Here is a 57,671-nt window from a genome sequence, read left to right as displayed (position 1 = left end):
ATCCTTTCCGGAAAAAAGTCTACCAGACTGAGCACCAACGTTTTGTTCTGATAAGACAAACTCACTATAGCAAAAGAGGTCGCCATTCAGGCGACCTCTTTTCATTTTACAGGAAATGCCGTTTTGAAACGGCTGCTTTTCTGAACCGATTTTTCTGCCTTTGCAGGCTTCTTCTTATATTTTCTCTGGTACCATATCAGGAACCCGGTGATAGGTAAGGATGCAGCGATCAGACTCACAAAGAAAGCCAGAATCTTACCCGGAAGTCCGATAATAGCCCCAGTGTGAATATCGTAGTTCATCCGTGACAACTTATCCGCTGCATTCGCATCCTTTATTCTTCCGAAAATGTGGTCCACAGACAACTCCTTTAAAGTATACTGATCAAAATACCGGTAGTCAATCTTCCAGTAAGTACCCGGCAGGGTGTTGACATTGGCCGCAATAGCCGAAGAGTCGGTTTCCGGAGCATGCACTTCTATGGCTTTGGCATCCGGATGTTCTTTCTTCATTTTCTCCCAGATTTTATCAACGGCCGGCGAATCATCTGTCACCAGGCTTTTGCCTGATTTATCTGAAACCGGTTCGGAATAGACAAGTGATTTCTCTCCCCCGGTAAGGGTATAAACCGAGCTGGCAAACCACTGAAAACCCCAGACCAGGCCTGTCAGAGCCAGGATAATCAGCACCCATGTCGCATAAAAGCCAAGTACATTATGAAGGTCGTAATTTTTACGCTGCCATCGGGCACTCCATTTAATAGAGAACCTTTGCTTACTTGCTGACTTATTTTTAGGCCACCACAGCACCAGCCCTGAAATAAGCATGACCAGGAAGATCAGCGTAAAACTCGCCACCACAGGCTGTCCGATCTCCGGAGGAAGCCAGAGATAGAAGTGCCCGTCAAGTACAAATCGGAAAAAGTCAGCATCCATGTCTTTCACCTTAAGTACAGCCCCGGTGTAAGGATCCAGATAAACGATGTAGTAGTAAGACGGTTCAAAATTAAAAAAGATCACCTGGGCCGCTTTGTCTTTCCCTTCATACATCACGGCATGCAGGTGCTTGTCAGGCAGGGCTTTCTTCCCGATCTCTTCCAGTTTTGACGGCGGCATAAAAGGCAGGTCTCTCGGCTTTGTAAACCTGTAATCCTGCGTCATGTTCTGTATTTCTTCCTGGAACGCATACAAACATCCAGTGATACTGATGATAAACACAATCAGCCCGGACGAGAGTCCGAGCCAAAGGTGTATCTTACCAAAGATTTTTTTTATGGTCATATTTTATCCTTTTTGATCAAAGGCCACATGATCAGATCCAATTTTCTTAATTAAAATTTATAACCAATCGTTAATCTTGAATTTCTCAGAGCTTCTGTCTGGTAGTAGTAGTATCCACCCCAGCTGTAGAATGCACCTGAATAAAGGTATTTGTTCAACAGGTTATTTACGTTGAGGGCAATAGAGAAATTATCTTTCTGGTACGAGATCGCTCCGTCCATTCTGAAATAATCTTCAAGCGGCTGGTTGGTACCGTCAAACACATACCATGACGAACGGCCTTCCTGGTACTGATAACCCAGGGCCAGACCCAATCCTTTTACTTTTCCGTGTGTTGATTTGTATGACAACCAACCGTTGGTGATGTTCCTGGTGGTACCTGCTACAGCTACTCCCACTTTAGCTGGATCGGTATCTTTGGTTACTCTTGAATCGGTATAGGCGTAGTTAAAAGTAAGGTCAAGTCCGTTAACAATCTGACCTCTCAGGTCAAACTCGATTCCTTTCGTCTGTGTCTGGCCTAACTGGATAGAGAAATTGATATTGTTAGGATCAGAGGTCAGCACGTTGTTTTTCGTGATCTGGTAAGCAGAAAGTGAAGAAGTCCACAGACCACCCAGCCAGTCTCTCTTTAACCCGATCTCCTGATTGTTTCCTGTAATCGGATCAAATTTCTTACCTTTTGCGTCAGCTCCCGGTTGTGGTACAAACGCCTGGTCGAACAAAGCGTAAGCCGACGTATTTTTATCGATAGAATAACTCAAACCGAATCTCGGTGTAAATTTATCTGCTTTCACATTACCTGAATAAGGGTTAACATCCGTAGCAGAAGTATAACGTCCTGCAACCGTCAGTCTCAGTTTGTTGTTAAAGAACCCAAGTTCGTCCTGGGCATAAATTCCGGTATAAGACTGATTGTAGTTAACACCCCTCTCTCTCAGGCTCAAAGACCTGTCAAAATGAGGAAAAGCTGAAGCAGGAACCGTTCCGTATACCGGGTTATAAATCGCAAAAGGTGTTGACCCTACAAAATCACCTGACTGAGACCAGTCATGAAGATACTCCTTGTGGCCCATATCAAGACCCGTAAGGATGCGGTGTGTAACGGCTCCTGTTTTTACATCTCCGTTTACAAAAAACTGTCCGAGTTTGTTCACTCCCAGGATATCCCAGATGGCCGTGTTTCTGTTCAGTGTGTCGCCATTCGCAGAGAATGAAGTCGGCCATAAACTTTGTCCGATCTGCTTGTAGTTCATATAAGACAGCTGACCTGTGAATTTCCAGTCAGCGTTGATAGCGTGAGACAAAGTCACAAACAAGGTATTGTCATTGATATTGGTCGGTTTCATGTTGGGTTCTGCCGTTGTAAAATTAACCGGCAGATCACCATATCCTTTTTTAGAGAAAGAGTAGTTCGAACCAATGATCGACATCTGCATAAACTGGTAAGTGTATTCGGCCGTTAAAGACGTCTTTTCATTGATCTTATATTTAATGACCGGGGCTACCGAAACCCTGTTGTTAAATTCGTAGTCTCTGTGCGAGTTTCTCATCTGACCCATTACGTTCAGACGGTACAACAGCTTGCCGTCTTCGCTCAATTTGCCGTCCAGATCCAGGGTGGTTCTGTAATTATTGAAACTTCCCAAAGTAAAGGTCGCTTCACCTTTGGTCATGCCCGTAGGTTTTTTAGTTACCACGTTATAAAAGCCACTCGGTTCGCCGTTAGCCAGCATAAAACCCGCAGGTCCTTTTACAAACTCTACACGCTCTACCATACTCATGTCTTCAGCCAGAGGGCCCCAGAACATCTGTACGTTCATACCGTTTCTGAAAGCTCCGATCTGTGAACCACGCATGTTAAGCAAAGCGTAATTGTCCCAGTGTTCAAGACGGGTCACCCCGCTGACATTCCTGGTTACACCTTCCAGCATATCAAATATCTGCTGATCGTTCAGCAACTGCTTGGTAACCACCTGTATGTTCTGCGGCACTTCAAGCAAAGGCGTTTTCAAACGAAGAGAAATAGAAGGATAATCCGTTACATATTTGCTCGGATTGGCTACTACCACTACTTCCTGCAGTTTCTGGCTGTCCTGAATCAAAACAAAGTCCACCTCCAGTGTTTCTCCTTCTTTCAGGGTTATTTTTTTGTTTTGAGGTTCAAGACCGATAAAACTTGCCTGAACCGTGTATGATCCGGCTTTAACGTTACCGATCTGATAGTTTCCTTTTTCATCGGCTGTCGTTCCCCTGGTTGTTCCTTTCAAAACCACATTGATAAACTCAGCGTCTTTACCGTCTGAAGTGGTAATGTGTCCTTTTATCGTGGCCGTCTGAGCCTGAAGGGCGAAAATCCCCACGGACATCAGCAAGGTCAATAGTAGTTTTGAATAATTTTGTATAATTCTTATATTCATGATTTATCTGATAATTTTAAATTTCAGACAAATGTATATTCAGAGAATCATGAATGGAATTTTTATTTAGACTATTTATAAACAATGAATGAAAATATTAATTTGTTTCTATAATTTCTACATTAAATCAAATTAAAAGAACCCAATTAGCCTAAAAAAAATAATGTAGACTAAATAAAAATAGAGAAATTATAAGGAAATTTACGCTGGAGAATATGAAATTATTGCATTATTCAAATATAATACCCTTAAAAATCAGAAAACCAGCTGCACAACCCGAAAAAAACGGCCATTATCTTCCCGATCCGGAAAAATCTAAAAATATACACCAAATAATATTCTGAAAATGTGTTCGGAATCGTAACACCGGTGTTCGTTAATGAACAATTTATATAAAAGTAAATATTTTTTCCAATTAGCTATACCAACATAACTACCTAAAAATAAGACGATTAACAAATTTTAAGAAATCGTCCGTTACTTTTGGCACGGATTTGTCATCTATAGTAAGTGTTGTGACCCGGGAATACACCCGGAACAAACAAATTATGAAAAATTAAAATAAAATGAAAAAGCAAATCAAAAATTTCGCATTGGCTCTTGTAGCCGGATTGTTCACCCTGACAGCTACAGCTGCAGAAAAACCTACAGAATCAAAACCATTCTACGTAGGGTTGATCAAAGTAACGAACAGCAACAAAGTAAACCTGGTGGTTTCAAAACCGGGGGAAAAATGGGTAAGTATTTATCTGAAAAATGACAGAAACGAAACTTTGTATTCTGATATTATGATCAAAAGAACCAAGCAATTTGCCAAAACTTTCAACCTTAACGAGATTGAAGACGGCAATTACACTTTCATAGTAACTGATGGTAAAAATACGGTGGAGAAAGAATTAAATATTGCGACCAACAGACCTGAGAGGGTGATCACAAAATCTATCCAGGTTAAATGATTTTCAGATTATAGTTTAGGGTAATTCGAACAGCATGGAGATCATTATTTCCATGCTGTTTTTTTATGTTCCTGATCATAGAATCCATGAAATGATCAAGGCCGCCAATATCCAGTATATCCAGGTAACCCCGACCAGCAGGCCGCAGGTAACAGAATCAAAAAATACAGTTCCCTTTGTTTTGCTTCTGACAAATGAAACCACCGGGGCGATAACCGGAAAATGCAGGATATAGCCCAGATAATAGAGAACCGAACCCGGACCAGCCGGCTTAAAACTTCTGGTCAGCAGGGGTGACAGCCTTGAAACCAGCTTTTCATTAAAAACTTTCAGGAAAAAGCCGTCTTCAGAAATATTCTCAAAGTCATTTTTACCGAAGGTCTCACCGAAATTAAGCTGAATGGTTTTTCCATATTTATTGTAGGTGTCGTACGACAAGCCTACAGGTAAGATCGTAACATCCAGTCCGCTTTCCCACGACTGCCTGGCGAGCCTGGCTGTTCCTTTTTTCAATGGAAGCAGATCAAGCTGGTTGGTACAAATGCCTTCACTGAATATCAGTACCTGCTGGTCTTTTTTAAATAAGGCCGAACATTTTTCAAAAGTCTCATCATTTTTTCCGAGGTATTCCTTCCCCTCAGACAACCTGTAAATGGGCATCATGTAAAATTTGGAGAGGATTCTCCTGGCCCATTCCTTCTTAAAAGCATCGCCTCTGGCCAGTGACCAGACAGGCCTGTCTAAAACACAGGCAAGTAAAATAGCATCGAAAAATGAATTGGGGTGATTGGAGGCCAGCAGAACCGGACCTGTTGCAGGTATATTTTCGGCCCCTTGAATATCAATACGCTTGATGAAAATTTTCAGAATGATTCTGACATAGAATCTGATACTATAATAAATCAATGTTAGTTTGGTTATTTTTCGTAATTATGATTCAAATATGTTGAAAATCATTTATAATCTGAATCTTTTTGCTTAATTTAATTCCAAAATAACAAGGAAATGATTGAAATAGCGAGACATCTTCGAGAAACCGTAGACAGGGCTTTGCCCCTACTCAATCAGGTCAGTGAAAAGGAAGCAAGCCTCAAACCTTCCTTCAATAAATGGTCTCAGAAAGAGATTCTGGGACATTTGATTGATTCAGCAGGCAATAACCAGCAAAAATTTATCCGCCTGATGGAAACCGACAATTTGCGGTTTACTTCTTACAGCCAGGACTTTTGGGTATCGGCACAAAGATATAATTATGCCAAATGGAAAGACCTCATCAAACTCTGGGAATATTTCAATGATCACCTCGCCCACATCATTGAATTTGTGATGCCTGATAAGCTGGCCAACCAGATCTATATAGACAATCTGGGGCCTTATACCCTCGAATTCATCATGAAGGATTATGTTGAACACATGAAACATCATCTGAAGCAATTGTTACCCGGATCAGGTATTGAAAGTAAATTTGAGAATATTTACAACTCCTGACCCCTCGTTTCCTTGACCGCCATTGTACCCCCACCGAACAGGAAAATTATCCATATTGACATGGATGCTTTTTTTGCGTCTGTTGAGCAGCGTGATAATCCGGCACTGAGAAATCAACCCGTAGCGGTAGGCGGAAGTGCCGACCGCGGTGTGGTGGCTGCTGCCAGTTATGAGGCCCGCAGGTTTGGCGTTCGCTCAGCCATGCCTTCCAAAACCGCAAAGCGGCTTTGCCCCAACCTTATTTTTGTAAAACCTCGGTTTGAAATCTACAAACAGGTTTCTAACCAGATCAGGGAGATTTTCCTGGAATACACCCCGCTGGTAGAGCCCCTTTCACTGGACGAGGCCTACCTGGATGTTACTGAAAACCTCCTCGGAATTTCGACGGCCACCCAGATTGCACAGGAAATCAAAGATAAAATAACAGCCAGAACCATGCTGACGGCTTCGGCGGGTGTTTCATTCAATAAATTCCTCGCCAAAACCGCCTCTGATGTCAATAAACCCAACGGCATTTTTGTCATCAAACCCTCACAGGCTGAAGCTTTCGTTGAAAAACTGGAGATCCTTAAGTTCCACGGCATCGGCCGGGTTACCGCTGAAAAAATGCAGAAAATGGGCATTTTCAATGGAAAAGACCTGAAAGAAAAGAGTGTTGAATTCCTGGTGTCACGATTCGGCAAGGTGGGCAGGTATTACTTCGATATCGCCAGAGGACAGGATCACAGGGCTGTAATCCAGGAAAGGATCCAGAAATCAGTAGGGGTAGAAAATACCTTCTCGACTGACCTGACAGACCTTGACATGATTTATCGTGAACTGGACGTCATTCTTGATCAGCTGCAAAAACGCATGGAACGGTCGAAAGCTTTCGGCAAGACCGTTACGCTGAAAATTAAATTTGAAGATTTTGAGGTGATCAACCGCAGCAGGACTTCCCGGCTGCTGATCATGGAAGAGACACTGACCGCCAAAATAGCTTATGAACTGATGAACGCCGTCATCCCCGCTGAAAAAGGAATCAGGCTCATCGGAGTGAGTATTTCAAACCTTGAGTTTCTCGACGAGATTGAAGGCAGGCAGCTCACCCTTAATTTCTGAGCATAAAAAAAAGGCTGGCGTTGGCCAACCTTCTTTCTGTTTATTTTACTGTCTTCTGCTGTTTGATCGTCCCCGGTTATCATCTCCTCCACCCCTTCTCTCAGCCGGAGCTGATGATCTTTGCTGCGGAGCCTCTCTTCCGGACTCTACCGAACCTCTGCTTCTTCCCTCATTTGACGGGGCAGACATTCTTCCTGATTCTGATCTTGCATTACCTTCATTTCTGGGCATACTTCTCGGTGTTTCCATTCTTTGCGGAGCGTTGTCCCTGCTGCCATATGAACCTCCTGAATTTCCGTTTCCTTCACTTCTCGGGGTTTCAATTCTCTCTGGAGCACTGTTTCTGCTTCCATAAGACCCTCCGTCAGTACGGTTGGAATTGATTCTCGGGCTATCGCTTCTGTCCGGGGCACTGCCTCTGCTGCCATAAGAGCCGTTTCCTGAGTTACGGTTGGAATTATTTCCTTCATATCCCGGCCTGTTACCCCTGCTTTCTACCCTGCCGGAGTTACGGTTGCTGTTATTGTACCCGCCTCTTTCATATCCCCTCGGATTGCCGTTGTTATTTCTTGCCCTGTCATTGTTACCATAGCTGCGGCTGAAGTTGTTTCTTCCTCTTGAGCTACCTGCATAGAAATGATCTCTTGCTCTGTCTCTGTAAACAGGATGTCTGTGTACATAGATGCTCCTTCTGGTAAAATTAGGTCTTGGTCTGTAACCATACCTGATGCTTCCGAAGCCAAGCATGTCAAACCTGTTGAAGTTATAACCTCCGCTGTAGAACCAGATGCTGAAGCCCCTGCGGCTCACACCCACCCTATCGAATCCGTAAAACACACGGTCTCTGTCATACAGCTCCACACCTACTCTCCTGTTCAGATAAACCACGTCATCCCAAACGTCCTGTTGTTCCCAGTCGGTAAAATAACCGTCTTCCTGGTAAGCATATTCTTTACGTTCGATACGCTCAAGTTCGGCATATAACCTTTGAGATTCATTGTAGGTAATCAATCCGTTGTCAATGCCGTTGGATATCCTTACCCTGATGTCCCAGTGCCAGTCAAACTCATCATCGTAATAATATCGGTCATCGTTATATTCCTGGTAATCATAATCATCGTTGTACTGAGCCTTAACAGTCAGCGAAGCTACGATCAATGTCACTAACACCATTAACTTTTTCATTTTCTCAAAGTTTAAAATTTAACTCTTAGATGTATAATAACGACCGAAGGTTGTGCAGTGTTTTGTTAATGAAAAGTTATTTGAACCGAAACGTTTCTATTTCAACATCTTGAAGGATGCGGGGAAGGCAATCCTTTCCGGCTTTCCTTGCTTTCATTTTAAAATTTACGGTTATTTGCAGCAAATTGCCAATTACCACAAATGAGTATTCCCAGGAACATCTTTCAGACTTTTAAAACTTCAGACCTGCCATGGATTACACGATTTTACATCCACCGGATGAGAAAGAAAAATCCCGGATGGAACTACGAGTTTTATGACGACAAAAGAATCCTGGATTTCTTTGAAAGCGAATTTCCTGCTGAATACCTCCGTGCCTACAAGAGCCTGACCATCGGTGCGGCCAAGGCTGATTTTTTCAGGTATGCTGTTCTCTATAAAAAAGGAGGTATTTACCTGGATATAGACAGTTATGTAAAAACAGCATTTGATCTCTTCCTCCAGGACGACGACACCGCGGTAGTAAGCCATGAAGCCAACCCCGGCCTTTACTGCCAGTGGGCCCTGATTTTTGACAAAAACCACCCTTTCCTAAAAAAAACACTTGAGAAAGTCCTGGACAATATCATCAAGCACCGCTTCCCTCATGATGTACACAGTACTACCGGACCACTTGCTTTTACAGAGGCTGTCAATGAAGTGCTTGAGGAAAACCCTGCAACTCCCCACAGGTTTCTGGGTGTAGACTACGAGGGGCATATCCGCTTCAAATACAAACTAGGGGCACTTTTTCTCTATGGTAATAAATCAGAGCACTGGAAGAAAAAACAAATGAGCCAGGATATCATCAGGCCGGTTGACAACTGAGAATCTTTCCCCGGACAGCACCGTTTACTTTTTCTTTCCGATCAGCAGGATCCCGCCAAGAACAAGGGCCGAACCCGCCATTTCCTGGAAACTCAATGCTTCTCCCAGGAAATAATACCCCATCACAATGGTTGACACAGGCCCTATACTTGACACTACGGCCCCCTGCCCGGCCCCCAGGATGCGGATGCCTTCCATAACCAGGAACGTGGGAATTATAGTGCTTGCCATAGCCAGCAGAAAACCGTAAATGTATACCCCGGTGGGCAGGTTCAGCAAGTCCACCTCTGAAAATACCGCATAATGAATCAATACATAAGCAGAGGAAAAGATCATGGCAATGCAATTGAAATTGACAGAACCATATTTATTGATCATCTCACTGCCGAAAGTCAGATAAACCGAATAGGTCAGAGCACTGATAAGAATAAAGACGGCACCTTTCAACAGATTTTTGGCCTCCAGCAGATGCGGATCAAGCCCGATGATGATGATACCGAAATATGTAATGGCCAATGCAATGACTGCTGTTCTGCTGATCGTTTTTTTCAAAAATATCCTTGAAAAAATAACCACAAAAGAAGGGTAAATAAACAAGATGATACGTTCAATACCTGCTGAAATGTACTGTAGTCCTTTAAAATCAAGCCAGCTGGCCAGGTAATAACCCAGCATGGCCAGAAAAGCAATCCAGCCGATATCCCTCTTCTCAATGGCCTTCATTTTCCCTTTTGAATAATTCCAGAAAGTAATCAGGATAAAAACCGGGAGGGCCATTCCAAACCTGAGGGTGAGGAGCGTCAGGTCATCTACATCGAATTGTTTATAAGCTAATTTGATAAAAATGGCTTTGGCTGAAAAACAGATGGCCCCAATGGCAATCAGTAATACTCCTTTCTGGTTTTTTGACATAAATACCTGGTCTTTTTAATATAGAAATTGATCCGGCAAAGTTCCGGCGATAATCCCGGAGATGAAAATGAAAGCTGAAAATCGAAATTATTTGCTAACCGGGTCCGGGTATGGCAGAAGGATAAATGATGATTATTTCATTTTTTGCAGTTTCACATCTGTACAATATTGATCCAGGTAGAACGGGAATTTGTCCAAAACTTAAGTAAATTTGGCCTCGCTTAAGGCAAAACTATGGACAACAAGATATTTCTCAAGGCTTGCAGCTATTGTGCCTACCAGGAACGCACACACCAGGAGGTCCGTGAAAGGCTCTCGGAATGGCACGTCCGGGGCGACGAAAGTGAGGAAATCATCTCAAAGCTGATCGAAGAGAATTTCCTGAATGAAGAGCGGTTTGCCAAAGCTTTTGCCGGGGGGAAATTCAGGGTGAAAAAATGGGGCCGGAGAAAAATCCTTTTCGAACTGAAGGCCAGGAAGCTCAGTCCCTATTGCATAAAAGTAGCCATGCAGGAAATCACTGATGAAGATTACTGGGAAACGCTGCAGGAACTGGCCTCAAAAAAACTGAACGACCTCAGAACCGAAAGAAGTGTCCCTGTCAAACATCAGAAGACTGCCCGGTATCTTATGGGAAAAGGCTATGAAAGTGAGCTGATTTGGGAAGCGATCAACAGCGTCACTTTAAAATAACCTGGTCAGTTATCACACCCCGGAATATCTTCTTAAAAATCTCACAGATTCTTCATTTTTTTAAATACTTTTGAAAATCATTAACCAAACTAAACAGGATGAAACGACTATTACTCTTTTTACTCTTAATTCAGCTTCAAACCTTCGCCCAGGAAAAAAACTGGGTAGCGGAAAACTACAACAAGTTCGTGTACAAAATACCTATGCAGGACGGTGTATTGCTTTATACCCATGTGTATGTACCCAAAGACGCTTCTGAAACTCAGAAGTACCCTATGATGATGCAGAGAACCTGCTACAGCGTAGCACCTTACGGTGAGAACGCCTTCCCGACCAGCCTGGGGCCTTCCCCGCACCTGATGAGGGATAAATATATTTTTGTGTACCAGGATGTAAGAGGCCGCTGGATGTCGGAAGGCAAATGGACCAACATGACCCCGAACAATCCGGGCAACGGCAAAGGAATTATTCCTGATGAAAGCTCAGACACCTACGACACCATCGACTGGCTCGTTAAAAACGTTCCTTTCAACACCGGTAAAATCGGACAATGGGGTATTTCTTATCCGGGATTTTACACTGCAGCAGGTTTGGTTGACGCCCACCCGGCTTTGAAAGCTTCGTCGCCACAGGCTCCCATCGGAGACTTCTTTTTTGATGACTTCCACCATAACGGTGCTTTTATACAGGCCTATCTGTTCACATTCCCGGTGTTTGGAAAACAAACCACAGAGCCTACCTCCCAGGCCTGGTATAACGAGCAAATGCTGAAACCTAAAACAAAAGACGGATATCAGTACCACCTTGACCTTGGCTCGCTTAAGAATGTGGAATATAAAGATAATTTTTACTGGCAAGAGACCATTGACCATCCGAACTATGATGAGTTCTGGAAAAAAAGAAGCATCATTCCACATCTGAAAAATGTAAATCATGCGGTCATGACCGTAGGTGGCTGGTTTGATGCGGAAGACCTTTACGGACCGCTGACGATCTATAAAACCATAGAGAAAAACAATGCTTCGAAAGGTTACAATACACTGGTAATGGGGCCGTTCGGCCACGGAAGATGGTCAAGAGAAACAGGCCACACCCTGCACAGCAACATTTATTTCGGAGACAGCGTGGCTACTTTCTACCAGAAGAACATCGAGATGAAATTCTTCACCCATTTTCTGAAAGGAGCGGGAGACGGCACTACGGGACTGCCTGAGGCCTACCTGTTTGATACCGGTAAAAAATCATGGAAAGAATTTGACAAATGGCCTGCAAAAGAAGCCAGAAAAGTAAGCTTCTACCTCGACAACTCAGGAAAACTATCCAAAACGGCACCGGCTAAACCTGGCTTTACGGCTTTTGTCAGCGATCCTTTAAAACCGGTACCTTACACAGAAGACAACACGACAACGATTGCTTTCACTCCTTTCAGCTATATGTCAGAAGATCAGCGTTTTGCAGCGAGAAGACCGGATGTACTGGTATTCCAGACCGATATCCTGACTGAAGATGTGACCCTGGCCGGTGAAATCATGGCCAAACTGAAAGTAAGTACGACCGGCAGTGATGCCGACTGGGTGGTTAAGCTGATTGATGTATACCCTGGTGATGAACCCAATCATCCTTATATGCCTAACAAAAGCATCATTCTGAGCAATTACCACCAGATGGTAAGAAGCGAAGCGATGAGAGGCCGTTTCAGAAACAGTTTTGAAGAACCGAAAGCTTTTGTGCCGAATCAGAAAACGAATGTGAATTTTGCCTTACAGGATGTATTCCATACCTTCAAAAAAGGCCACAGGATACAGATTCAGGTGCAAAGTACCTGGTTCCCGCTGATCGACAGAAACCCTCAGAAGTTTGTGCCGAACATCTACAAAGCCAACGATTCGGATTTTATCAAGGCTACGCACAAGGTTTTCTCTGACTCGTCTATTGAAGTACAGATCCTGGATTGATAGAATACAACCCACTAAAGAAGGAGGCCGCAAGCGGCCTCCTTCTTTTTTTCAAAGCGTTAAAAAAATGTTAATGCTCTGAAAACCACCCGCCATATTCCATTACCGCATTATCTTTAAGCAAATCCTTCCGGGGATCCGGTAAATACTCTCAACCCAATGAACAAACTTATCCTGATAATTGCCCTCTCAGGCAGCTGCCTTTTGGTTGCGGGTCAGTCCAGCTTTGTCAAAACCTACTATCCGAAAGTCAATCAGGCCGAACTGGCCATCACCCGTGAAGATTTCCGTCAGGCCTCAGACTTTTACAAAGAGGCTTTTGTTTCCGTTAAAAGTCCGTTTGCGAGAGACCTTTTCAATGCGTTTGCCTGTAAGGTATTGTTAAACGACTTCGAAGGCTCAAAACCTTATCTGTTCAGACTGGCCCGCAAAGGGGTGGAAATCCCTGCACTGGAACAGAAAGAAATATTTCACAAACTGAAAGACAAACCCGAATGGGAAAATTTTAAGATAACTTATCAGCAAATCCTGGATTCCAGACAACATAACGACACCGAAGAAGCCATACAAACCCTGTATACCCATTATAAAGCCGACCTTGACAGTGCTTATTATAATTCCGAAAGAGTGGAGGAAAACTATTATAAAGTGGTTACCTATAAGAAAAACAAGATCATCAGTGTGGCCATAAAGAGAGATTCCTTAGACGTTCCTCTCGATACCAACAAGGTAAATATGCCGAAATTCATGAGCAGGAGGTTTGTCAACATCCAGGCCGAAATCGACTCTGTCGAAGTAAAATACAGGGCCAAAGTCAGAGAGTATCTGAACGCACACCCCTGGCCGGGTGAAGATGATCTCGGCATCAATAGCACGGACCTGACTTTTACCTCTACCATATTTAACCAGCTTGTAAGAAGTCAGTATAATGAATACGTGTTTCATTCTCCCAATTATTCCCTCACCGTTTATGGGACAAACTATGGCACAAAAAAAAGCCAGGAATCCGGTTTTTTAACGGATCAGGTAAAAAAGGCGATTTCTGAGGGGCTGTTATCGCCGGTTCAGGCTTCGTCAATAAAAAATATGCCGAGGCTTATTGAAATCTTTAAAGCGACCATTGAAGACAGTACTGCCTGTGTGGGTTTCCCGGAAATATCGTCCAAGGTCAATAAGTGGCTCATAAAAAAAAGAAACCTGAGCAAAGAAGACATGGAGCTTTACGCTTATATCGAACAAAACTTCTTTATGCCCAATGTAGAGGATAATTATAAAAAGGCTTTTTACCAGGCTCTGAAAAATAAGTTCTTTATATTTCCTCAGACCACCAACCGGGAAGAAACGACTCTACCCAGTTGCGAAACGGCCATTGAACTCCTTAAAGGAGCTACCCTGACAGAGGAAAACTGAGCTGCCCTTAAAATAATTTACCTTTAAATAACTTTCCGGTAGCAGGCTGAGGCTGAGCTATTATATTTGGGTTAAAATCACAGATAATGAAAAAGCTATTGATTTTATGGGCATTGACCTGTCTCTTTACGGCATGTGAAGATTCAGGAATGGCATGCCAGAACCCTCCTCCCTCGATCTCATTTAAAATCAACAGCGGCGACTCCAGCCAAAACTATACCCGTGACAACCTCAGGATTACTTACCTGAGAAAGACAGGGGTTAAAGCGGAAGTGACCGATCTGAGATATGACAACGGGATATTCAACACTTACGACCTCATCATCCAGGCAAACGAACTCGGAAACAACAGCATTTTTACCCTGGAATCTGACGGTGTTAAGCTCAAAGAACTTACTCTGAAGACTTACAAAGACAACTCAAGATGCGACGGCTGGATTCACGCCTCGGAAATCAAAGCAGGGAACAAAGTCCTGGAGATAGATAAAACTTCTTTTGCTTATATCATTAACCTGGCAGACTGAAATTTTCATTCCTGAAACCTTTTCAAATCAGGTTACCAAGCGGTTCAAAAACCTCCTTTTTTACTTGTTGATTTTATCTGACTTAATTTAACAATAACATGATTTTAGGGTAATTAAATAATTATTTCAAATTAGTCTTGCACCACGCTGATATTCTTAGGAACTTTGTACTTTAAAAACTGTTAGTACGTAAATAAATTCTTTTTGTACTTCGTTTTTTTATTATGAGCGACGCTATAAAACATGAATGCGGCATTGCCCTCATTCGCCTCAGAAAGCCACTTGATTATTATATCGAGAAGTATGGCACCCCACTTTATGCAATCAACCGATTGTATGTTCTCATGGAAAAGCAATCCAATCGTGGCCAGGATGGTGCGGGGGTCGCTAATGTCAAAATCGAGGTGCCCCCGGGCAGCCGTTACATTAGCCGATACCGGTCCGTCGAAAACCGCCCTGTGGTTGACATTTTCAAGAAAATCAATGAAAAATACCGTGAAGTTCTGAAGGACTCGCCTGAAAAACTCAAAGATGCCGACTGGTTACAGAAGAACGTGGCGTTTTCGGGAGAAGTCTGGCTGGGCCATCTTCGTTATGGGACACATGGTAGAAATGAGATTGAGAACTGCCATCCGATGCTCCGGCAAAGCAACTGGAGAAGCCGGAATCTTGTTTGTGCCGGTAATTTCAACATGACGAATGCCGATGAGCTTTTCCAGAAACTGGTAAAACTCGGACAGCACCCTAAAGATCAGGGAGATACGATCACGGTCATGGAAAAAATCGGGCACTTCCTTGATGAAGAGAACCAGAGGGTTTTTGAGCGTTTTAAAGGTATTTATGAAAATCCGGCCTTGTCTGACATCATCGAAGACAACATGGACATCCAAAGGGTATTGCACAGATCATGCAGAGACTTTGACGGTGGTTACGCTATGGCCGGTATTACGGGTTATGGTACCGCTTTCGTCGTAAGAGACCCTGCCGGAATCCGTCCCGCCTATTACTGGGCCAATGACGAAGTGGTGGTGGTAGCTTCTGAAAGACCTGCGATCAAAGCCGCTTTTGGTGCCAAATATGACGACGTAAAGGAAATTTCCCCCGGAAATGCCATCATTATTGACAAGCACGGCGAATTCGGCGAGTTTAATATCTTACCAGCTGTCGAAAGAAAAGCCTGTAGTTTTGAGAGGATCTACTTCTCGAGAGGCTCCGACAGCGAAATCTACAAAGAAAGAAAAGAATTAGGCCGCCTGCTCATTCCTCAGATCCTGAAGGAAATTGACTACGACCTTGAAAATACCGTTTTCTCCTACATTCCCAATACCGCCGAAGCCGCGTTTTACGGCATGGTGGAAGGCATAGAAAACCATCTGGCCGACTGGAGGAAAAACAAAATCAAGAAATCCAATCTTACAGACGAGGAGCTTGATAAAATCCTGGATTTCAAACCCCGTTTTGAGAAAATCATCTCTAAAGACGTCAAGCTGCGTACTTTCATCACCAATGACGACGACCGCAGTGAAATGGTCTCTCATGTGTATGAAATGACACATGGCGTGATCAGAAAGGGTGTTGATACGATCGTGGTCATCGATGACTCTATTGTAAGAGGAACTACCCTTGAAAAAAGTATCCTGAAATTGCTGGATAAACTCGGACCAAAGAAAATTGTTATTGTTTCATCTGCTCCTCAGATCAGGTTCCCGGATTGTTACGGCATCGACATGTCAAAAGTCAGGGAATTTGTGGCTTTCAGGGCTATGCTGGCCTTATTGAAAGAAAGAGGCATGGAGTATCTGAAAGAAGAAGTCTATGCTCAGGCAGTGGCTAATCTCCAGACCAAAAACGCCCAGGAACAGAACTTTGTAAAACAATTGTTCGAGCCATTTACCGACGAAGACATTTCTACAAAAATCGCTGAAATTATCAAACCTGAAGGCATTAAAGCAGAGGTGGCAGTTATCTATCAGACAGTTGATAACCTGCACAAGGCATGCCCTAAAAATCTTGGAGACTGGTACTTTACCGGGGACTATCCTACCAAAGGTGGTAATAAAGTGGTGAATAAAGCATTTGTGAATTTTATGGAAGGTAAACTGGTAAGGGCTTATTAATAAGCCCCTTCCAGTTTTACTTCTTTTTCTTTCCTTTTAGAAGGAACGGCGTAAATATTTGCTGTAAGTTCCTTAATTCCGATAAGTCTCAGACAATCTTTGATACTGATGTGCTGGCTGCCGGAATCTTCAGAAGACTTTTGATTGATTTGAGCTTCCATGTTATTCATGATGGATTAATGAAATGTAAAGATCAAATATAAAAAATGTTTTGCGAAAATTCGCAAAATGGCCCGTAAATTTATTTTACGGTGTAATTTAAAACCTAATGACCATTTTCAGGGTTATACTATCTGAAAAGGACAGAGAAATACCGGATTCTCAGGGCTATTTGCTGAAGGCTTGAAGCTACAGATTGTGAAATTCGCATTTCCTTTTGTTTCTTTGCGGAAATTATTCACACAACCCATCGAAAATAAACATTACTAACGTTGTAAGGTCAACATTTATACTTTTTATACGTGAATTCAGATTTTAAGACAGGTGTTTTAATTGTTAATTTAGGTACTCCGGACAGCCCGTCTGTGCCGGATGTCAGAAAATATCTCAGGGAGTTTTTAATGGACGGAAGGGTCATCGACATTCCTTACCTTTCAAGATGGATGCTGATCAATCTCATCATTGCCCCGTTCAGGGCTCCGAAATCAGCTAAAATCTATCGTGAACTCTGGACCCCCGAAGGTTCCCCGCTTAAAATTTACGGATTGGCTAATGAAAGACAACTGCAGGACCTGCTCGGACAGGACTACGTCGTAAAACTGGCCATGAGGTACCAGAGTCCGTCCATCGCCTCAAAACTGGAAGAATTTCGCAAATCCGGCATTAAAAACCTGGTAGTTATCCCTCTTTTCCCTCAATATGCCTCGGCTTCTACCGGATCGGTTTATGAAGAAGTGATGCGTGTTACAGGACAATGGCAGGTGATTCCGGAAATCAGATTTGCCAATTATTTCTATAATCACCCGAGATTTATTGAAGGTTTTGCGGCCAATGCCCGTAAACACATGGCTGAGTCCGAATTTGACCATTTTGTATTCAGTTATCACGGATTACCCGCCCGTCAGATTTTAAAGGGCGATGATCAGGGCAATGTCTGTAAGCTTGGCTCCTGCTGTGATAAAATCACCCCGCATAATCAATTCTGTTATCGTGCCCAGTGTTTTGAAACTACCCGTTTGCTGGTCAAAGCCCTTGGTTTGAAAGAAGGCACCTACACGACCAGTTTCCAGTCACGTCTGGGCAAAGATCCGTGGATCCAGCCATATACTGACGTCCTGATCAAGGAACTTGGCGAAAAAGGCGTTAAAAAAGTACTGGCTTTCTCTCCTGCGTTTATTTCCGATTGTCTCGAAACCACCATTGAAGTGGGTGTTGAGTACAAAGAAATGTTTGAGGAGCACGGCGGTCAGCAATGGCAACTCGTAGAAAGTCTCAACGATTCTGAAAACTGGGTAGAGCTGCTTAAAGAGCTTGTGGTGAATCCTGCATAAATTTCACTTCAAGTCCGCGGTCCAGGTTGGTCTTAACTTTTTTAATGGTTAAAATTCCTTTGGGTGTCAGATTCCAGGTGGCATTGCCTCCTACTTCTGTCATTTTACCGAACTTCAGGCTGAAATAATCGCTGAAAGCTTTGTAAAGCTCTTCATTTGATTCATCAGAATTCATATAAATATCAAGCTGAATCGAATTCAGCTTTCCTTTGGGGTCTTTTCCATAAAGTATATCAACGGTCTCCAGATCCGGAGTATCAAATGTGTAGCCAACGTGTGTGGACTCCTGCTCAAATAGCTCAAGTTTCTCATTTTTCTTGACCGCACTGATGTCATCACCGAAATTGACTCCCCTGAGCAGGCCTTCGCCGTTACCCATGATTTTTTTCAGCAATGCATTGGTTGTTGAATTTTTATTTACTGTTTTAGGCGGTGAGGCCGGGCTTTCCACTTCTTGTTCACTTTTTGGGTTAGAACATGCAAAAACAAACAGTAAAACTATAAGGATATATTGAAATTTCATAATGTTGGGCTATTATTAAAGGTTATTTAGTTTATAAATCTCTGTAAATTCCAAAATAAAATCTTTTTTCTTTCATCTGGTTGACCGAATAGTTGAATTTGATCGTCGTATCATACCAGGTCACAATATCCAGGCCAAGTCCTCCGCCTTTCAGCCACTTATTGCCTAATTTTGTATTGCTTAACTCAGGGTGATAGTTCCTGACATAACCCATGTCGTAGTAAGCGTTCGGATAAACAGCCACCGGCAGGTTATTAAACTGCTTGATTCTGATTAGTTTTCGCAGGTCAAAAGTATGTTTTAATAATTGATATTTCAAATTGGTTTTAAATAATGTGTAGTTCTGCCCGTCGATCACATACAATTCGTACCCTCTGACCAGGTTATTATTGAAACCGAGCCCGCTGGTGACAGGATAAAATTGCCGCTGCGGAGCCGACACTTTGGCCCTGAACATCACGTCTCCGTATAATTTACCTCTTATTTTAAAGTACTCCCCTATTCCCGTAACCAGGCTGGTCTGGCTTGAGTGCTTGTCTGTATAAATCTGATAATTAGCCAGCTGTCCGAAAAAGTAACGCCCCTTTAAAGGATATTGTCGGTTGTCACGGTTGTCAAAACGGTAGTCATAACTCAGCGTGAGAATCCTCTGTGTGGTTTGTCTTTCTCCGAAATAGTTCGGATTTAAAGCCGCTATCGTATCGGCGATTTTAGCATGGGAAAACCCCACATAAAGAGAATGGAAATGATAAAGGGAATTCCTCAGCCGGTATTCGGCAAATCCGCCCGCACGGCGGCGGCTCCGGGCTTCTGTGGGATGAAAGTCAAGCTTGTCGTTCCAGGTCCTGAAGGCCATTGTCCGTTGAGTTGAAAAAAACAGCCCTCCGCTGATGCCCATCCGCTGGCGTTTGTCAATATAGGGTTTGATATAACTCAGCTCAAAATAAGGTACAAAACCACCGTAGGCTTTAAGCCTGAGCTGGTCATTATTTCCTGAAAGGTTAAAATGCTTGATGATGCCTCCGTAAGTAATCCGCCTCAGGTCATGGTTGCGGTCGTACCACCACTCGTTAATGTTCCGGTCTGCCAGAAAAACAAGGGGCAAGACCATAAAATACCATCTTTCCTTGACCTCAATTTCTACTTTTAAAGTATCGCTGGTGATGTCTCCTGTTACCTTGGCCCAGATGAAAAGATTGGTATTGAAAATATTCTGCCGGCTGCGTTCCAGTGTTTTACCGACCTCGTCAACGGCCAGCGTGTCACCGGTTTTAAAAGTCAGTTCCCTGGAGATGATCCGGCCGTGTGTCCGGTTATTTCCCGTAATCCTGACCTCGCCGACGGGAATGTATTTCTGCCCCGAAACCATATAAAATGATGTGGAAAACAAGACTATTAAAAACTTCAGGGCACTTTTCCTCATTTCAACTATTCACATCCGGTTCATTATGCCGGAAATTTAAAAAAATATAGTAATAAAAAAACAGCGTATTATCCAAAAAATACTTTTTTTTCTATTGATTTGTTCAAAAATTACTCAAGCCTATACCCAAATGATCATTCAATTTAAACCCAAACTAAGTTTCTGGCAAATTATTAACATGAACTTTGGTTTCTTTGGTATTCAATATAGCTTTGGATTGCAACAAACAGCCATGAATCCAATTTATACTTTTTTAAATGCCAATCCCGAAGACCTTCCCATACTTAATCTCGCAGGCCCCATGACCGGATTGCTGATTCAGCCGGTTATCGGAGCCATCAGCGACAAAACCTGGAGTCCCAGATGGGGCAGAAGAAAGCCATATTTCCTTGTCGGGGCCATATTCTGCAGCTTATGCCTCTTCAGTATGCCATTCAGCAGCACTTTGTGGATGGCCGCCAGTTTACTGTGGATTCTTGACGCGGCCAATAACACCGCCATGGAGCCATACAGGGCTTTTATTGCCGATAAACTTCCGGAAGAACAACAACCTACAGGTTTCCTCGCCCAGAGCTTTTTCACCGGACTGGGCATTACCCTGGCCAATTTATCCCTGTATTTTTTCCAGATCATCATCACAGGGAAATCACCTGCCGGCATCCCCTACTGGGCGTTCGGTTCTTTCTTTGTAGGATGTATCGCTTCCATTGGTTCGGTACTCTGGTCTGTCAAAACCACACCCGAAATTCCTCCCTCTGAAGAAGAACTGGAAGAGATGGCCAAAAGAAAAGGAAAAGGCATCTTTGAGCCCTTTATTGAAATATTTTCGGCCATCAGGGAAATGCCGTCTCTCCTTAAAAAACTGGCCCTGGTTTATTTATTCCAATGGTATGCCATGTTTTGTTACTGGCAATTTATCTCTCATGGTGTTGCTAAATCCGTCTGGGGTATTGAAGCCAATCTGAATAACCTGAATGAACAGGAAAAGCACATGTATGAAGAGGCTGTCGGATGGACAGGGCTTTTAAACGGCTGGTACAACATCGTCACCTTCCTTTCTGCCTTCGGGCTGGTCTGGCTGGCTCAGAAATACAGTGCCAAATGGGTCCATTTCATTTGCCTGCTGATGGCCGGTATCGCATTACTGGTCCTGCCGGGCATTACAAACAAATACCTGCTTTTTGTACCAATGGTAGGCTTCGGCATAGCCTGGGCGAGCATGATGGGCGTTCCTTATATCCTGGTGGCGGCTTCGATCCCCAAAACCCGCTATGGTGTGTATATGGGCATTGTCAATATGATGATCGTCGTACCGATGCTGATCCAGAATCTCAGTTTCGGCTATATTTATAAAACATTCCTGGACAGTAATCCCTTAAATGCCATCCGTACGGCAGGAGTATTGCTGTGTTTTGCAGCCACGGCGATGCTATTCATCAAATCCGTCAAAGCCAGTGGAGAAAGGGCCGTTTTTAGTGGTGGAGGGCACTAAAAAGTACACTTTATGCTTCAAAAACGGACCGGTAACAGCGAATAATTATAACAACATTTCATTGCACGGATTCCTGAAATAAGCACAAAAAGATTGGCGGTAATCAAATTATTGGCAAAAAAGAACTACTTTTACAGAGTAATTTTTAGAAAAATTAATCACTCATAATGAATTACTCTCTTTTACAGGTTCCAGAGCGGACGGTACAACCTCGTGATGCCGGCTTAACAATGGTTATGGACAAAGGATTAAGCATCCGGGAGACCGAGGATGTCCTCAGCACCTCCGCACAATATATAGACATCGTAAAATTAGGTTGGGCGACCTCTTTTGTCACTCCCGACTTAAAAGCTAAAATAGAAGTTTATCAATCAGCCGGGATTCCGGTATATTTCGGTGGGACCCTGTTTGAAGCATTTGTAGTCAGAAATCAGTTTGAAGACTATATCCGTGTGCTCGACGAATTCAAGCTGGAACATGCAGAAGTTTCTGACGGCTCCATCACCCTTCCACACGACGAAAAATGCGATTATATCAAACGTCTGGCCAGCCGCGGCAAAGTGTTGTCGGAGGTAGGTTCCAAAGACGCTGAAAAAATATTTGCTCCTTACAAATGGATCCAGATGATGCAGGCTGAATTGGATGCCGGTGCCTGGAAAGTGATCGGCGAAGCCCGTGAAGGCGGAAACATCGGTTTGTACAGAAGCAGCGGAGAAGTCCGCCAGGGCCTTGTGGATGAAATTATCCATGCCATCCCTGCAGAAAAAATCATCTGGGAAGCCCCTCAAAAATCACAGCAGGTATATTTTGTCAAGTTAGTCGGTACTAACGTCAACCTGGGCAACATTGCTCCCAACGAAATCATTCCTCTTGAAACCATCCGCCTTGGCTTGAGAGGAGACACTTTTGCCACCTTCCTTTCAGATGATGTGAAGCAAAAATACAAATTGGGTAAATACTACCAGGACGAAAGAATCAGACAAGACGACTAAAACTAATATTATGGAATTTATTCAGTTTCTTCTGGATTTCCTCAAAGATCCTTTGACTACACTTCAGGGCTTTTTGAGCGAATACGATAAGCTTACGTATGCTATTTTATTTTTGATCATTTTTGTGGAAACAGGCCTCATTGTAATGCCTTTTCTTCCTGGTGATTCATTGTTGTTTGCTACCGGTCTCCTGGCCTCAACCACCGGAAAACTCGATGTTGCCATCATCATCCCACTGCTGATTCTTGCCGCATTACTCGGTGATAATGTCAATTATTTTGTGGGCCATAAGTTCAGTGAACTCATCAAGTCAAAGGATAAGATTCTTTTCCTCAAAAGAGAATACATCACCCAAACAGAGCAATTTTACGAAAAACATGGAGGTAAAGCGGTTATCCTTGCCCGCTTTATGCCGATTATCCGTACAATCGCCCCTTTTGTAGCCGGAGCCGGCAGTATGAAGTACGTCAGGTATATTACTTACTGTTTTATCGGAGCCGTTATATGGGTCAGCAGTATCACTTTACTGGGTTATTTCCTGGGCAATAATGAGTTTATCAAAGCTAATTTTGAGAAAGTGGTGCTCACTATCGTATTCATCTCTGTTGCCCCGATGATCTGGGGTATCATCAAGTACAAATTTATTGATAAAAAAGACATCGCAGGATAAGTAATGAAAAAGTTCGGACTGATCGGGTTTCCTCTGACACATTCCTTCTCGAAGAAATATTTCAGTGAAAAATTTGAACGGACAGGACTGTCTTCGACCCATGCGTATGAGCTTTTTGAGATGGAAGATTACAACGAACTTCTTCCTTTAATTCAAAACTCTCCTGACCTTAAAGGGCTGAACGTTACCATTCCTCATAAACAAAACGTCATTCCTTTCCTGGATTTTATTGACCCTTCTGCGGCCCGCATCGGGGCTGTAAATGTGATCAAAATTCAGGAAGATGGACAGTTAGCAGGATATAATTCTGATTACTTCGGATTCCGTAAATCCCTGGAAGAATTTATTCCGGGTTTAAATAGCGGGTTTAAGGCCCTGGTACTTGGTTTCGGCGGAGCGGCAAAAGCCGTGGTTGTGGCTCTTGAAGACCTTGGGATCGACTACAAGATCGTTTCCCGAAAAAGCTCAGAAACATCCATCTCTTATGAAGAAGCAAAAGACTTGATCAAAGAGTACCATCTTATTATTAATTGCTCTCCTGTAGGCACTTACCCCAACATTGATCAGTGTCCTGACATCAACTATGAAGCTCTGACTCCGGAACACTATTTATACGACCTCGTTTACAATCCTGAGGAGACCCTTTTCATGAAAAAAGGGCTTGAAAAAGGGGCCCGGGTAATCAACGGCTATCAGATGCTGGTATACCAGGCGGAAAAAGCCTGGGAAATCTGGAACCAGTAACTTCGCACAAACACACCTTCACATCTTCCTTTCTTCACGATTTTGATTACTACCGTTTAATCAATTTTTAAAAACAAACTGACTAAAGTATCAACTATACGTCGCGATTATTCGTATATTGCAATAATAACATAACCTCCTTATTATGTACCATTATTGGGGATACGGTCTGCATATTGCGTCAGAAATAGAGTTTCCCGAACTTCTACCTTTTGAGTTCGACACACCGGAAGTCACCATCCGTCTGGGCAAAACACCGGAAGCTTTAACCGGCGAAAATGTCGTGCACAAAGTCCGGGTATCCATGAGTCCCGACGAATACCTGCTTAAATTCATGAACACCGCCAATTACTATGTAGCCAACGGAACTGACATCATTGTGGAGCCACTGCCCGGTGCGGAACAAAAGACACTGCGGTTGTTTCTGCTAAGCAATGCCATGGCGGCGGTATTGCATCAAAGAGACCTGATCCCATTTCACGCATCGGGAGTTCATTATAAAGACGGAGTCGTTTTATTCTGCGGAGAAAGCGGAGCCGGGAAGTCCACATTGGCCACAGCACTTTCACTGGAGGGATACCCTTTGTTTACAGATGATGTTTGCGTACTCAAATCAGGGGAACAGAATCAGATGATGGCGGTAGCCAGTTATCCCATGGCAAAACTTTGGGTGGATAGTTTTGATAAAACCGGATTAGAAAAACTACCTGAAAGCGAAAGAGTCAGGGATTCGCTGCCGAAGTACAGAAGATTTTTCCATAATACTTTTTCAATAGAAGCTCTGCCAATAAAATCAGTTTTCTTTTTAGAAAGAAAGAACCAGGCCCGAAAAACGGAAGTAAAACCTCTGACTGATACGAATGCCTTTAAGGCCATCCAGAAAAACACCTATCGTTCACTTCAAATGAATGCAATGCAAAAAAGGGCACTTCATTTTTCGATAGCATCGAAACTCTCAGCATCAACCTCTGTCCATCTCGTAGAAAGTCCTTACAGCACTAATACTCTTAAGGATATTTCACAAAAGATTTTAGAAAGGCTAAGATGAAAATAAATAAATCTAAAAAAAGAATCATCTGGCTTGCCTCTTATCCTAAAAGTGGCAATACATGGTTTAGAGCTTTTTTAACGGCTCTGCACAATGATGGAAAAGTTGATATCAACGATCTGGTAACTAATGGCATATTTTCCTCCAGACTTTTTTTGAAAGATCAAACTGATTTGGATTCTACTCTCTTAACAAATGAAGAGACAAAAATATTACTTCCTGAAGCTTACTCCTGTCTTCCTGAGAACAACCTGCAGGAAAAGTTCTATTTTAAAATTCATGATGCCTATTCCAGCAATACCCAAAATCGCCCCATTATCCCTTCGGAAAGTACCCATTGTGCCATTTATATCGTACGGAATCCGTTGGACATCGCAGCTTCGCTGGCCAACCATAATTCATCCACGATCGATGAAGCAATTGAATTAATGAATAATAAAAAAGCCTGTTTTGCTTTACAAGAGAATAATTTAAATAACTACTCGCAAACTGAACAATTACTTTTCGACTGGAGCGGACATGTGAATAGCTGGATGTCTGGGCCAGACTTTCCAGTTCACCTAATAAGATATGAAGATCTGATAAATGACCCTTTAAGGTTCTTTACTTATATTCTTAAAAAATCCGGAATTGTATTTCCAAAAGATAAAATAATAAGAGCCATTGATGCAAGTCAATTTACAAAGCTAAAAGGCCAGGAGAAAATATTAGGCTTTTCTGAAAAAACACTCCAATGCAAATCTTTTTTCAGAAATGGAAAAGCAAATAACTGGCAGCAGGAGTTAAACAAACACCAGGTATCCGCTATCTGGACACAGCATTCTGAGGTTATGAAAACCCTGGGTTACATGTTATAAGCTACCAGACTTCAGGATCCTGCTCCAGGAAGGCCAAAAGTAGACTTGGCTCCTTCCGCAACAAAGGAAATAGATCCTGCGTTGATCCTATCTTTCCCTATTATTTCACATTCAGGCTTAGTCCATTGTTTTTTGGGAGATGACTCAAACTCTTCACTAAAATCTTTATTTTCAATTTCCATTGCTAATATTTTTTTATATACGAAAATACATTCTTTCATTGGTTCCACAAAAAAAACCGTCGTTTTTTTTTGTGGAACTCATCAGTTTAAATAAATTGATGACCAACAATAAGCCCGATAAAAGGGGAGTGTCTCGCGGGATAAAATATCCCGTTAACATTCAACATATGAAGAGATAATAACTTACCATCTGAGCAAAGTACGTCCAGGGTTTTACCGGCGTTCATAATCCGGCCAGGAGAGATTCCTATCCCTTCATAAGAACCTGATTGAACTTCAGCATCAATAATCTTAATTTCATTTCCCTGAAAAAAAGTACTGGCCCCTTTATTCCAGGGATTACAGGCCTGAACCAGGTTAACAATTTCTTCAGCTGCCATAATACCCCAGTTAATCTGTATATCTTTTAACCGCGGTCTTTTGTAGTATTTACCTTTAGCCTGATCCTGTTCCACTTCCATTATTTCCTTCTTATTCATAAAACAGGAAATCAGAAAAACAACACCCTCCAAAGATATCTGCCCCAATAAAGTATGTACCACACCATAACTATGGTGAGGTGCTCTCGCTATTTTTTTTTGCCAGACAATACCTCCGTCATCAAATTTATGGTTAATCCGGTGAATAGTGGTTGTCAGGAAAGATTCGCCCAATTTAAGCTGCCAGAATACAGGCTGCGGCCCTCTGAAATGCGGAAGAGCTCCGAAATGAATATTATAGAAATGTTGAGAAAGTGTATGCGACAGTTTTCCGGGATCTACCAGATGAGCATATCCCATCATAAACACCATATCCGGTTTTTCTGCTCTAAGCCAGTCATAGAGATCGCTCTGCCTCCCTGACGTTTCAGGTATTCCGGCCATCTGACAAAAGTGCCTGATAGCAGCAGATTGTTCAATAAAAGCGGCATCTGTAAAAACAGATGCCGTGATTCCATTACTTTTTAACAGTTGCAACAAAGGGATGCCATATTCGGCACTTGAAATAATACCTATTTTCATTTATGATTAACCGTATTATGAAGGCGAAGGGTAAATACCGTTTAAAGCTACAATGTATGTAATAGGTAAATACGGTTGCCTGTTTTCATGAGGTAAGTTTCCGCCTACAGGCTGAATGGTACTTGCCATAAAAGTGGATTTTACTTCTCCTGCAGTATCCGGTTGATAAAATACGATTTGTTTATTAGCAGAAGGCGGGTCTGCAGGTGCAACGGGTGCTCCATAATAGAAATTCCCGGCAGTAGTACTATTTCCCTCCATGGTACTGACCATAAAATTGTGGTTGTGCTGAGGCATCTCCGTAATCTTCAGGGTTACCCGTTCCTGCCCGCCCGGAACTCCTAAATTATACTGACCTCCATAAGAAGCTGTTCCAGCATTAACAACTACTCTTCCCCGAAGATCAGGCAAGCCAAACGTATGCTGTCCGTCTCCCCCGTAAATTGTTCCGAATAAATTAAACAAAACTTCATATTCAGCAATACTCAATAGACGGCCATCGCATGGGGCCCAGCCTACAGGGGCAAAGTTGCCCGCAAAAATTCTAATTTCACCTACGTAATTATCCATAGTTAATTTAATTTAATCGGTTATGGTCTTGACGGATAAATTCCCTGCCAGGCTATGCAAACATTCAATGTCAGATACGGCTGCAGGTTGGCATGAGGCTGCCCTCCTCCGGATATTCCGATGGTATCCGGAGCCAACGGAATCAATGTATTTCCAGGATTATTAACAAACCCTTTAACAGCATATTTCTGCGATTGAGGGTTACTTACAAAAACTGACATCTGAGCCGGATAATCATCTCCATCTTTCAATATGTCATTCCCCATATCTTCGTTGACGCCTACCAGGTGATTATGCGATGCGAGCTGGGGTACTGTCAATGAAACAACTGGCTGACCGAGTGGTTTACCAAAATCAAATCCCGGACCAGTAGATAAACCAACTACCCCCCTGTAATCAGGAAGTTTAAAATTATTGACTCCATCTCCTCCGAAGGAGGTTCCGAGTAATGAAAAAAGTGCCTGGTACTGATTAACTGCCAGGGTCTGGCCTGCACATGTAAACCATCCTTTGGGAATAACCCCAAATCCGAAAACCCTGATTTCTCCTAATAAATTTTCCATATTTTTTAATTAAGATTTTTGAGGGAAAATACCTTCATACGCAATACAATAATTGATCACAAGGGAAGGCATCATATTGGTATGAGCCTGAGACCCTCCGCTAAGCGACAAAGTATTAGCTCCGAGGGCCTTGTTGGCACCAGTATTGGAATAAGCTCTTCCCAATACTCCAGAAGAAGAATCCGATGTAGGCTTGGCCACCGCATTAGAGAGATAAGTATTAGATGGAGTCGGCACCTTAAGCAACTTATTCACAGCTTCAATCGAGGCTCCCTGGCTGCTATGACCATGGGTGGGAACTTCATTTGTTGTCAGTGTCACATCGGACAGCCCACCCTCTTTTGCAAAGGTATAGTTATCTCCACCGATCAATTGACCCTGGTTTACAACTACCTTTCCAGCAAGATTAGGCAATTTAAAAGTTGTTTGTCCATTGCCTCCGTAAGAATTACCGATAACGGCAAACAGGGCTTGAAACCGGGAAACAGGCAGTTCACTACCATCACAAAGCAGATAACCAATGGGAGCAAACTTAATAGCCATGGGTCGGATTTCTCCTATAAATGGTTCCATAATTAATTAGTTAAAGGTTGAAAATAAAATCCAATTGATAAGTTCTGTTGTCGCAAAAACTGTGTTAAAAGGAGATGAGCTATATCTGCAACTCCCTTCTTTCCAACATCCTGAAACAGACTGCCCAGAAACACCATATTAAATATACGCAACACCCCTCCGACACACCCGACCGGCAGGCCGGGATAAAAAGGAATCAAGATTAAATCCCGGAAGTTGTTAAATCATTTTCATAATGATCGAACAAGATCCCGATTCTCTATAAGAGTTACTTTCTCTTTAGAGCAGTAATTCAATTTTGACGGAGTCCTTAAAAATGTCAGTCATTGAAACTCGGATATATCCCGTAAAGAGCTATGATATAGGTAATAACCAAATATGGTTGCATATTTGTGTGAGGCATGTTACTCCCGGTGAGTGTAAGGGTATTGGGTCTTAATACTGACTTTACTTCTCCGGCTGTATCCGGCTGATAAAATACGATGCTTTTATTAGAAGAAGGCGGGTCGGTAGGAGCTACGGGAGCTGAATAATAATGATTACTTACCAAAGGGCTTGTTCCCACATTGGTGCTGACATTAAAAGTATGATTATGAGCTGGTATCTGGCTGTTCAGAAGCGTCACATTCTCAACACCTGCCTCCTCACCCAAGATATAAGTGGTCCCTGAGTTAGACCTTCCCTGATTTACAGGTACACGTCCTCTGAGATCAGGCAAAGCAAAAGTAGTAACACCGTCACCACCATAAGTTGTACCCAATAAGGAAAATAATGCCGTGTTTTCTGCAATACTTTGTAATGAACCATCACAAAATGCCCAGTTGACGGGTGCATAATTCCCTGCAAAAAGTTTTATTTCTCCAATATAGTTTTCCATAAAGCTAGATTATTTTTATTTTTTAGATCATGGCCTTGAAGGAAATACTCCCTGCAAAGCAATACAAATATTGATACATAAATATGGCTGGCGATTTTCATGCGGTTGATTACCACCGGTCTGCATTATTGAGTCCGGAGCAAGAGGCACCATATTACTGTTGGTAGGATTAAATCCGTTAACAGCATATTGTTGCGACTGAGGATTAGAAACAAAAACAGACATTTCTGCAGGATAGTCATCTCCGCTGTTCAGGATATTATTCCCCATGGCCTCGTTTCCATAGCTAAAATGATTATGTGCCGGCAATTGAGTAGTATTCAATGTCACACTTTCAGTACCGGCTTGTTGTCCCCACGCATATGGAGTTCCTAAATATGTTCCTACGTTAACCGAAGTTTTTCCCCGTAAATCCGGTAAGGCAAATGTAGTTATACCATCTCCGCCATAGGTAGTGCCCAGAAGTGAAAACAAAGCCGTATTTTGCTGAATTGACATGATCTGTCCGGCACAATTGGCCCATCCCTTCGGGATTCTGCCAAAACCGAAATTTCTTATTTCTCCAAGAAAATTATCCATAGTATTTTTTAATAGTATTTTATAAGTTAAGAATGAGGAGGAAAAATTCCTTCCACAGCAATCCCGAAATAAATGGCCAGATAAGGCATCATATTATTATGGGGCTGACTCCCCCCGGTAACTCCTACCGTTGCCGGGCCTAGTATGGCATTAGCAACTGTATTGGAATAAGCCCTTCCCAGTACTCCTGAAGTAGATGAAGGACTAGGCTTTGCAACGGCATTAGACAAATAACAATTGGAAGCAGTAGGTACCTGGAGCAATCCAGCTACTGACTCAATAGCCGCCCCCTGAAGACCATGATTATGACTGGGAATCTCTGACGTCAACAAGTTCACATTGGTTGTCCCTGACTGCTCACCCACACTGTAATAGCTTCCTCCAGGCATCTGTCCCTGGCTTAACGCTATGTTTCCCTGAAGATTTGGCAAAGCGAAGGTTGTACGGCCATCTCCGCCATATTGAGTTCCAAGTATTGCGTATAAAGCTGAATTCTGAGCGATAGACAATAACCTGCCGTCGCATGGCAGATAGCCTCTCGGAATAAATCCAAACCCAAACGGCTTAATTTCCCCTAAATAAGGTTCCATAGTATATAAATTAAAGGTTGAAAATTTAACGTATAAATGTATTGTACATAAATCAGAAAAACAATAAAAAATATAAAAATATTATTAAACGGTAGTAAAACTTTAATTTATATACGATTTATAATATTAATTTAACATAAAATATTTATTTACAAGTACTAATAAAACGTATTTACTAACCGTTACATATAATAGAATTTGATATTTTGGGATTGTATTTCAAAAATTCTGAAGGGGGTAAATAACGCCTTGGGAGAGCAGATTTTTTAGCCTGAATTTACTAACGGTTAGTTTTGGAAGGGTACTTTGTTCATCGACATTTTGCTACTATGACTTACAAAGAAGAAAGCTTTACTCTTTTGAATAAAATAAAAGGAGAAATTCATAACAATGGACAAAAAACAGGACTACCTATTCACTAACACCACTTTCTGAAGAAGAAGCTGTTGTAAATAAGGCATGGTGTCGCTCTCACAATTCTCGGGAGTCACGTCGTATTCTGACACCAGGAAATCAAGAATTTCCTGAACAGGCTTCGGGCCTTGCAGATAATCCCAGATGACAAAACCAACCTCGTTGATCCCCAGGTAATCTCCTGACTCGAGGTTCATCATCACCATTTCGTCGCCTAATTTGTTACTGAGGAAGCCCTCCTCATTTCTGTGAAGAATGTCACTTTTTAGTAATGTTATTGTCTCCATGGCCAGCAGATTTTCATCTACGTTTATATATCACAATAATACGCATAACAGGACTAAATATTACAAAATAAATCAATAAATTATTAAAAGGCAGCAAAATATATCAGAAAAATTCAAATTGAAGCTACATAAACCTTAAAACCGTTAGCATTATAAAACGATAATACCTATCCCCTGAATTTTTGCTTTATCCACCAGATGGTTTCCAGGTGATTCATCGTAACCTTGTTTCTATTTTTAATATTCAAAGGCCAACTCTGACTGTCAGACTGCTCCAAAAACGCTTTAAGAAAATCTTTCTTTTGCTGTATTTTCTCCGGCGTGCTCATGAACGGGGCCATATCTCCTATTTTAGAATTCCGCTCCCTGATCATGCCCGGCAAATAAGCAGACACCGCCTCCCTCCACAAAGGACGGGTTAATTCTCCTTCATATTTAAGCTTATCAGGTATAGAGAGATAATACTGTATCAAACGGATATCCGCCATAGGAAAACGCGGCTCAGTACGAAAATAAATACCATGGCGGGTTTCTGCTTCCATCCTCAGGCTGACCATAGGTTTGGATACTTTGGCTTTGAGGTTGTGCCGGTAGCTTTTAAGATATCCTTTGTAATAGTCCCCTTGCCAAAGATGTTCATTCCTCTTACTCCAATACTTATACGGCACTTCAAAAGCTTTTAAAGTATGGATAAGCCCCGGACGTCCGCCGCTATGAAAACAATACTGGAAAACACTCTGGAAATATTGAAAAGCGTATCTCAACTGCCAGGGAAAGCCGGGGGACATCCTTCTGATCAGGTCTCTGAAGTCCCCTGCCGCTGATAAATGAGTGATGAGATTTTTACGATAATATTCATCAATATAAATGCCCTTTCCCTTGTCTGTCACCATCTGGTCGCCGGGAAAACCGGACAACATCGTACGTACATTTCTTTTTCTTGCTTCTGCCTTCATCGGCATCTGCCAGACCGGATTCCACATCTCCGGCCCGTCATTGAGAAAAAGTCCGAAATCCAACTCTTCTTCAATGGTGCTAAAAATATGCTCGGTGACCATTATCGAATCTGTAATCCCGTTCCATCTGAGCACTTCTTCTATGAAAGGCCGCTCACTCTTACTAAGAGAAATCTCATCGTTTATATCTGCCGAAAGCGTATTGGAAAACGTAGTAAGACTCTTTTTCTCCAAAGCATGCCAGGCCGCAGCCACAATCGGGCTGGAATCCAATCCACCACTCAGCTCCGCCCCCACCTGGTAAGCACTTCTGATTCTGCACTTTACAGCTTCATCAAAATGCCATTTCAGCCCCTCAAGGTATTCTTTTTTTGAGGGCAGCTTTATTTCAGTAAACGGATCAAGGGTCCAATACTTCCGTCGACTGATTTTCCATTGATCCGCATCCAAAACAAGGTAATGTGCGGGGGCAAGCCGATGTATTTCCCGGTAGACTGTTGTATCCTCAGCCTGTTGTACGGGATTAAATAGCTGATTAAACAGAAATTGCTGATTTATAGCAGTGTTAACTCCCGGAATGGCAAGAATGCCCTTCTTCTCAGAAGCCAGCAAAAAACACTTTGGATCAAAATAATAAAAAAAGGGCTTCACACCCATATGATCCCTGGCACAGAATAATTGCCTGTTTTTCTTATCCCAGATCGCAAAGGCAAAGTCTCCGGTCAGGTGCTTCACACAGTCGTGTCCAAACTTTTCATAAGTCTTTAAAATCAAAGCACTGTCGGTGAAAGTCCTACGATCAGCAGCATGGATGTTCAATTGATCAAAAAGCTCTTCCCTGTTATCCAGCCGGGCATCAGATGTAATGGTCAGCCGACTTTCGTAAAGGGTCAACGGCAATCTTTCGTTCAACGATTCCGGGGTATTATAAAGCATCAGATGTCCGAATCCAGCCTCCTCTTCAGCCGAGCAATGTGATGCATCAGCTTCCCAGTGATTTAAGGCCTTCTCCATCTGGTGAAGGTCCTTCAAATCAACCGGCTGGCCGCCACTTCGGATCATTCCGAAAATTGAACTCATAAGCTATAACTGAGATAAGTTGCTGTAATCATAAACAAGCAATAAGAAATACTCCGGCATCAATATTTACCTATACGAATATGCAATTTAGCAAAATATTCCATATCTTTGATGCGGTTAAAATAAATGCCTCTGTTTAATAATAGTATACTGTTGTCGCCTGACAATGCCTGAAGTTTGAATCATTTAACGGACTGATATTTCTGTCCGGAAGAATTTTATTCTCCAAATCAAACTTTAAATTTCAAATGTTTCCATTAAGATCAGAAAGAACAAGGATCATTCCATTGACCCTTGAACAAATATATGTACTAAAAACAGGCAGAAACGACCTGGATAAACTGATGGGTTTAAGCCTCTCGGATTTCAAACTGAATTTCGACGACAGTCTTATGCAGGAATTTGACGATGCTCTTGAACATTACGTCATCCCGGGTATAACCGCCCATCCGGAAGATTTCTGCTGGTATACCCACTGGATCATCGTAGACGAAACCAGCAAGCTTAATATCGGAGGCATAGGCATTTCCGGGCTTCCGGATGAAAACGGACAAGTGTTGCTGGGATATTATATCGACGGCAAATTTGAAGGTAAAGGCTACATGACAGAAGCCCTGGCGGTGTTCCTGAAATGGATATTCCTCAACCCTGATGTGAAACTGGTCGTAGCCGACACGTTGGAAGACGGATACGGCTCACAAAAGGTGTTAAAAAAGAATGGTTTTGTTTTTGCAGGACCTTCGGATGAAGGTCTGAGATGGCAAAAGCTTCGGTAAACATAAAGGAGGGCCGGCAAGCAGGCCCTCCTTTTCTATAGTGATTTACTTTTTTGATACATAATAATCCCAGGTGGCTTTAGAGATCTTCGCCACCAAAGCCTCCCGAAACTCTTCGGTTTCTTTTGAATCTCCCACCAATACCACAATACCAAAGTGTTTTCCATCCGGCAAAGTAACGATTCCCACATCGTGCGAAGCCGCCGTCACACCGTCCTTGTTCGTACCGGAAGAGCCGGTTTTATGAGCGACCAATGTGCCTTTTGGTAAAAGACCTTTGATTTTCTTAGGACCCGTGGTGGTTTCAACCATGGTCTTCCACAGAAAATCGTGTGTGGGCTTTTTGAGCAGTTTCCTTTTATGAAAAAGATCCAGGAGCTGCATCATAGCCCAGGGTTCGCACCAGTTGGTGTATTGCACCTCCCATCCCTGATGCATCTCATATTCTGTGGCGGCAATCGCTATTTGCTTAACGCCCAGAGCTTTCACATACTGATCAACTTTCTTAGGCCCTCCTGCTATGGCAAAGAGTATATCGCAGGCATTGTTATCACTTTGTGAAACCATAAAAGCAAGCAATTCACTTAATGGCAGGTCTACATTGCCTTCAGGATATTTTTCTCTCATCGGACTCCAGGTGTCAGGGTGAAGTTCTGATTTGGAAACATGGATTTTCTGATCAAGCTTTAATTTACCTTTATCTACCCTGTCCAGGATCGCCAGAGCTACAGGAAACTTGTAGGTGCTTTGCATCGGAAAATGGATTTTCGGGTAAAATGTAAGAGAATACCGGTCTTCAAGGCCTAATACCGCTACTCCCACTTTAGCTTTTGATGTATTAAGTATCTCCTGGATGTTTTTTCTCAGAGCAGTTATGTTGCTTTGGCCTGAAACACTCTGAGAAATGAGAATGGTTAAGATCGAAACCCTGAAAAACAGGGATTTTAGGACTGTTGACATCAGATTTTTTTATATTAGAATTTTAAATGGGGCGTACTTAATCAAAATCATTTCTCCTTCTTAAACTCTTTTTCTCAGCGTTTATTTTCTTGGTTTTCAGTCTTTTTTGCACATCTGCCAGACTTGGTTTTGTAGGTTTTCTTTTCTTCTTTTCAACGAGGGCTTCTTCAATGATTTTATAGAATTTTTGAACAGCCACCTCCTTATTCTGAAGCTGTGTACGTTTCTCCTGGGCAGTGACAAGAATGACGGTTTCCTGAACAAGCCTGGTTTTAAGTTTGTCCAGTAACCTGACTTTGACCTCCGGTGACAATATTTCTGAAGCTTCAATATCGAACCTGAGTTCTACTTTACTCTCTACTTTATTTACATTCTGCCCTCCCGGGCCACTGCTTCTGCTGGTTTGGAAATTCAGCTCAGTACTTAAATCAAGATTCATTGGTTTTGGTTTTAACATCGTAATTTAATGACAAAGTGAGTAAAAACAATCAGCCGGTTATCAAAAACAGGGCGTAAAAAAAGCACAATTCAGAACGCCTGTTAACATGAAAAGGCCCGGAGTGCTTACACAAAGCGTTTCATAATGGATAAATAGAATATTATTTGGAAAACAGCACAAAAAACCAAATGAATACCAAAAAAAGGAGGCCTCAAAAAAAATCGAAATATTTCAAAAAAAGTTTTCGCGGAAAATTCTAATGAATTATACCATTTAAGTCCCCATTTACCAGAAAAATACAATTGTCCGAAAAAAAGGAAAAATCTCCTAGGGTAAGGCTATCTTCATAAAACCAGGGTTGTTTTCGGGACTTTCCGGTCCATAATTATTCTATTTTTGGATTTTCCAGGATCAACCTCCCCTCCATTTGAAAGATAATTTTTCAAAATCTACATTTTCGAAATAATATTTGGCAAAACAGAACCAAATTCCGTCATTTTAGAAATAAAATTTGTGTGTTTAGCTTTGCAATAATCAACAAAATCACAAACAGGATAGTGTTCAGGTTTTTAACACTATCCTTCACATTAAATGACAGAAGAATGAAGAATAAATTAATGACCGGTCTTGCCTTGTCAGGAATTCTGATAATGACCACAATGCTAAACACGGCCATCGCCCAGAGAACTGATGCTGTTTCAAACGGAGACAGTTCTGAAACTACCAGCAGCAGTCCGAAAACATTGCCTAAATATGCGGCAGTTAACGGATATCATGCCGGAAATTATAAACAACATGCCAAAGCCGGGCTGGTTCCTCTTAAAACCGACCTGATAGCTACAGAGGCTTCAGATAAAAAGGTGGTGACCAACTATAAAATGCCTCATGACAAGAAAGAGGTGAAGAAAGTGTCCACTGCCAACTCAGGCAAAAAAGTAGCAAGAAACTACAAAATGCCTTTTAATTAACAAACAGCTTTTTTCATAGTTTTAGCCCCTTTCCGGTCTCAGGCCGGGAGGGGCTTTTTTTATACCTCACCACCTACAAGCCCAACTGAAGCTATCAATATTTATTAATTGAAAAAAATGCAATATTTATTGTTTATCAATAATAAATACACTTACTTTGCCCTATCATTAATAATTCTTACAAATGAAAACGAAAACAGAAACGATTTTGATTTACTTAAAGGTGGTGGTGTTAGTGACATATATCGGTGCTATTATCCAAGGAGCCGCTGTGATGATACCACTTATCATCGGTCTTTTTACAGATAACATCGGCGTAGCCTATTTTCAACCCGGCGAAAAAATGAGTACCCTGAAAGAAGTCTCTTTTACACTTTATTTCTTTGTCACTACCCTTATCATAGCTAAAATAATCATCGGCATCAATATCTGGGAAAGGGTCAGATGTATCCTGGATGATGTTAAAATGGACAATCCATTCAGGACATCCGTAGCTTCAGGAATTGAACAGTTAAGTTATTCGATCCTCAGCTTCGCCATTATTAATATTGCCGGAGATTTCTATATTGAACATCTCAACAAAAGACATGAAGTATTAAACCTGGACAGATTTGAGTCCGGCTTTAACCTGCTGATGGGTGCCGCTATCCTTTATATTATAGGACAGATCTTCAAAAGAGGCATTGAAATTCAGCAGGAAAATGATTTAACCGTTTAAAAAAAATGCCCGTAACCATCCATTTGGACGACATACTCGCCAGGCAGAAAATGCCGCTTATTGACCTGGCAGAGAAACTGAACATTACACTTTCCGACCTGTTTACACTGAAAACCGGTAAAGCCGGGGTCATCCGGTTTTCGACATTTGAAACCCTCTGCGAAGTACTGCAATGCCAGCCCGGCGATATTCTTGAATTCACAAAGGAATAAACCCTTTCGCGTCATATCTGCAAAGTGAAATTAAATCGCCCTCAGTGGGGATTCAAGCCGAATCCTCACGTTATAATCATATTTCTTATTTTTTTTCAAACCCCATGCAACCCGCGAACGAATAATATCATCCTTCTTCAAAAGCTATTATTTTAAATCATCCTTTCATCATGAAAATACAACCACTTGTGTAATAACAGTAACCTTGCATAACACAGTACTATACCTTTGTAACATAAATCATCTGCCCCCTGTCAGGTTTTTTAATCACTTATAATCAGGGAAAAAAATATGAAAAAGCTATTACTCTTTACCTTCGGGGCCCTGGCCCTGAGCCTAAACTCTTTTGCCCAGAAAACCGGGCGTATTTCAGGAAGCCTTTTTGACGAAAAACGTCAAAACATGCCGTTTGCCAATGTATTCCTTCTGAAAGCTTCAGATTCGACATTGGTAAAAGGAGGAATTGCCGATATTAACGGTCAATTCGTTTTTGAAGCCATATCGGCCAATCAGTACCTGGTTTCAGTTTCTATGGTAGGTTACGCTAAATATACCTCACCAAAAATCACCATTTCTGACGAAAACACGGATGTGAAACTTCCGGAAATTCAATTGGCACTTGACGCTAAAACACTGGAAGGGGTAACGGTAAGGTCAAAAAAGCCATTGCTTGAACAACTTCCTGATAAACTGGTTATGAACGTGGAAAACAGCATCGTCAGCAGCGGTAGCACTGCCCTGGAGGTTTTGCAGCGTGCTCCGGGTGTCTCGATTGACCAGAACGATAACATCAGCTTAAAAGGAAAACAGGGCGTTCAGATTTATATGGACGGCAAACCTACCTACATGTCACAGGAACAGCTGGCCAACCTGTTGAAAAACATGAACAGCGACCAGATCGAGAAAATTGAAATCATCTCCAACCCTTCAGCCAAATATGATGCGGCCGGTAACTCGGGGATCATCAATATCGTAACCAAAAGAAATACCAATTTCGGAACAAACGGTAGCTTTACTTTGGGAACAGGTTTAAGTCTTGTGCCTGAAGACGCCAACATTAAAGGTTTGTTTCCTAAATATAATGCCAACCTGAACCTGAACAACCGTAAAGGTAAATTTAACCACTTCGGAAACATCAGCATGCGTCAGGGTCAGAACTACAATGTCAATCGTTTTGAAAGAAACCTTGAAGGAAGGTATTTCGACCAATCGGCTGTGCGTAAAACGGAGTCTTATAACCTAAGCTTAAGAGCAGGTTCTGACTATTTCATCAACAAAACCACCACTTTAGGTGTGCTTGTTAATGTAAATGCCGGTCACTGGGGTTCTTTAGGCCTGGCTGAAAACAATAACAAAATCAGCAAAAACGGTGTAGTTGAATCAATTCTTGCGACGACTTCAAATCCTGCGAGAGACTGGACGAATGTTACTTTCAATACCAACTTCAAACACAGTTTCAATGACAAAGGACAGGATCTGACTGCTGACTTTGACTATTCGGTTTACGATAACCAAAGCAATGAACTGGGTATGATCACCAATTTCTTTAACGGCAATGGTGAGACATCAGGCAAGCCATTGACAGTGACCAGCGACATCCCGAACAAATACAATATTACAGCGGGTAAACTGGATTATACGCTTCCCTTAAGTGCTTCCAACTCGAAATTTGAAGTAGGAGTTAAGACGAGTTTTGTAAAATCGGATAACAACATCCAGTTTTTTAACGACGGTAAAGTAGACATGGGCAGAACCAACCACTTTATTTATACAGAAAACATCAATGCTGCCTATACCAATTTCAGCAAGAAGTTTAACGACAAATGGAATCTGCAGGCGGGTTTGCGTATGGAACATACCAAATCTAACGGTGAGTCAATCACGCTGAAAGAAACACGCCACAGGGATTATGTGAATTTCTTCCCGAGTTTGTACCTGACTCATACGATCAACAAGAAAAACACGATGAACTTTAACTATAGCCGTCGTATTGACAGACCTGATTACCAATCACTTAATCCGTTCATATTCTTCCTTGATCCTTATACTTATGAATTGGGTAACGAGTATCTCCGTCCTCAGATGACCAATGCCTTTGAATTGACCCATACTTTCAATTCAGCTTTTGTTACCACGATCGGATACAGCAATACACAGGATTTCATGAACCAGATCATCAAAAACGCGGTCAACGAACCTGAAATTCTTGAAAAACTGAAAAAATACAATTACTCAGACGAGATCGATGTTAACAATATCACTTTCGCAGTAAGGGAAAATATCGGATCAAGAGAAAACTATAACATTGCTGTCAGCTTCCCTGTGCCTGTGAAGAAATGGTGGAACATGAACAACAACGTCTCGGCTTTCTACAATGTATTTAAAGGAGAACTTTTGGGTGAACAGCTTAATGTACGTAACCTTGCTTACAATATCTTCACCAGCCAGAACTTTACCCTGAAAAAAGGCTGGACAGCTGAGGCTTCGATGTGGTACAACTCAGCCAATATTGAAGGCACTTTCTCTGGAAAAGCTTTGTATGCCATCAACGGTGGTTTCAGCAAAACCTTCTGGGACAAAAAAGCAAGCCTAAGGTTCACAGTTAACGATATATTCGCGACTGCAAAATGGAGAGGCGAAACCAAATTCGGTGGTGTGGACATGAAAATCCGTAACAGATGGGACGGCAGACAGGCAAGAGTTAACTTTGTTTACAGATTTGGTAACCAGAACGTTAAAGCTTCAAGAAACCGTCAGACAGCTACTTCTGCAGAACAAAGAAGAGCAGGTGGCGGAGAGAATTAAGAACAGATAAACAGCAAAAGGGCGGTTCCGGAAATCCGGAACCGCCCTTTTGTTTTATAAGACTTTTTATTTTCTGATGATTACGAATTCAACTCTTCTGTTTTTCGCCTGGCCCTCGGTGGTCTGATTGCTTGCGATAGGTTTTGACTCCCCGAATCCAACACTTCTTACCCTCACCAAAGGCACCTTCTTGGAAACGATGTAATCACGAACGGCATCCGCCCTTTCTTGTGACAGCTTCAGGTTGGATTCATCAGAACCCACGTTATCGGTATGCCCCTGCACTTCAATGGTCATGTTAGGGTTCTGGTTAAGCAAAGTGGTCAGACGGTCCAGCTCAAAATAGGATTCTTCCTGCAGTTTGGCTTTACCAAACTGGAAAAAGATGTTGTTCAGACCAACCGTCACTCCGGTCTGGATCGGAGCGAGTGTCAGGTCCTCTCCTTTCAGCTCTTTAAAATCGCCGGGAATGGTAAGATCGACACTTTTGGAAATAGAAATAAAATCGTTGGCCTCGGCCCGGATGGCATAGCGGCTTCCGTAAGGCAGAATGATCTTATACTCACCGGTGGTAGGATTAGAATAAGCCACACCGGCTTCTTCTCCATCAGGCAGGGTTTCATAAATGATCTTGGCTTCTATCGGCTTGCCGGTTTTCGAGTCCAGCACAATACCACTGAGCATGACCACAGCCGTGGGAGCGGTATTCAGGATATCTTCTGCCTTTTCTTTTTTATCTTCTTTTTTCTGACCTGGCTGTCCGCTGTCAGACGACTGAAGGGAGGCCACTTCCGCTTCTTTTACCTTATCATCCCGCAGTTTAAACCTGACAATATCAGATTTCCCTACAGCATTTTTGCGGGTAGCCATGTAAGCGTACTCTCCGGAAGCGGTGATGGTGTAATACATATCGTCCAGATCTGAATTGATCTTGTCACCGAGGTTCACAGGTTTCGACCAGCTGTTCCACCCCCTGCCCTTTCTCTTGCTGACCCAGATGTCCAGTCCGCCCATACCACCTTTTCTGTCAGAAGCGAAATAAAGGGTATTATTATCAGAGGCGAGGAATGGAGTGGTTTCAGAAGAGCTCGTATTGATGTCAGAACCCAGGCTTTCAGGCTTAGACCATTTCCCGGCCTTATCTACCAGGCTGATATAAAGATCGTCTTCCTTACTGTTTTTCTTTTCACTGAATGCCAGGATCATCGATTTTCCGTTGTTACTCAGAAATGCGGTCAGGTATTGTCCTTTACACATGGCATCCAGCTTGGGAATGTCCACTTTGTTAGGCTGAGACCAGCCCGTCCCGGTTTTCTTACACATGGATATACCCACTTCATTTTCTTTTTTCCCATTGATATACACCCCTCTCACCAGCAATGTATTACCGTCAGGTGAGATACTGAACAAGTCATTATACTTATCCTTGTTGACCGAGTTAGCCATTTTACGGGCCACTCCCCACCTGCCGTCGGGTCTGAAATCTGCATACCAGACGTCGTTGCTGCCGTCTTTCCCGAAATTATTGGAAGGGTGACTGACTCTCACAAAGTAAAGGGTTAGTGCATCAGGTGAAATCAAAGGGTGTATCTCGCTGTATTCTGTGTTAATGGCAGCCCCCAGCTGTTCCAGTTTCTGGGCATAGGACAAAGTGGAAGAAAGAATCAGTAAATAAAAAACAAGCCTCATATGGTAATAGATAGTATTTAAATCAAACGGAAAAAGTACTCCAAGTTGTATTTTTTATGCTTATAAAACAATAAAAAAGCCTGAAATTTCAGGCTTGATCATGTTAGAAACTTTTAACAGTGTCGATAAAACACTTCACTTTCCCGGGGTCTGTATCAGGATATACGCCATGTCCCAGATTGGCAATATACCTCTGCCCTCCGAAACTTTTCAGCATTTTTTTGGTCTGCTTTTCAATTTCTTTGAATGAAGCATATAAGACACAAGGATCAAGATTACCCTGCAATGTTTTGTTCGGAATCAGTTTTCTTGATTCTTTAATGTCCATGTTCCAGTCAAGTCCTACTACATCACAGGACAGCTTCCCGATGTCTTTTCTGGCGAAGAATGCTCCTTTGGCAAAAACCGTCACCGGGTTTTCCTCAATGGCATCACAAATCTGTGCGATATAAGGCAATGAGAATTTCCTGTACTGATCAGGCGACAGCACACCTGCCCATGAATCAAATATCTGGACCAGGTCAGCTCCGTGCTTAATCTGGGCTTTCAGATAAGCAATGGTACTGTCCGTAATTTTCTGAAGAAGCGTATGTGCCAGTTTAGGGTTGGAGTACAGCATTTTTTTGGCTTCAGAGAAAGTTTTAGAGCCTTTCCCTTCTATCATATAGCAAAAAATCGTAAATGGTGCTCCCGCAAAACCGATCAGCGGTACCCTGCCGTTCAACTCTTTTTTCACGATATCAATCGCATCGAGGACATACGCCAGGTCTGTTTCAGGATCGCTGATTTTCAGGTTCTCAATATCTTTGGCCGACTTGACCGTTTTAGGAAAAAACGGTCCTTTGGCTTCGATCATCTCATAGGGAAGTCCCATGGCCTCAGGCACTACAAGGATGTCGGAAAAAATAATAGCAGCATCCACACCCAATATATCAACGGGCTGTAATGTCACTTCAGCGGCCAGCTCAGGTGTGGTGGCCAATTTAATAAAACTACCGGCTTTAGCTCTGACTTCACGGTATTCAGGCAATATCCTTCCCGCCTGTCTCATCATCCAGACCGGTACTCTTTCTGTATCCTGTCCTTTGGCGGCTCTTAATAATAGATCGTTCTTTAAATTCATGCCGCAAAATTACCATGAAAATCCACTTTGATTAAAAAAACAGAGTTTTTTTTGATCAACCGGCTTTTTTAGCCCCGGATCTTACTTAGACATAGGTTGCCACCTGAATTTTTCAAGCTCTTTTTTAAGATAATCAGGTTGATAAAAGCCGTTCAGTTTCCTGACAGACCTCGAAGGGAAGTCTAAGAGAACCAAAGCGGGGAATTCATCGACGCGGTACTTGTCTGCCAGCAACTTCCCTTCTGATGAATTGAGCTCTATTTTACGGATCAGATAGTTTCTGTCCAGAAATTTTTGGAGCTCGGGATCCTGAAAGGTTTCTTTTTCGAGTTTCTGGCATGAGCTGCACCTTTCAACACGAAAATCAAGCAAGGCTACTTTGTTTTGCTTTTTGGCTTCTCTCAGGAAATCATCATATGAGCCGGCGAAAAAAACTTGTCCGGAGGTCTGTGCGAGCCCCCGCGAAACACCCGCTGAAACAAACAGCAGGATAAGGAGAAACAGTTGATGTGTTCTCATTGGAGTGGGATGTTTTTAATTTATTTTTAGAAAGCACTAAATGTTGATGACCTTTTTGGGGTCATTTGTAAGCTAAATGTAGATAATGCCGTTTAATTATCAAAACTTTAAGGCGTTTTCTTATCCGGCGGGGTAATTGGAGGAAACGTATATTTTTATCGTTATATCGTGTGTATTTTAATTTTTTTACGAAAAAAAAATCCCGGCTTGTGACCGGGACTTCAATTCTGTATCATTTGGATGCCCAATAATCGAGCACGAGTACTTTATCAAGATGTGGCCCCAGAACGCCCACAAAGGCTTTGTGTTCCGGATGCGGTAAATAAACCGCACGTGCCGCCTCAGTTTCAAAAGTCACGAAAAAACAATGGGTGAATCCCTGGTCCAGTCCTTCAGGACTATTGTTGGTACCCCACTCAAAACTTTTAACTTCTTTGATTTTTTTCGGAAGAGCCCTGAAAGCATCTTCTACTTTTTTAACGTCTTCTGCAGAACTGGTGTCTTTGAATTTAAACAAAACCACGTGTCTCAGTTCTCCTTTTTTAGCTTGTGAAAATGCCATTGTACTTACGAGTAACAGAGTGATTGAAAATAATAAGGTCTTCATTGAATTGAAATTATTAAGATTGGGAGAAATTTGATATCGTCAAATATCTGAATAATATCGAAGTCATCGATGAATTACTCCCGATTATTTTATAAAAATTTCATGTAGGTATCAAGGTCCTTGTCTCCTCTTCCTGACAGGGCAATGACCACCGTCTCATCAGATTTGGCATTCAGGTGATTCAGAACAGCCAAAGCGTGTGACGACTCAATAGCCGGAATGATGCCCTCCAGTTTGGAAAGTTCAAACCCTGCTTTCAGAGATTCCTCATCAGTGATGGCATAAAACTGTGCCCGGCCGCTCTCCCACAAGTGAGCGTGCAACGGCCCGATGCCCGGATAATCCAGGCCGGCGGAGATAGAATGCGGTTCTACTACCTGGCCATCTTCTGTTTGCATCAGGAGGCTTTTGCTGCCATGCAGGATACCTTTTTTACCCAGAAAAGTAGTGGCAGCCGACTTACCCGACAGCACCCCATGACCGGCAGCTTCCGCGGCAATGATTTTCACCGAAGGCTCATCCAGGAAGTGGAAATAAGCTCCTGCCGCATTTGACCCGCCACCTACACAGGCAATGACATAATCAGGGGTTTCTTTACCTGTTTTTTCGAGCAACTGAGCCCTGATTTCCTCAGAAATAACTGACTGGAACCTGGCTACCATGTCAGGATAAGGGTGTGGTCCTACGACACTCCCGATGATATAATGTGTATCTACCGGATTGTTGATCCAGTGTCTCATGGCTTCATTGGTAGCATCTTTAAGGGTTTTGGAGCCGCTTTTCGCAGGCCTCACTTCCGCACCCAGCATTTTCATCCTGGCAACGTTAGGAGCCTGGCGTTGGATGTCTATTTCACCCATGTAAACGATGCATTCAAGTCCCATCAGGGCACAAACCGTGGCCGTGGCCACTCCGTGCTGTCCGGCACCTGTTTCTGCTACGATTTTATGCTTCCCGAGCTTTTTAGCCAGTAAGATCTGCCCTACTGTATTATTCAGCTTGTGGGCTCCTGTGTGACAAAGGTCTTCCCGCTTCAGATAGACGTTCGTTTTGTATTTTTCCGACAGGCGTTTGGCAAAATACAAGGGCGTTGGCCTGCCTACAAAGTCTTTCAGCAGCTGATGAAATTCTTCCTGAAAACCGGGATCATAAATAATCTTCAGGTAATTCTCTTTTAATTCCTGGACATTCGGATAAAGCATTTCAGGAATATAGGCTCCGCCGAAATTTCCATAATATCCTTTCTCATTGACAGCAAATGCTGAATTTTCTATTTGTACCATATTATTATCAGCCCTTATGAGGCGTTCTTATCTTTTCAAACAACTGTTTCAGCAACTCTATATTTTTCAAACCCGGGCTTATCTCAAACTTACTGTTAACGTCGATTCCGGCCAGGGGTTTGTCTTTCAGAATATCAAGGTGATCAATATTATCAGGACTGATCCCTCCTGCGAGCAGAAAAGGGGTATCCAATTCATATTTTTCAAGGATTCTCCAGTCAAAACTTACACCATGCCCACCGTAACCTTCGCCTTTGGTGTCGAATAAAAAATAATCAGTAGTGTCTTTATACTGATCAAGGGTACTGAAACCAAAGGCTTTATCTACCGAAAAGGCTTTGATGACCCCTACTCCGTTATCTTTTAATATCCTGCTGATCTCTGGTGTTTCGTGCCCGTGAAGCTGAACATACTGAAAGTCATATTTTCTTACTTGTTCCAAAATAAAACCGGTTTCTGCGTTCACAAAAACCCCCGTCTTTTTAATTTCGGCCGGAAAGTTCAGCAGTAATTCCTGATCCAACATTTCACCGGTAAACCTGGGAGATTTCGGGTAAAAGATAAAACCCATGAAATCAGGCTTCAAAGCAACCAAAGCTTTGATGTTTTCACTTTCCCTCATGCCACAGACTTTAATTTTCATGGCAGGAATCAGTTAAGCTGGCTGACAAAATCTTTAAGTGCCCGGGCAGGATCTGCTGTTTTCATGAAGTTTTCTCCCATCAGGAAGCCTTTATAACCGGACTCTTTCAAAATCTTCACGGTCTCAGGGCTGCTGATACAGCTTTCGGATATCTTTACTTTCCCCGGCGGGATCAGGGTGCTCAGCCTCAGCGAGGCGTCCACATTGTTTTCAGCAAAGTTCTTCAGGTTCCTGTTATTAACACCGATAATGTCTGCAAACTCAAGCGGGCTTTTTTCAAGTTCCTCTTCATCATGCACCTCCAGCAGCACTTCCAGGCCCAGTTCGTGGGCTTTTTTACCAAACTGATTGATCTCTTCCGGGCTCAGCCAGGCCGCAATAAGCAGGATCAGGTCAGCTCCCCAGGCTTTGGCTTCATAAATCTGGTACTCGTCAATGATGAAATCCTTACGCAGCAAGGGGATTCCCGGGTTCTTTTCACGGGCAGAGATCAGGTCTTCTTTACTTCCACCAAAAAAAACATGGTCTGTCAGAACGCTAATCCCCGAAGCCCCGGCCCCGGCATAACCAAAGGTGGTTTCATCTACCTCCGCATTGATGTTGATATCACCCTTGGATGGAGATTTACGCTTGAATTCGGCGATGATACCCGTAGCAGTCGGAGATTTCAGTTCTTCCACTAAAGAATTGCCCAGTCTTTCAAAATAAATACTTTGCTGAAGTGAGCTCACAGGGGTTTCGACCTTGGCTTTTTCAACTTCAATTCTTTTATTTTCTACTATTTTATCGAGTATCGTCATTTTCACATCTTTAGAAGGCAAAGATACGATTATCTTAAAAAAATTAAAGGAAGTTTTAACCCTTGGCATCAAGCTTTTAACAAATAGCTTCTTCAACAGCGTTTTTCAGCCATCAGCAGTGCCTGTGCCAGTCATAAAACGGCACAATACTTTCACATCTCTTACTTGGTATAATTAATGGCCTCCAGCAGGGCTTCCATATTGGCATCACTGACCGGGATTTCGTATTTCCCGATGCTGATCCTGTGGTTTCTGATGGATTCTATTTTGTCGAGATTGACAATAAAGGACTTTTGCACTCTGAGGAACTTACGTGGAGGAAGTTTTTCTTCAATGCCTTTGAGTGTAGACTTGGTCAGAATCGGGTGAACAGTATTGGTAGTGAAAATTTTAATGTAATCTTTCAGTCCTTCTATGTGGGTGATCTGATCGAAATTAATCTTTACCAGCGAGTACTCGACATTCACAAAGAAATAATCAGGGCTGTCTTCCGTACCGGCCGGCGGATTTATGGTTAATGAAGTGGTTTCTTGCGACCTTTTTTTGAATGCGTCCAACGCTTTAAATGCTGCTTTTGTAAATCTGTCTAGACTGACAGGCTTCATGAGATAATCCACTACTTCCAGGTCATAGCTTTCAACGGCATAATGATCATAGGCAGTAACAAAAATAACCAAAGGTTTTTCCCTGAGGGTTTGCAGAAATTTGGTGCCGAGCATTCCGGGCATCTGGATATCCAGGAACATCAGGTCTATTTCTTCATTTTCAAGAACTTCTATGGCTTCAAAGGGATTTTTGCATGTCTTTACGAGTTCAAGAAAAGGCACCTGCTGGATATTTTCTTCCAGTAATTTACGGGCCAGGTTCTCGTCATCAACGGCAATACAACGTAATTTCATTCGGATAAATATTTTGGTTTAGGAACGTGTGCTCAATTGCTGTTTTTCAATTCAATCTTCAAATTAGCAATAAAATTTCCATCTTTTTCAAAAATACTGAGCGAATGAGATCCAGGATACAACAATTCAAGCCTTCTTGTTACATTTTTTAAACCAATTCCTGAATTCGAATCTTTCTGGTCGGAGGTTTCCGGACCAATGCAGTTGGTAACTTCAAAGTCGAATACACTGTCGGAGCAGTTGACATTGACGGTAATCTTCGGGCTCTTTACCATGCCGACGCCGTGCTTGAAGGCGTTCTCAACAAAGGGAATCAGCAACATAGGCTCTATGGTTTTATTACTGAAATCGCCGTTAAACGATATATGAACGGGCACATCGTCTCCGAACCTGATCCTTTGCAATTCTATATAATTCTGAAGATATTGAATTTCTTTTTCAAGGGCAACCTGCTTGTTATCAGACTCATAAAGCATGTATCGTATCAACTCTGAAAGCTCAATGGTGACCCTCTCTGCCAGATCGGACTTAATCCTGATCAGGTACACGATGCTATTCAGAACGTTAAAAATAAAATGGGGGCTGATCTGGGAGCGTAGAAAGGAAAGTTCAGATTTAAGACGCTCTTCCTGTTCTTCCTGGAAAACCTTGGTCTGCCTGATCATAAAGGTGATCAGGCCATAAAGCGTACTCATCGATATAATGAAGACGACAGGAAATATATTCCGGAAATCATAGAACCTCACCGGGTGCGAATCTACAATGTAATCTTTGATCTGGTAATGTATGAACAGGAAGACGACAAACAAAAGTAAAAGGCTGACAATATAGGACGGGATCTTGCCTTTGGGTATAAACCTGTAAATCAGGTACTCGGAATTGAAGTAGAAAAACGGGACCTGGGCAAGTGTGACTGGAATTAAATCTATCTGGTAATTCAACCGGTTCTGATCATTATCCATGTAGGAGTTCAGGATGGGAAGCCCGATCCAGAAAAACCAAAAGATAACATGAAAAAGTACTCTGAAAAGAAACTCAAATGATATTTTTTTACCGTTAATCCTCACTACATAATTCTGATAAAGTTTGCCTGCAAATCAAATCTAATAAAGTCTTCTTCTAACTAAAAATATTAAAGACAAAAATCTCTATTTGATAGATTTAAGGCCCAATTTAGGTGTTTTACCACTATATTTCAAAATATCTGCCCTAAAATACTTTTTATCATCACTATTCTTTCATTGGTCTATTTTAACCCCGTTTTAATATGATTATTACTTACTTTTGAGCATTCTTATCCTTTTAATAAACTCTTGATGAAAAAGTTTTTTCTTATTTTACTTATGGGGCTTTCAATAAGCTCGTTTGCTCAATTTAACACGCCACAGGTGCAGGAACAGCCTTTGGGGGATGGGAAAGTGGTGGGTGTTTTGATAGATAGTCTGACTAAATCTCCTGTTGAATTCGCGACTATTTCCTTATTTAAGACTGCTGACCTGACTAAGCCTATTGATGGAACTTTAACTGACGATAAAGGTAAATTTACCATCAAAAATCTTCAGAACGGAAAATATTCTATTAAACTGACCTCTATCGGATATTCCGACAAGGTCATCAAACTGGAAGAAATAACTGATAAAAACCGCACCGTCAACCTCAATAATGTAATTATGAGTCTGAGTGCAAAACTTTTGAATGAAATCACGGTAACAGGACAAGCTTCGGTGATTGAAGAAAAAGTAGACAGGTTGGTTTACAATGCAGATAAAGACATCAGTGCCAAAGGTGGTGATGCCGGTGATGTGTTAAGAAAAGTGCCTTTGCTGACTGTTGACCTTGATGGTAACGTGCAGCTGAGAGGTAGTTCAAATATCAGGGTATTGATCAACAACAAGCCTTCGACTATACTGGCTTCGAGTGTCGCTGATGCCCTGAAGCAGATACCTGCCGACCAGATCAAAACCGTGGAAGTGATCACTTCGCCGTCTGCCAAATATGACGCGGAAGGTTCAGGAGGGATCATCAACATCATTACCAAGAAAAACAATTTGCAGGGCTATAACCTGAACCTTGATATCGGTGCGGGTAACAGAGGTGGCAACCTTGGCCTTAACGGAAACTACAGACAAGGTAAATTCGGATTGACCCTGGGTGGATTCGGAAGAGGAAACTTTAACCGCTCGCGTTCTGAATTTGAACAAATCACCAGAACAGGCGAGAACACTTTTACGACAAAACAAGTCGGAGACTCGAAAGATCAGCAGGTTTTCGGAAGATATTCGCTTGGAGCTGACTATGACATCAGCAAAAACAAATCGATTACTGCCGGAGCAAGATTCGGAACGAGAAGCTCGGCCAGAGACCAGACATTACAGATCAACCAGTTTCTGAACGGTACACCGGCAGGTTCGTCGACCAGGCAGGTAGATACTGATAACCCGTCAAATAACTGGGATTTCAACCTTGATTACCTGCATATTATCAAGCCTCAGCAGGAATTCAGCTTTTCGACCTTATACAGTGTTAACTCACTGAACAATAACTTTACGAACACGTACCTTAACCAGGGCGAGGCCTCTAACCTGCCTTTCGAGAACGTGAACAAAAACCTGAACCAGGAATTGACTTTCCAGGCTGATTATCAGACACCAATCGGCAAAAAACAACTGATTGAATTCGGAGGAAAAGGTATTTTCAGGTTTGTCGACAGTGAATATGGCTACAGAGTAAATGGTATGACGATTTCCGATCCGAAACGCCCGAGCGGTTCATTGGATTACAATCAAAACATTGCTGCCACTTACCTTTCATACACGGCGACAACAAGCAACAAATATACTTTCAAACTGGGAGGCCGTTTTGAATACACTGATATTCAGGCGACCCAGGTAAATGAAAACAAAACTACCCAGATCGTTATTCCTGCTTATCACAACTTTGTGCCAAGTGTGAATATTTCGAAAACCCTGGGAGGAAAATATACGGTAAAAACCGGATATAACAGAAGAATTCAACGTCCGGGATTGCAACAGCTGAACCCGAACTCGAACATTTCAAACCCTCAGGACATCCAGGTAGGTAACCCGAAATTAAGTCCGGAGATTTCAGACAACATTGAACTGGGAGTAAGTGCCAGCATCAAGAAAGTGTACATGAACCTTTCGGCTTTCGGAAGATCGACCAACAACTCGATTTCACAGGTAAGAATATCTGTTGATTCTCTTCAGGGAGCCATCATCACGACTTATCAGAACATCGGTAAAGAAAAGGCGGTCGGATTCAACTGGTTCGGTAACGTGAGCCTTACTTCAAAATGGATGCTGAATGGTGGTGTCGAAGGATTTTATAATTTCCTTAATGGACAGACTACCGGTCTTGATGGTCTTACGACATCTATCAGTAATGAAGGATGGAACTTCAACGGACGTCTGATGTCGATGATCACCATCAAAAACGGATGGCAGGTACAGGCTTTCGGATTTGCAAGAGGTTCAAGAGTACAGCTTCAGGGTCGTCAGGGTGGATTTGGATTCTACTCACTTGGTGTCAGAAAAGAATTCAAAAACAAAAAAGGAAGTATAGGTATTTCAGGCGACAACTTTATTGCCAGAAGTATGAAAATCAGGACGAGCCTTGAGTCGCCGTTGTTCAGTCAGAACAGTACGAACTACATGTACAACAGCGGTGTTAAGGTAAACTTCTCTTACAAAATCGGTAAAATGGGTATGGATGCCACGAGCCCGAGAAGAAGAAGCAAGTCTGTTAATAATGATGATATTAAAGAGGGCGGCGGAGATAACAATGGCGGTCAGCAGCAGCAACCAGCGGCGGCTCCGGCAGGTGGAGGAAACAGAGGCCCGAGAAGATAATAAAGACATGACCCCAGGTTTTAAACCCGGACCTGAAGGTATAAAGAAGCTATAAATTAAATTTCATAGTGGGTTTTAGGTTAAAAGAATGAGAACTTATCGCTTTGCGGTAAGTTTCTCTTTTTTAAGGAAGATAGTAATTTTAAATAGGTCAATGATAGAATGAATGAATCGCCAGGCTGTTATTAACTTCTACTCTCTTCATTCTGTCACTCAATCATTCATTACTCAATCATTCTATCATTGATTCATTCACTAAATCACCACTCAAAATTATGATAGTTCTCGTCTCTTCTCCAGGTGATTCCCTTGGCAATTTTCTTTATCCTGAAAAGACTCCAGACCAGCAAAGCGGTGCTTAAGAACATGAGAGCATAATAAAGCGGATCATTGTGGATCAACACATGACGATAGTTATTGTTCGAAGCAGGGTCAAATCCATATATAACAGAGAACACGAATTCTATGCCGGCGTAAATAAAAATGATGGCCATCACCAGGTGAAATGAGGCCGTCAGGTAGTACACAATCATGAGCAAAAGAGCCACAGCCACGAGGCTGATGATCGTCCGGGGTTCAAGTTGCACAACCGACAAGACCAGGACAGTCACCACTACTTTCTGAAACGGATAATTCCTGAACAGGCCATGGGCAATGATCCCGATCTGCAATGTAAGTACGCCCAGTAGAGTCAGAAAATTAATGACCGGCTTACCGGAAACCTGCCTGATAGCCTCTTCCTGGATCAGGAAAAGAGGGATTTCTTCAAACCCTGAGCTCAGAAAACGAATAAGAAATCCGGAAAAAAGGCATAGCACCACCACTTCGACGTTCTGTTTTTTAAAAAAAGGCCACTCCCTTAAATTGATAAAATACCCCCAGACCATGGCAATGGTGGAAGAAATACCAAATGAAATACCTGTTAAAGTATAAATCGACATGGATTTGGGGTCGATTTTGTTTGCAGCAGAGATGAATCCGGCGGCCATTCCAACAAAAAAAAGTGAGATAAAGGTAAAAAAGATAAGCATCCAGGCTTTCCCGAATGTCATCCCTTTTTTGGTGGCCAGCAAGTCAAGTTCGTTCATTGATTAGTTTTTTCAGTCAAAGATAGTGTAAAGCAAAGAAACAAAGCAAGCCTGTCATCTGACAAGCCCACTTTGCGAAAATAAATATAAATAAACTATCAATCCGTTATTAAAGCAGCTTCCTTCGAGATTCCCATGCCGCGGTGATCAGTGCCGGGTTGCGTATGGGTTACCTCAACGGCTTCCCCGTTTTCAACTTTTGTTCCCTGATCTTTCAAAATGACTCCGGTTTCAAAATCCCTCGTTTCAGGCACCACCACCGAAAAGCTATCAGAAGAAGGGGTGATTTCGGTTGATTCACATGAAGCTAAAACTGACATTGAAAAAAGGGCGATGATGGCGATTTTTAAAGATTTCATTTTTGTAATTGTTTTATTTTTAATGTTTTGATTTCTGTTTTTCAAATCCTTCGTCTGATTTGATGATTCAAAACTACAGCAGCAAAACAAGTCCCGGAAACACAAGTGACCAGGTGTGCCAGGTTTGGGATGAAATGAGGTTTATTTGTGATTTAGGGATTGGGTGGGTCGGTTTCAGGACCGGCACCCGGGGAGTTCCGGAAGGCGGATTTGCGGCCATCCGGCATTACGGCAATTTCAGAACTGTCAATTCAACACATTTATACCCTATATACCAAATTGGATATTAATAATTTTGCGTAACATCAGTTCTTAATTACCTTTGTAACGCATTGAGACAAAATATATATACATATTAAACTAACATAATATAGAATGGAAAAAATAAAAGTTGACAATCCTGTTGTAGAATTGGATGGCGATGAAATGACAAGAATAATCTGGAAATTTATCAAAGACAAATTGATCCTTCCATATGTAGATGTCGACATTAAATATTACGATCTGGGCATTGAATACCGTGATCAGACAGACGACCAGGTAACTATTGACGCTGCCAATGCCATTAAAGAGTATGGTGTAGGTATCAAATGTGCCACCATCACCCCCGATGAAGAGCGTGTGGTTGAGTTTGGTCTTAAAAAAATGTGGAAATCACCAAACGGTACTATCCGTAACATCCTTGACGGAACCGTTTTCCGTGAGCCGATCGTTTGTAACAATGTACCAAGACTGGTAACCAACTGGGACTCTCCTATCATCGTAGGCCGTCACGCATTTGGTGATCAGTATCGTGCCACTGATTTTACTGTCAAAGGGAAAGGTAAACTTACCATCAAGTTTGAAGGAGAAGACGGATCAGTACAGGAATTCGAAGTTTATAACTATACAGGTGAAGGCGGAGTAGCGATGGCGATGTATAACACCGATGAGTCGATCTACGGTTTTGCCCGCTCTTGTATGAATGTGGCCCTGCAAAAAGGATGGCCGCTTTATCTTTCGACCAAAAACACCATTCTTAAAAAATACGACGGCCGTTTTAAAGACATCTTCCAGGAAGTATGGGAAAATGAATTTAAAGACAAAGGCGTTCACTACGAGCACCGTCTGATCGACGACATGGTAGCTTCTGCCCTTAAATGGAACGGAAACTTCGTGTGGGCTTGTAAAAACTATGATGGTGATGTTCAGTCTGATACCGTTGCACAAGGTTTTGGCTCACTGGGTCTGATGACTTCTGTGTTGGTTACTCCGGACGGAACCGTTATGGAATCTGAAGCTGCTCACGGAACTGTGACCCGTCACTACCGTGAACACCAGAAAGGTAAACCGACCTCAACCAACCCGATCGCTTCGATCTTCGCCTGGACCCGTGGTCTGGCGTTCCGTGGTAAACTGGACGGCAACCAAAAACTGATTGATTTCTCTAATGCTCTTGAAGAAGTGTGTGTTGAAACTGTGGAGTCTGGTAAAATGACCAAAGACCTTGCGGTTTGTATCCATGGTAACAACGTTAATCATGGCGAGCACTATCTGTATACAGAAGAGTTCCTTGAAGCTCTTGACGTGAACCTTAAAGCGAAACTGGCTTAATTCACTTCAGCATATTTTTATATTGTACCCTGCAGGAGACTCCTGCAGGGTATTTTTTTGGCCTTTTTCTCTCCCGACAAATAATCATAAACCGCCCTCTTAGGCATGAATTTTGCATTGAAACTCAACTGAATAACTATTGAGTGACCATAAATGACCATCCTGAAAACCAAAGGTTTAATCGCCTTTCTGCTTATATTTTATCAGTTTTCTGTCACGCCTGCGTCTGCCCAGCAACTGATGATCGACTGGCAAAAAACAATGGGCGGCGATAAAAACGAGATCGCCTATGCCAGTGTAGGAACTTCCGACGGAGGTATCATCATCGTGGGGTCAACCAACAGCAGAAACAGTTTTGACGTAAAAGATTCCAGAGCTTTTGAGGGCAACGGAGGTAGTGACATGTGGGTGGTGAAAATCTCCGCTGCCAAAACCATTGAATGGAGCAAAACTTTCGGAGGTACCAAGGACGATGTCGCCACAGGAATAGTACAGGGACTTAACAATGATTACCTGATTATCGGCACCACCCTTTCCACTGACGGGGATGCCAACTATAACGGCGTAAACGGAGGCTTACTTTTTATCAGGCTCAACATGAAGGGCGACGTCCTGACAAAACGCGTCATAGCCGGTGGAAGCAGGTTTGAAGATCCGGGATTTCAGCCGGCAGGGAGTTTCAGTAAACCCACGATCAAACTCGGAACAGCAGGAGACTTATATATCGGAGCTACCAAATCGTTGGGCTCTGCATCAGGTAAAACCTTTGATTTCTTCCTGAGCCGCCTCACTCCTTTCGGCGATACCCTCTGGGAAAAAACCTACGGCGGCAGTTCTGAAGATTACATGAATGATTTTGTACTTACTTCAGATGGAGGGATTTTAATGGTGGGGGCTACCCTTTCTCCTGCCAGGGATATCACCGGGGCGGGGAAAGGTTTTTATGATTTCCTCGTGATTAAAGTCAGCAGTGGTGGTGCGGAAGCATGGAAACGGGCCTATGGAGGCTCAAGTTATGATGTCTTGTTTTCGGCCATCGAGATCGGTCAGACCAATCAATACTACCTGGCAGGCGAAAGCAGCTCTGCAGACGGAGACATAGGCAAGGGGCTGGGCCAGAAAGACGGCGTACTGTTAAAAATCAGCAGCACTGGTACCGTCCTGACCAAATCATTGTTGGGAGGAACAGGCAACGATGGTTTTATGCATCTCATGAAAGGCAAAGACGGTAAAATATACAGTTTTGGCACCAGCGACTCGGTAATAGGCCAGGTCAAACCCAAAGGACCACTCACCGATGTCTGGATGATGGTCTTTGAAGAATCAGGAACCGTTAATTACCATAGACTTTTCGGCGGAGCAGATATCGACGCTGCCAGGCACGGATTCGCAGCCAGTGACGGCGGCATTTTTGTAGCTGCCAGTTCAAGGTCTTCAGACGGCGACAACAGCCTTAACCGTGGCCAGAGTGATTTCTGGCTGATGAAATTACAGGTGCCGCCTCCTGTGGTTTTCGGCAAATTCGAGGCCTTTATCAATGAATTTCAGGATATTCAGCTGGCCTGGACCACTACTTATGAAAACAATTCACAGACCATCTATCTTGAAAAAAGCGGAGATAACAAGACTTTCAAGAAAATATATGAAGTGCCTGCAGCCGGAACGTCCTCTGTGGTGAAATCTTACGGAGCTAGGGACCAGAACCCTGTGATCGGGCAAAATTATTACCGCCTGAGATATGTGGATAAGGCAGCCAAGTCCTATGACGGCAAAACGGTGAACTTTAACTTTATTCCGCTGGCCAATGAGCCGGTTGTACAACAGGATTACAGGCTGTATCCTAACCCGGCGACGACTTTTGTAAAAATCACGAACCTCAATCCCGAAACAGAGGTAGCCCTGATCAATAATTACGGGCAGAAACTTCCTTTCACGTCATCCGGTACCCCGTCAAACGACTTCCGGCTTGACTTTAACCTTCAGCCGGGTCAGTACTATATTTTAATTCAGGACAAGAAAAACCCACAGGTGAGGAAGCTGGTGGTGAATTAAGTTTTAGTCATTGTACCTGATATCATAAAATGTGCATGTCAGCGGATCCTGTTCATTCTGTCAGGCACAAGTACTGCTGTGCATATCTACGGGAATCAGGCAAGAACAAGCCTTAACAAAAAACCTCCGGCCAAAAATGCCGGAGGTTTAAAACACACTCTTACAAAAACTTATCTATCTAATTTTTTAGCCCGTAATCTATACTTTCTTAATCAATTATTGCTTTATAATCCTGATTTTTGTGTTCAATCCAACCTTGTTGCCAATAACAGATAAAATGTACGACCCAACCGGTAAGCTTTTGAGCGACATTTGTTCTTTCGTTCCGGTAGCCTTCTTCGAAAGCACGGTTTGTCCTGAGAGATTGATCAAAGTGATGTAGTTTCCTTCCTCTAATCCAGTAATTGAAACATAATCCTGCGTAGGGTTCGGATAAACTCTGATCACTCC

57 protein-coding genes (1 of these 57 running past the window's edge) are annotated in these 57,671 nt (G+C 42.5%); 25 read left to right on the top strand and 32 right to left on the bottom strand.

Translation table 11 applies throughout. The annotated features are described in order from the left end of the window. On the top strand, window positions 1-51 hold the end of the coding sequence (locus GVN16_RS20175) for an NADP-dependent glyceraldehyde-3-phosphate dehydrogenase (RefSeq protein ID WP_166565755.1). The gene continues 1,590 nt to the left of window position 1, outside the view; the window shows 51 of its 1,641 coding nt (coding positions 1,591-1,641); the start codon falls outside the window, past its left edge; it ends in the stop codon at window positions 49-51. 50 nt (window positions 52-101) lie between these two features. Here the strand turns inward: GVN16_RS20175 and GVN16_RS20170 are convergent, their stop codons facing one another. Continuing rightward, window positions 102-1,280, bottom strand: coding sequence for a PepSY domain-containing protein (locus GVN16_RS20170; RefSeq protein WP_166565754.1), 1,179 nt, complete (start codon window positions 1,278-1,280; stop codon window positions 102-104). Between the two features lie 50 nt (window positions 1,281-1,330). Then, entirely contained in the window at window positions 1,331-3,700 is a 2,370-nt protein-coding gene (locus GVN16_RS20165; protein ID WP_166565753.1) for a TonB-dependent receptor, read from the bottom strand. A gap of 566 nt (window positions 3,701-4,266) precedes the next feature. Here GVN16_RS20165 and GVN16_RS20160 point away from each other — a divergent pair. Then, on the top strand, window positions 4,267-4,656 hold the full coding sequence (locus GVN16_RS20160) for a hypothetical protein (protein WP_166565752.1): 390 nt from the start codon (window positions 4,267-4,269) through the stop codon (window positions 4,654-4,656). A gap of 75 nt (window positions 4,657-4,731) precedes the next feature. On the opposite strand, the gene GVN16_RS20155 is transcribed toward GVN16_RS20160, so the two are convergent. After that, a complete protein-coding gene (locus GVN16_RS20155; RefSeq protein ID WP_166565751.1) occupies window positions 4,732-5,562 on the bottom strand; it encodes a 1-acyl-sn-glycerol-3-phosphate acyltransferase in 831 nt (276 codons plus the stop codon). A 99-nt stretch (window positions 5,563-5,661) separates the two neighbouring features. Between GVN16_RS20155 and GVN16_RS20150 the strand changes: the two genes are divergently transcribed. Continuing rightward, a complete protein-coding gene (locus GVN16_RS20150) occupies window positions 5,662-6,144 on the top strand; it encodes a DinB family protein (RefSeq protein ID WP_166565750.1) in 483 nt (160 codons plus the stop codon). Between the two features lie 21 nt (window positions 6,145-6,165). Then, window positions 6,166-7,245 carry a DNA polymerase IV gene (dinB, locus tag GVN16_RS20145; protein ID WP_166565875.1) on the top strand — a complete coding sequence of 360 codons (1,080 nt, stop codon included), beginning with the start codon at window positions 6,166-6,168 and terminating at the stop codon, window positions 7,243-7,245. Between the two features lie 45 nt (window positions 7,246-7,290). Here the strand turns inward: dinB and GVN16_RS20140 are convergent, their stop codons facing one another. Continuing rightward, window positions 7,291-8,430 (bottom strand): hypothetical protein, encoded by a 1,140-nt coding sequence (locus tag GVN16_RS20140; protein ID WP_166565749.1) that lies wholly within the window; start codon window positions 8,428-8,430, stop codon window positions 7,291-7,293. Window positions 8,431-8,631: 201 nt separating this feature from the next. Between GVN16_RS20140 and GVN16_RS20135 the strand changes: the two genes are divergently transcribed. Further along, window positions 8,632-9,297 carry a glycosyltransferase family 32 protein gene (locus GVN16_RS20135; RefSeq protein ID WP_166565748.1) on the top strand — a complete coding sequence of 222 codons (666 nt, stop codon included), beginning with the start codon at window positions 8,632-8,634 and terminating at the stop codon, window positions 9,295-9,297. Window positions 9,298-9,321: 24 nt separating this feature from the next. On the opposite strand, the gene GVN16_RS20130 is transcribed toward GVN16_RS20135, so the two are convergent. Beyond that, window positions 9,322-10,209, bottom strand: coding sequence for a DMT family transporter (locus GVN16_RS20130; protein ID WP_166565747.1), 888 nt, complete (start codon window positions 10,207-10,209; stop codon window positions 9,322-9,324). A gap of 234 nt (window positions 10,210-10,443) precedes the next feature. On the opposite strand from GVN16_RS20130, the gene GVN16_RS20125 reads away from it, so the two are divergent. The 5 genes from GVN16_RS20125 to GVN16_RS20105 all read left to right on the top strand — a co-directional run bounded on the left by GVN16_RS20125 (window position 10,444) and on the right by GVN16_RS20105 (window position 16,908). Continuing rightward, the gene (locus tag GVN16_RS20125; protein ID WP_166565746.1) at window positions 10,444-10,902 is read left to right on the top strand and encodes a regulatory protein RecX; all 459 of its coding nucleotides are present in this window, start codon (window positions 10,444-10,446) and stop codon (window positions 10,900-10,902) included. Window positions 10,903-11,000: 98 nt separating this feature from the next. Further along, window positions 11,001-12,857, top strand: coding sequence for a CocE/NonD family hydrolase (locus tag GVN16_RS20120; RefSeq protein ID WP_166565745.1), 1,857 nt, complete (start codon window positions 11,001-11,003; stop codon window positions 12,855-12,857). Between the two features lie 159 nt (window positions 12,858-13,016). Then, complete coding sequence (locus GVN16_RS20115) at window positions 13,017-14,267, top strand: hypothetical protein (protein WP_166565744.1); 1,251 nt, start codon at window positions 13,017-13,019, stop codon at window positions 14,265-14,267. A gap of 86 nt (window positions 14,268-14,353) precedes the next feature. Then, window positions 14,354-14,791: a hypothetical protein gene (locus GVN16_RS20110; RefSeq protein ID WP_166565743.1), complete on the top strand. Its 438-nt coding sequence runs from the start codon at window positions 14,354-14,356 to the stop codon at window positions 14,789-14,791. A 224-nt stretch (window positions 14,792-15,015) separates the two neighbouring features. Next, window positions 15,016-16,908: an amidophosphoribosyltransferase gene (locus GVN16_RS20105; protein WP_166565742.1), complete on the top strand. Its 1,893-nt coding sequence runs from the start codon at window positions 15,016-15,018 to the stop codon at window positions 16,906-16,908. Here GVN16_RS20105 and GVN16_RS20100 read toward each other — a convergent pair. Further along, on the bottom strand, window positions 16,905-17,069 hold the full coding sequence (locus GVN16_RS20100) for a hypothetical protein (protein WP_166565741.1): 165 nt from the start codon (window positions 17,067-17,069) through the stop codon (window positions 16,905-16,907). The genes GVN16_RS20105 and GVN16_RS20100 overlap by 4 nt on opposite strands. A gap of 300 nt (window positions 17,070-17,369) precedes the next feature. Between GVN16_RS20100 and hemH the strand changes: the two genes are divergently transcribed. Beyond that, the gene (hemH, locus tag GVN16_RS20095) at window positions 17,370-18,398 is read left to right on the top strand and encodes a ferrochelatase (RefSeq protein ID WP_166565740.1); all 1,029 of its coding nucleotides are present in this window, start codon (window positions 17,370-17,372) and stop codon (window positions 18,396-18,398) included. Here hemH and GVN16_RS20090 read toward each other — a convergent pair. After that, window positions 18,370-18,921 (bottom strand): hypothetical protein, encoded by a 552-nt coding sequence (locus tag GVN16_RS20090; RefSeq protein ID WP_166565739.1) that lies wholly within the window; start codon window positions 18,919-18,921, stop codon window positions 18,370-18,372. The genes hemH and GVN16_RS20090 overlap by 29 nt on opposite strands. Before the next feature lie 31 nt (window positions 18,922-18,952). Beyond that, the gene (locus tag GVN16_RS20085) at window positions 18,953-20,344 is read right to left on the bottom strand and encodes a POTRA domain-containing protein (protein ID WP_166565738.1); all 1,392 of its coding nucleotides are present in this window, start codon (window positions 20,342-20,344) and stop codon (window positions 18,953-18,955) included. Window positions 20,345-20,474: 130 nt separating this feature from the next. On the opposite strand from GVN16_RS20085, the gene GVN16_RS20080 reads away from it, so the two are divergent. The 6 genes from GVN16_RS20080 (at window position 20,475) to GVN16_RS20055 (ending at window position 26,147) form a co-directional block, all read left to right on the top strand. Further along, window positions 20,475-21,836, top strand: coding sequence for an MFS transporter (locus tag GVN16_RS20080; RefSeq protein ID WP_205748930.1), 1,362 nt, complete (start codon window positions 20,475-20,477; stop codon window positions 21,834-21,836). Between the two features lie 167 nt (window positions 21,837-22,003). Then, window positions 22,004-22,828 carry a phosphosulfolactate synthase gene (locus GVN16_RS20075; RefSeq protein ID WP_166565737.1) on the top strand — a complete coding sequence of 275 codons (825 nt, stop codon included), beginning with the start codon at window positions 22,004-22,006 and terminating at the stop codon, window positions 22,826-22,828. A gap of 10 nt (window positions 22,829-22,838) precedes the next feature. Beyond that, the gene (locus GVN16_RS20070; protein ID WP_166565736.1) at window positions 22,839-23,498 is read left to right on the top strand and encodes a VTT domain-containing protein; all 660 of its coding nucleotides are present in this window, start codon (window positions 22,839-22,841) and stop codon (window positions 23,496-23,498) included. Between the two features lie 3 nt (window positions 23,499-23,501). Then, window positions 23,502-24,242 (top strand): shikimate dehydrogenase, encoded by a 741-nt coding sequence (locus GVN16_RS20065; protein WP_166565735.1) that lies wholly within the window; start codon window positions 23,502-23,504, stop codon window positions 24,240-24,242. A gap of 145 nt (window positions 24,243-24,387) precedes the next feature. After that, window positions 24,388-25,290 (top strand): serine kinase, encoded by a 903-nt coding sequence (locus GVN16_RS20060; RefSeq protein WP_166565734.1) that lies wholly within the window; start codon window positions 24,388-24,390, stop codon window positions 25,288-25,290. After that, window positions 25,287-26,147: a sulfotransferase domain-containing protein gene (locus tag GVN16_RS20055; RefSeq protein WP_166565733.1), complete on the top strand. Its 861-nt coding sequence runs from the start codon at window positions 25,287-25,289 to the stop codon at window positions 26,145-26,147. The genes GVN16_RS20060 and GVN16_RS20055 overlap by 4 nt, the downstream gene beginning before the upstream one ends. Before the next feature lie 11 nt (window positions 26,148-26,158). On the opposite strand, the gene GVN16_RS20050 is transcribed toward GVN16_RS20055, so the two are convergent. The 10 genes from GVN16_RS20050 to GVN16_RS20005 form a co-directional block, all read right to left on the bottom strand. Continuing rightward, window positions 26,159-26,329 (bottom strand): hypothetical protein, encoded by a 171-nt coding sequence (locus GVN16_RS20050; RefSeq protein WP_166565732.1) that lies wholly within the window; start codon window positions 26,327-26,329, stop codon window positions 26,159-26,161. 86 nt (window positions 26,330-26,415) lie between these two features. After that, on the bottom strand, window positions 26,416-27,330 hold the full coding sequence (locus GVN16_RS20045) for a methionyl-tRNA formyltransferase (RefSeq protein WP_166565731.1): 915 nt from the start codon (window positions 27,328-27,330) through the stop codon (window positions 26,416-26,418). Between the two features lie 15 nt (window positions 27,331-27,345). Continuing rightward, entirely contained in the window at window positions 27,346-27,900 is a 555-nt protein-coding gene (locus GVN16_RS20040; RefSeq protein ID WP_166565730.1) for a phage tail protein, read from the bottom strand. Window positions 27,901-27,920: 20 nt separating this feature from the next. Next, window positions 27,921-28,463 (bottom strand): phage tail protein, encoded by a 543-nt coding sequence (locus GVN16_RS20035; protein ID WP_166565729.1) that lies wholly within the window; start codon window positions 28,461-28,463, stop codon window positions 27,921-27,923. 9 nt (window positions 28,464-28,472) lie between these two features. Then, the gene (locus GVN16_RS20030; RefSeq protein ID WP_166565728.1) at window positions 28,473-29,036 is read right to left on the bottom strand and encodes a phage tail protein; all 564 of its coding nucleotides are present in this window, start codon (window positions 29,034-29,036) and stop codon (window positions 28,473-28,475) included. 319 nt (window positions 29,037-29,355) lie between these two features. Further along, window positions 29,356-29,913: a phage tail protein gene (locus GVN16_RS20025; protein ID WP_166565727.1), complete on the bottom strand. Its 558-nt coding sequence runs from the start codon at window positions 29,911-29,913 to the stop codon at window positions 29,356-29,358. Window positions 29,914-29,940: 27 nt separating this feature from the next. After that, window positions 29,941-30,492 (bottom strand): phage tail protein, encoded by a 552-nt coding sequence (locus GVN16_RS20020; RefSeq protein WP_166565726.1) that lies wholly within the window; start codon window positions 30,490-30,492, stop codon window positions 29,941-29,943. A 26-nt stretch (window positions 30,493-30,518) separates the two neighbouring features. Then, window positions 30,519-31,082, bottom strand: coding sequence for a phage tail protein (locus GVN16_RS20015; protein WP_166565725.1), 564 nt, complete (start codon window positions 31,080-31,082; stop codon window positions 30,519-30,521). Window positions 31,083-31,489: 407 nt separating this feature from the next. Continuing rightward, window positions 31,490-31,783 carry a PqqD family peptide modification chaperone gene (locus GVN16_RS20010; protein ID WP_166565724.1) on the bottom strand — a complete coding sequence of 98 codons (294 nt, stop codon included), beginning with the start codon at window positions 31,781-31,783 and terminating at the stop codon, window positions 31,490-31,492. A gap of 167 nt (window positions 31,784-31,950) precedes the next feature. Further along, complete coding sequence (locus GVN16_RS20005; protein WP_166565723.1) at window positions 31,951-33,819, bottom strand: asparagine synthase-related protein; 1,869 nt, start codon at window positions 33,817-33,819, stop codon at window positions 31,951-31,953. Window positions 33,820-34,067: 248 nt separating this feature from the next. Here GVN16_RS20005 and GVN16_RS20000 point away from each other — a divergent pair, with 248 nt between their 5' ends. Beyond that, window positions 34,068-34,595, top strand: a complete 528-nt coding sequence (locus GVN16_RS20000; RefSeq protein ID WP_166565722.1) for a GNAT family N-acetyltransferase — start codon at window positions 34,068-34,070, stop codon at window positions 34,593-34,595. Window positions 34,596-34,640: 45 nt separating this feature from the next. On the opposite strand, the gene bla is transcribed toward GVN16_RS20000, so the two are convergent. Together bla and arfB are read right to left on the bottom strand one after the other, a co-directional pair. After that, the gene (gene bla, locus GVN16_RS19995) at window positions 34,641-35,555 is read right to left on the bottom strand and encodes a class A beta-lactamase, subclass A2 (RefSeq protein WP_166565721.1); all 915 of its coding nucleotides are present in this window, start codon (window positions 35,553-35,555) and stop codon (window positions 34,641-34,643) included. A 37-nt stretch (window positions 35,556-35,592) separates the two neighbouring features. Further along, window positions 35,593-35,994, bottom strand: a complete 402-nt coding sequence (arfB, locus tag GVN16_RS19990) for an alternative ribosome rescue aminoacyl-tRNA hydrolase ArfB (protein WP_229244263.1) — start codon at window positions 35,992-35,994, stop codon at window positions 35,593-35,595. Between the two features lie 602 nt (window positions 35,995-36,596). Between arfB and GVN16_RS19985 the strand changes: the two genes are divergently transcribed. The 4 genes from GVN16_RS19985 (at window position 36,597) to GVN16_RS19970 (ending at window position 40,697) form a co-directional block, all read left to right on the top strand. Further along, window positions 36,597-36,962, top strand: a complete 366-nt coding sequence (locus tag GVN16_RS19985; RefSeq protein WP_166565719.1) for a hypothetical protein — start codon at window positions 36,597-36,599, stop codon at window positions 36,960-36,962. A 184-nt stretch (window positions 36,963-37,146) separates the two neighbouring features. Further along, window positions 37,147-37,680, top strand: a complete 534-nt coding sequence (locus tag GVN16_RS19980) for a DUF2975 domain-containing protein (RefSeq protein ID WP_166565718.1) — start codon at window positions 37,147-37,149, stop codon at window positions 37,678-37,680. Between the two features lie 5 nt (window positions 37,681-37,685). Beyond that, window positions 37,686-37,892 (top strand): helix-turn-helix transcriptional regulator, encoded by a 207-nt coding sequence (locus GVN16_RS19975; protein WP_166565717.1) that lies wholly within the window; start codon window positions 37,686-37,688, stop codon window positions 37,890-37,892. Between the two features lie 291 nt (window positions 37,893-38,183). After that, window positions 38,184-40,697 (top strand): outer membrane beta-barrel protein, encoded by a 2,514-nt coding sequence (locus GVN16_RS19970; protein WP_166565716.1) that lies wholly within the window; start codon window positions 38,184-38,186, stop codon window positions 40,695-40,697. Between the two features lie 66 nt (window positions 40,698-40,763). Here GVN16_RS19970 and GVN16_RS19965 read toward each other — a convergent pair whose 3' ends face one another. From GVN16_RS19965 to GVN16_RS19925, 9 genes are all read right to left on the bottom strand, one after another. After that, a complete protein-coding gene (locus GVN16_RS19965; RefSeq protein ID WP_166565715.1) occupies window positions 40,764-42,386 on the bottom strand; it encodes an OmpA family protein in 1,623 nt (540 codons plus the stop codon). 103 nt (window positions 42,387-42,489) lie between these two features. After that, complete coding sequence (hemE, locus tag GVN16_RS19960) at window positions 42,490-43,509, bottom strand: uroporphyrinogen decarboxylase (RefSeq protein ID WP_166565714.1); 1,020 nt, start codon at window positions 43,507-43,509, stop codon at window positions 42,490-42,492. Between the two features lie 81 nt (window positions 43,510-43,590). Continuing rightward, complete coding sequence (locus GVN16_RS19955; protein ID WP_166565713.1) at window positions 43,591-44,028, bottom strand: thioredoxin fold domain-containing protein; 438 nt, start codon at window positions 44,026-44,028, stop codon at window positions 43,591-43,593. A gap of 232 nt (window positions 44,029-44,260) precedes the next feature. Next, a complete protein-coding gene (locus GVN16_RS19950) occupies window positions 44,261-44,635 on the bottom strand; it encodes a Dabb family protein (protein ID WP_166565712.1) in 375 nt (124 codons plus the stop codon). An 89-nt stretch (window positions 44,636-44,724) separates the two neighbouring features. Further along, on the bottom strand, window positions 44,725-45,918 hold the full coding sequence (gene trpB / locus GVN16_RS19945; protein WP_166565711.1) for a tryptophan synthase subunit beta: 1,194 nt from the start codon (window positions 45,916-45,918) through the stop codon (window positions 44,725-44,727). A gap of 7 nt (window positions 45,919-45,925) precedes the next feature. Next, on the bottom strand, window positions 45,926-46,561 hold the full coding sequence (locus GVN16_RS19940) for a phosphoribosylanthranilate isomerase (protein WP_166565710.1): 636 nt from the start codon (window positions 46,559-46,561) through the stop codon (window positions 45,926-45,928). An 8-nt stretch (window positions 46,562-46,569) separates the two neighbouring features. Continuing rightward, complete coding sequence (gene trpC / locus GVN16_RS19935; protein WP_166565709.1) at window positions 46,570-47,361, bottom strand: indole-3-glycerol phosphate synthase TrpC; 792 nt, start codon at window positions 47,359-47,361, stop codon at window positions 46,570-46,572. Window positions 47,362-47,522: 161 nt separating this feature from the next. Continuing rightward, on the bottom strand, window positions 47,523-48,260 hold the full coding sequence (locus GVN16_RS19930) for a LytTR family DNA-binding domain-containing protein (RefSeq protein WP_166565708.1): 738 nt from the start codon (window positions 48,258-48,260) through the stop codon (window positions 47,523-47,525). A gap of 32 nt (window positions 48,261-48,292) precedes the next feature. Continuing rightward, window positions 48,293-49,222 (bottom strand): sensor histidine kinase, encoded by a 930-nt coding sequence (locus GVN16_RS19925; RefSeq protein ID WP_166565707.1) that lies wholly within the window; start codon window positions 49,220-49,222, stop codon window positions 48,293-48,295. Between the two features lie 354 nt (window positions 49,223-49,576). On the opposite strand from GVN16_RS19925, the gene GVN16_RS19920 reads away from it, so the two are divergent. Continuing rightward, window positions 49,577-52,129: a TonB-dependent receptor domain-containing protein gene (locus GVN16_RS19920; RefSeq protein ID WP_166565706.1), complete on the top strand. Its 2,553-nt coding sequence runs from the start codon at window positions 49,577-49,579 to the stop codon at window positions 52,127-52,129. 260 nt (window positions 52,130-52,389) lie between these two features. Here the strand turns inward: GVN16_RS19920 and GVN16_RS19915 are convergent, their stop codons facing one another. Together GVN16_RS19915 and GVN16_RS19910 are read right to left on the bottom strand one after the other, a co-directional pair. Next, window positions 52,390-53,217: a hypothetical protein gene (locus tag GVN16_RS19915; RefSeq protein ID WP_166565705.1), complete on the bottom strand. Its 828-nt coding sequence runs from the start codon at window positions 53,215-53,217 to the stop codon at window positions 52,390-52,392. Between the two features lie 98 nt (window positions 53,218-53,315). Further along, window positions 53,316-53,576 carry a hypothetical protein gene (locus GVN16_RS19910; RefSeq protein WP_166565704.1) on the bottom strand — a complete coding sequence of 87 codons (261 nt, stop codon included), beginning with the start codon at window positions 53,574-53,576 and terminating at the stop codon, window positions 53,316-53,318. A gap of 375 nt (window positions 53,577-53,951) precedes the next feature. Here GVN16_RS19910 and GVN16_RS19905 point away from each other — a divergent pair, with 375 nt between their 5' ends. Beyond that, window positions 53,952-55,169: an NADP-dependent isocitrate dehydrogenase gene (locus GVN16_RS19905; protein WP_166565703.1), complete on the top strand. Its 1,218-nt coding sequence runs from the start codon at window positions 53,952-53,954 to the stop codon at window positions 55,167-55,169. A gap of 153 nt (window positions 55,170-55,322) precedes the next feature. Next, window positions 55,323-57,221 carry a T9SS type A sorting domain-containing protein gene (locus GVN16_RS19900; protein WP_166565702.1) on the top strand — a complete coding sequence of 633 codons (1,899 nt, stop codon included), beginning with the start codon at window positions 55,323-55,325 and terminating at the stop codon, window positions 57,219-57,221. Window positions 57,222-57,437: 216 nt separating this feature from the next. Here the strand turns inward: GVN16_RS19900 and GVN16_RS19895 are convergent. Further along, on the bottom strand, window positions 57,438-57,671 hold a 234-nt coding region (locus GVN16_RS19895; protein ID WP_166565701.1), incomplete at its 5' end, for a T9SS type A sorting domain-containing protein.

It is taken from the genome of Emticicia sp. CRIBPO (assembly GCF_009905725.1).
Taxonomy (GTDB): domain Bacteria; phylum Bacteroidota; class Bacteroidia; order Cytophagales; family Spirosomataceae; genus Leadbetterella.
The sequence above is the reverse complement of the archived record's forward strand: the minus strand, read 5'-3'. Positions and strand labels throughout refer to the sequence as shown.

Coding starts and splice junctions, on each gene's coding strand:
- GVN16_RS20160 (WP_166565752.1), top strand. CDS start 4,267: ATGAAAAAGCAAATCAAAAATTTCGCATTGGCTCTTGTAGCCGGATTG.
- GVN16_RS19920 (WP_166565706.1), top strand. CDS start 49,577: ATGAAAAAGTTTTTTCTTATTTTACTTATGGGGCTTTCAATAAGCTCG.
- GVN16_RS19965 (WP_166565715.1), bottom strand. CDS start 42,386: ATGAGGCTTGTTTTTTATTTACTGATTCTTTCTTCCACTTTGTCCTAT.
- trpB (WP_166565711.1), bottom strand. CDS start 45,918: ATGGTACAAATAGAAAATTCAGCATTTGCTGTCAATGAGAAAGGATAT.
- GVN16_RS19910 (WP_166565704.1), bottom strand. CDS start 53,576: ATGAAATCTTTAAAAATCGCCATCATCGCCCTTTTTTCAATGTCAGTT.
- GVN16_RS20005 (WP_166565723.1), bottom strand. CDS start 33,819: ATGAGTTCAATTTTCGGAATGATCCGAAGTGGCGGCCAGCCGGTTGAT.
- GVN16_RS20140 (WP_166565749.1), bottom strand. CDS start 8,430: ATGAAAAAGTTAATGGTGTTAGTGACATTGATCGTAGCTTCGCTGACT.
- GVN16_RS20135 (WP_166565748.1), top strand. CDS start 8,632: ATGAGTATTCCCAGGAACATCTTTCAGACTTTTAAAACTTCAGACCTG.
- GVN16_RS20150 (WP_166565750.1), top strand. CDS start 5,662: ATGATTGAAATAGCGAGACATCTTCGAGAAACCGTAGACAGGGCTTTG.
- GVN16_RS20010 (WP_166565724.1), bottom strand. CDS start 31,783: ATGGAGACAATAACATTACTAAAAAGTGACATTCTTCACAGAAATGAG.
- GVN16_RS20100 (WP_166565741.1), bottom strand. CDS start 17,069: ATGGAAGCTCAAATCAATCAAAAGTCTTCTGAAGATTCCGGCAGCCAG.
- GVN16_RS20020 (WP_166565726.1), bottom strand. CDS start 30,492: ATGGATAATTTTCTTGGAGAAATAAGAAATTTCGGTTTTGGCAGAATC.
- GVN16_RS20025 (WP_166565727.1), bottom strand. CDS start 29,913: ATGGAAAACTATATTGGAGAAATAAAACTTTTTGCAGGGAATTATGCA.
- GVN16_RS19900 (WP_166565702.1), top strand. CDS start 55,323: ATGACCATCCTGAAAACCAAAGGTTTAATCGCCTTTCTGCTTATATTT.
- GVN16_RS20060 (WP_166565734.1), top strand. CDS start 24,388: ATGTACCATTATTGGGGATACGGTCTGCATATTGCGTCAGAAATAGAG.
- GVN16_RS20050 (WP_166565732.1), bottom strand. CDS start 26,329: ATGGAAATTGAAAATAAAGATTTTAGTGAAGAGTTTGAGTCATCTCCC.
- GVN16_RS20170 (WP_166565754.1), bottom strand. CDS start 1,280: ATGACCATAAAAAAAATCTTTGGTAAGATACACCTTTGGCTCGGACTC.
- GVN16_RS20120 (WP_166565745.1), top strand. CDS start 11,001: ATGAAACGACTATTACTCTTTTTACTCTTAATTCAGCTTCAAACCTTC.
- GVN16_RS19915 (WP_166565705.1), bottom strand. CDS start 53,217: ATGAACGAACTTGACTTGCTGGCCACCAAAAAAGGGATGACATTCGGG.
- GVN16_RS19955 (WP_166565713.1), bottom strand. CDS start 44,028: ATGAGAACACATCAACTGTTTCTCCTTATCCTGCTGTTTGTTTCAGCG.
- GVN16_RS20075 (WP_166565737.1), top strand. CDS start 22,004: ATGAATTACTCTCTTTTACAGGTTCCAGAGCGGACGGTACAACCTCGT.
- GVN16_RS20090 (WP_166565739.1), bottom strand. CDS start 18,921: ATGAAATTTCAATATATCCTTATAGTTTTACTGTTTGTTTTTGCATGT.
- GVN16_RS19950 (WP_166565712.1), bottom strand. CDS start 44,635: ATGAAGACCTTATTATTTTCAATCACTCTGTTACTCGTAAGTACAATG.
- GVN16_RS19975 (WP_166565717.1), top strand. CDS start 37,686: ATGCCCGTAACCATCCATTTGGACGACATACTCGCCAGGCAGAAAATG.
- GVN16_RS20015 (WP_166565725.1), bottom strand. CDS start 31,082: ATGGAACCTTATTTAGGGGAAATTAAGCCGTTTGGGTTTGGATTTATT.
- GVN16_RS20105 (WP_166565742.1), top strand. CDS start 15,016: ATGAGCGACGCTATAAAACATGAATGCGGCATTGCCCTCATTCGCCTC.
- GVN16_RS20055 (WP_166565733.1), top strand. CDS start 25,287: ATGAAAATAAATAAATCTAAAAAAAGAATCATCTGGCTTGCCTCTTAT.
- trpC (WP_166565709.1), bottom strand. CDS start 47,361: ATGACGATACTCGATAAAATAGTAGAAAATAAAAGAATTGAAGTTGAA.
- GVN16_RS20085 (WP_166565738.1), bottom strand. CDS start 20,344: ATGAGGAAAAGTGCCCTGAAGTTTTTAATAGTCTTGTTTTCCACATCA.
- bla (WP_166565721.1), bottom strand. CDS start 35,555: ATGTCAACAGTCCTAAAATCCCTGTTTTTCAGGGTTTCGATCTTAACC.
- GVN16_RS20165 (WP_166565753.1), bottom strand. CDS start 3,700: ATGAATATAAGAATTATACAAAATTATTCAAAACTACTATTGACCTTG.
- GVN16_RS20130 (WP_166565747.1), bottom strand. CDS start 10,209: ATGTCAAAAAACCAGAAAGGAGTATTACTGATTGCCATTGGGGCCATC.
- GVN16_RS20115 (WP_166565744.1), top strand. CDS start 13,017: ATGAACAAACTTATCCTGATAATTGCCCTCTCAGGCAGCTGCCTTTTG.
- GVN16_RS19970 (WP_166565716.1), top strand. CDS start 38,184: ATGAAAAAGCTATTACTCTTTACCTTCGGGGCCCTGGCCCTGAGCCTA.
- GVN16_RS19930 (WP_166565708.1), bottom strand. CDS start 48,260: ATGAAATTACGTTGTATTGCCGTTGATGACGAGAACCTGGCCCGTAAA.
- hemE (WP_166565714.1), bottom strand. CDS start 43,509: ATGAATTTAAAGAACGATCTATTATTAAGAGCCGCCAAAGGACAGGAT.
- GVN16_RS19940 (WP_166565710.1), bottom strand. CDS start 46,561: ATGAAAATTAAAGTCTGTGGCATGAGGGAAAGTGAAAACATCAAAGCT.
- GVN16_RS20125 (WP_166565746.1), top strand. CDS start 10,444: ATGGACAACAAGATATTTCTCAAGGCTTGCAGCTATTGTGCCTACCAG.
- GVN16_RS20040 (WP_166565730.1), bottom strand. CDS start 27,900: ATGGATAATTACGTAGGTGAAATTAGAATTTTTGCGGGCAACTTTGCC.
- arfB (WP_229244263.1), bottom strand. CDS start 35,994: ATGAATCTTGATTTAAGTACTGAGCTGAATTTCCAAACCAGCAGAAGC.
- GVN16_RS19980 (WP_166565718.1), top strand. CDS start 37,147: ATGAAAACGAAAACAGAAACGATTTTGATTTACTTAAAGGTGGTGGTG.
- GVN16_RS20000 (WP_166565722.1), top strand. CDS start 34,068: ATGTTTCCATTAAGATCAGAAAGAACAAGGATCATTCCATTGACCCTT.
- GVN16_RS20080 (WP_205748930.1), top strand. CDS start 20,475: ATGATCATTCAATTTAAACCCAAACTAAGTTTCTGGCAAATTATTAAC.
- GVN16_RS20035 (WP_166565729.1), bottom strand. CDS start 28,463: ATGGAAAATTTATTAGGAGAAATCAGGGTTTTCGGATTTGGGGTTATT.
- GVN16_RS20070 (WP_166565736.1), top strand. CDS start 22,839: ATGGAATTTATTCAGTTTCTTCTGGATTTCCTCAAAGATCCTTTGACT.
- GVN16_RS19985 (WP_166565719.1), top strand. CDS start 36,597: ATGAAGAATAAATTAATGACCGGTCTTGCCTTGTCAGGAATTCTGATA.
- GVN16_RS20110 (WP_166565743.1), top strand. CDS start 14,354: ATGAAAAAGCTATTGATTTTATGGGCATTGACCTGTCTCTTTACGGCA.
- GVN16_RS20065 (WP_166565735.1), top strand. CDS start 23,502: ATGAAAAAGTTCGGACTGATCGGGTTTCCTCTGACACATTCCTTCTCG.
- GVN16_RS19925 (WP_166565707.1), bottom strand. CDS start 49,222: ATGGATAATGATCAGAACCGGTTGAATTACCAGATAGATTTAATTCCA.
- GVN16_RS19905 (WP_166565703.1), top strand. CDS start 53,952: ATGGAAAAAATAAAAGTTGACAATCCTGTTGTAGAATTGGATGGCGAT.
- GVN16_RS20045 (WP_166565731.1), bottom strand. CDS start 27,330: ATGAAAATAGGTATTATTTCAAGTGCCGAATATGGCATCCCTTTGTTG.
- GVN16_RS20030 (WP_166565728.1), bottom strand. CDS start 29,036: ATGGAACCATTTATAGGAGAAATCCGACCCATGGCTATTAAGTTTGCT.